The organism is Kumtagia sp. (genome assembly GCF_059502445.1).
On sequence record NZ_JCACER010000006.1, the window covers coordinates 54,441 to 110,469 of the forward strand.

Annotated in this window: 53 protein-coding genes (2 of these 53 only partly in view); 34 read left to right on the top strand and 19 right to left on the bottom strand. The window is 65.6% G+C overall.

The window, feature by feature from the left end:
- Positions 1-167: the beginning of an ABC transporter ATP-binding protein gene (locus tag AC5JDC_RS02590; protein ID WP_495838857.1), read on the bottom strand. It extends 1,702 nt beyond the left edge of the window; only the first 167 of its 1,869 coding nucleotides appear in the window; it begins with the start codon at positions 165-167; its stop codon lies off the left edge, out of view.
- Positions 168-487: 320 nt separating this feature from the next.
- On the opposite strand from AC5JDC_RS02590, the gene AC5JDC_RS02595 reads away from it, so the two are divergent.
- Positions 488-919 carry a type II toxin-antitoxin system HicB family antitoxin gene (locus tag AC5JDC_RS02595; protein WP_495838859.1) on the top strand — a complete coding sequence of 144 codons (432 nt, stop codon included), beginning with the start codon at positions 488-490 and terminating at the stop codon, positions 917-919.
- Between the two features lie 62 nt (positions 920-981).
- On the opposite strand, the gene AC5JDC_RS02600 is transcribed toward AC5JDC_RS02595, so the two are convergent.
- Entirely contained in the window at positions 982-2,844 is a 1,863-nt protein-coding gene (locus AC5JDC_RS02600) for an ABC transporter ATP-binding protein (RefSeq protein WP_495838861.1), read from the bottom strand.
- Between the two features lie 42 nt (positions 2,845-2,886).
- The gene (locus AC5JDC_RS02605; protein WP_495838863.1) at positions 2,887-3,264 is read right to left on the bottom strand and encodes a hypothetical protein; all 378 of its coding nucleotides are present in this window, start codon (positions 3,262-3,264) and stop codon (positions 2,887-2,889) included.
- Between the two features lie 325 nt (positions 3,265-3,589).
- Between AC5JDC_RS02605 and AC5JDC_RS02610 the strand changes: the two genes are divergently transcribed.
- From AC5JDC_RS02610 to AC5JDC_RS02620, 3 genes are all read left to right on the top strand, one after another.
- Complete coding sequence (locus AC5JDC_RS02610) at positions 3,590-4,048, top strand: tRNA (cytidine(34)-2'-O)-methyltransferase (protein ID WP_495838966.1); 459 nt, start codon at positions 3,590-3,592, stop codon at positions 4,046-4,048.
- 86 nt (positions 4,049-4,134) lie between these two features.
- Positions 4,135-4,584, top strand: a complete 450-nt coding sequence (soxR, locus tag AC5JDC_RS02615) for a redox-sensitive transcriptional activator SoxR (RefSeq protein WP_106772347.1) — start codon at positions 4,135-4,137, stop codon at positions 4,582-4,584.
- A gap of 24 nt (positions 4,585-4,608) precedes the next feature.
- Positions 4,609-5,862 carry a tetratricopeptide repeat protein gene (locus AC5JDC_RS02620; RefSeq protein ID WP_495838865.1) on the top strand — a complete coding sequence of 418 codons (1,254 nt, stop codon included), beginning with the start codon at positions 4,609-4,611 and terminating at the stop codon, positions 5,860-5,862.
- Between the two features lie 6 nt (positions 5,863-5,868).
- Here the strand turns inward: AC5JDC_RS02620 and AC5JDC_RS02625 are convergent, their stop codons facing one another.
- Positions 5,869-6,126, bottom strand: coding sequence for a hypothetical protein (locus AC5JDC_RS02625; RefSeq protein WP_106772349.1), 258 nt, complete (start codon positions 6,124-6,126; stop codon positions 5,869-5,871).
- A 121-nt stretch (positions 6,127-6,247) separates the two neighbouring features.
- Here AC5JDC_RS02625 and hemF point away from each other — a divergent pair, with 121 nt between their 5' ends.
- The 3 genes from hemF (at position 6,248) to AC5JDC_RS02640 (ending at position 8,604) form a co-directional block, all read left to right on the top strand.
- Positions 6,248-7,162, top strand: coding sequence for an oxygen-dependent coproporphyrinogen oxidase (gene hemF / locus AC5JDC_RS02630; RefSeq protein ID WP_495838868.1), 915 nt, complete (start codon positions 6,248-6,250; stop codon positions 7,160-7,162).
- 380 nt (positions 7,163-7,542) lie between these two features.
- Positions 7,543-8,238, top strand: coding sequence for an alpha/beta hydrolase (locus tag AC5JDC_RS02635; RefSeq protein ID WP_245428400.1), 696 nt, complete (start codon positions 7,543-7,545; stop codon positions 8,236-8,238).
- A gap of 180 nt (positions 8,239-8,418) precedes the next feature.
- Positions 8,419-8,604: a DUF1059 domain-containing protein gene (locus AC5JDC_RS02640; protein WP_106772350.1), complete on the top strand. Its 186-nt coding sequence runs from the start codon at positions 8,419-8,421 to the stop codon at positions 8,602-8,604.
- On the opposite strand, the gene AC5JDC_RS02645 is transcribed toward AC5JDC_RS02640, so the two are convergent.
- The 3 genes from AC5JDC_RS02645 to AC5JDC_RS02655 are packed head-to-tail and all read right to left on the bottom strand — an operon-like array spanning position 8,601 to position 11,138.
- Positions 8,601-9,875, bottom strand: coding sequence for a CCA tRNA nucleotidyltransferase (locus tag AC5JDC_RS02645; RefSeq protein ID WP_495838871.1), 1,275 nt, complete (start codon positions 9,873-9,875; stop codon positions 8,601-8,603). The genes AC5JDC_RS02640 and AC5JDC_RS02645 overlap by 4 nt on opposite strands.
- Positions 9,872-10,504: a CoA pyrophosphatase gene (locus AC5JDC_RS02650; RefSeq protein ID WP_495838873.1), complete on the bottom strand. Its 633-nt coding sequence runs from the start codon at positions 10,502-10,504 to the stop codon at positions 9,872-9,874. The genes AC5JDC_RS02645 and AC5JDC_RS02650 overlap by 4 nt, the downstream gene beginning before the upstream one ends.
- A 4-nt stretch (positions 10,505-10,508) precedes the next feature.
- Entirely contained in the window at positions 10,509-11,138 is a 630-nt protein-coding gene (locus tag AC5JDC_RS02655; protein WP_106772353.1) for a DUF1285 domain-containing protein, read from the bottom strand.
- 139 nt (positions 11,139-11,277) lie between these two features.
- Here AC5JDC_RS02655 and AC5JDC_RS02660 point away from each other — a divergent pair, with 139 nt between their 5' ends.
- From AC5JDC_RS02660 to AC5JDC_RS02675, 4 genes are all read left to right on the top strand, one after another.
- The gene (locus AC5JDC_RS02660) at positions 11,278-12,282 is read left to right on the top strand and encodes an AAA family ATPase (RefSeq protein ID WP_495838875.1); all 1,005 of its coding nucleotides are present in this window, start codon (positions 11,278-11,280) and stop codon (positions 12,280-12,282) included.
- Entirely contained in the window at positions 12,282-13,199 is a 918-nt protein-coding gene (locus tag AC5JDC_RS02665) for a DUF58 domain-containing protein (protein WP_495838877.1), read from the top strand. The genes AC5JDC_RS02660 and AC5JDC_RS02665 overlap by 1 nt, the downstream gene beginning before the upstream one ends.
- Positions 13,200-13,236: 37 nt before the next feature.
- On the top strand, positions 13,237-16,065 hold the full coding sequence (locus tag AC5JDC_RS02670; RefSeq protein ID WP_495838879.1) for a DUF4159 domain-containing protein: 2,829 nt from the start codon (positions 13,237-13,239) through the stop codon (positions 16,063-16,065).
- A gap of 97 nt (positions 16,066-16,162) precedes the next feature.
- Positions 16,163-18,229, top strand: a complete 2,067-nt coding sequence (locus tag AC5JDC_RS02675) for a hypothetical protein (protein WP_495838881.1) — start codon at positions 16,163-16,165, stop codon at positions 18,227-18,229.
- Positions 18,230-18,258: 29 nt separating this feature from the next.
- Here AC5JDC_RS02675 and clpS read toward each other — a convergent pair whose 3' ends face one another.
- From clpS to AC5JDC_RS02700, 5 genes are all read right to left on the bottom strand, one after another.
- The gene (gene clpS / locus AC5JDC_RS02680; protein WP_495838968.1) at positions 18,259-18,564 is read right to left on the bottom strand and encodes an ATP-dependent Clp protease adapter ClpS; all 306 of its coding nucleotides are present in this window, start codon (positions 18,562-18,564) and stop codon (positions 18,259-18,261) included.
- An 81-nt stretch (positions 18,565-18,645) separates the two neighbouring features.
- On the bottom strand, positions 18,646-20,034 hold the full coding sequence (locus tag AC5JDC_RS02685) for an RNA/DNA-binding domain-containing protein (RefSeq protein WP_495838883.1): 1,389 nt from the start codon (positions 20,032-20,034) through the stop codon (positions 18,646-18,648).
- A 124-nt stretch (positions 20,035-20,158) separates the two neighbouring features.
- A complete protein-coding gene (gene choV, locus AC5JDC_RS02690; protein ID WP_495838885.1) occupies positions 20,159-21,340 on the bottom strand; it encodes a choline ABC transporter ATP-binding protein in 1,182 nt (393 codons plus the stop codon).
- Complete coding sequence (choW, locus tag AC5JDC_RS02695) at positions 21,337-22,194, bottom strand: choline ABC transporter permease subunit (protein WP_495838887.1); 858 nt, start codon at positions 22,192-22,194, stop codon at positions 21,337-21,339. The genes choV and choW overlap by 4 nt, the downstream gene beginning before the upstream one ends.
- Positions 22,195-22,324: 130 nt before the next feature.
- A complete protein-coding gene (locus AC5JDC_RS02700; RefSeq protein WP_106772361.1) occupies positions 22,325-23,272 on the bottom strand; it encodes a choline ABC transporter substrate-binding protein in 948 nt (315 codons plus the stop codon).
- A 245-nt stretch (positions 23,273-23,517) separates the two neighbouring features.
- On the opposite strand from AC5JDC_RS02700, the gene AC5JDC_RS02705 reads away from it, so the two are divergent.
- From AC5JDC_RS02705 to AC5JDC_RS02740, 8 genes are all read left to right on the top strand, one after another.
- Entirely contained in the window at positions 23,518-24,606 is a 1,089-nt protein-coding gene (locus AC5JDC_RS02705; protein WP_495838890.1) for a hypothetical protein, read from the top strand.
- A gap of 230 nt (positions 24,607-24,836) precedes the next feature.
- Positions 24,837-25,985: a hypothetical protein gene (locus AC5JDC_RS02710; protein ID WP_495838891.1), complete on the top strand. Its 1,149-nt coding sequence runs from the start codon at positions 24,837-24,839 to the stop codon at positions 25,983-25,985.
- A gap of 48 nt (positions 25,986-26,033) precedes the next feature.
- Positions 26,034-26,825, top strand: coding sequence for a Fic family protein (locus AC5JDC_RS02715; RefSeq protein ID WP_106772363.1), 792 nt, complete (start codon positions 26,034-26,036; stop codon positions 26,823-26,825).
- A 2-nt stretch (positions 26,826-26,827) separates the two neighbouring features.
- Positions 26,828-28,738 (top strand): AAA family ATPase, encoded by a 1,911-nt coding sequence (locus tag AC5JDC_RS02720; RefSeq protein ID WP_495838893.1) that lies wholly within the window; start codon positions 26,828-26,830, stop codon positions 28,736-28,738.
- A gap of 57 nt (positions 28,739-28,795) precedes the next feature.
- Positions 28,796-29,035 (top strand): type II toxin-antitoxin system Phd/YefM family antitoxin, encoded by a 240-nt coding sequence (locus AC5JDC_RS02725; protein WP_495838895.1) that lies wholly within the window; start codon positions 28,796-28,798, stop codon positions 29,033-29,035.
- Between the two features lie 2 nt (positions 29,036-29,037).
- The gene (locus AC5JDC_RS02730; protein WP_495838970.1) at positions 29,038-29,448 is read left to right on the top strand and encodes a type II toxin-antitoxin system VapC family toxin; all 411 of its coding nucleotides are present in this window, start codon (positions 29,038-29,040) and stop codon (positions 29,446-29,448) included.
- A gap of 8 nt (positions 29,449-29,456) precedes the next feature.
- The gene (locus AC5JDC_RS02735; protein WP_495838897.1) at positions 29,457-30,743 is read left to right on the top strand and encodes a DUF6638 family protein; all 1,287 of its coding nucleotides are present in this window, start codon (positions 29,457-29,459) and stop codon (positions 30,741-30,743) included.
- 49 nt (positions 30,744-30,792) lie between these two features.
- Entirely contained in the window at positions 30,793-31,905 is a 1,113-nt protein-coding gene (locus AC5JDC_RS02740) for a DUF2333 family protein (RefSeq protein WP_495838899.1), read from the top strand.
- A gap of 66 nt (positions 31,906-31,971) precedes the next feature.
- Here AC5JDC_RS02740 and AC5JDC_RS02745 read toward each other — a convergent pair whose 3' ends face one another.
- Together AC5JDC_RS02745 and AC5JDC_RS02750 are read right to left on the bottom strand one after the other, a co-directional pair.
- Positions 31,972-32,247, bottom strand: coding sequence for a DUF4926 domain-containing protein (locus AC5JDC_RS02745; protein ID WP_207770993.1), 276 nt, complete (start codon positions 32,245-32,247; stop codon positions 31,972-31,974).
- Complete coding sequence (locus tag AC5JDC_RS02750) at positions 32,190-32,522, bottom strand: DUF6883 domain-containing protein (RefSeq protein ID WP_495838901.1); 333 nt, start codon at positions 32,520-32,522, stop codon at positions 32,190-32,192. Before AC5JDC_RS02750 ends, AC5JDC_RS02745 begins: the two co-directional genes overlap by 58 nt.
- A 189-nt stretch (positions 32,523-32,711) precedes the next feature.
- On the opposite strand from AC5JDC_RS02750, the gene AC5JDC_RS02755 reads away from it, so the two are divergent.
- Positions 32,712-34,391, top strand: coding sequence for a formate--tetrahydrofolate ligase (locus AC5JDC_RS02755; protein WP_495838903.1), 1,680 nt, complete (start codon positions 32,712-32,714; stop codon positions 34,389-34,391).
- Between the two features lie 107 nt (positions 34,392-34,498).
- Positions 34,499-35,581, top strand: coding sequence for an ATP-dependent DNA ligase (locus AC5JDC_RS02760; protein ID WP_495838905.1), 1,083 nt, complete (start codon positions 34,499-34,501; stop codon positions 35,579-35,581).
- 50 nt (positions 35,582-35,631) lie between these two features.
- On the opposite strand, the gene AC5JDC_RS02765 is transcribed toward AC5JDC_RS02760, so the two are convergent.
- Complete coding sequence (locus AC5JDC_RS02765) at positions 35,632-36,402, bottom strand: isocitrate lyase/PEP mutase family protein (protein ID WP_495838907.1); 771 nt, start codon at positions 36,400-36,402, stop codon at positions 35,632-35,634.
- A 220-nt stretch (positions 36,403-36,622) separates the two neighbouring features.
- Here AC5JDC_RS02765 and AC5JDC_RS02770 point away from each other — a divergent pair, with 220 nt between their 5' ends.
- Both AC5JDC_RS02770 and AC5JDC_RS02775 read left to right on the top strand, forming a co-directional pair.
- On the top strand, positions 36,623-38,821 hold the full coding sequence (locus AC5JDC_RS02770) for an esterase-like activity of phytase family protein (RefSeq protein WP_495838909.1): 2,199 nt from the start codon (positions 36,623-36,625) through the stop codon (positions 38,819-38,821).
- Between the two features lie 135 nt (positions 38,822-38,956).
- Complete coding sequence (locus AC5JDC_RS02775; protein WP_495838911.1) at positions 38,957-40,009, top strand: M14 family metallopeptidase; 1,053 nt, start codon at positions 38,957-38,959, stop codon at positions 40,007-40,009.
- Between the two features lie 821 nt (positions 40,010-40,830).
- Here the strand turns inward: AC5JDC_RS02775 and AC5JDC_RS02780 are convergent.
- A complete protein-coding gene (locus tag AC5JDC_RS02780) occupies positions 40,831-42,003 on the bottom strand; it encodes a diguanylate cyclase domain-containing protein (protein ID WP_495838913.1) in 1,173 nt (390 codons plus the stop codon).
- 355 nt (positions 42,004-42,358) lie between these two features.
- Here AC5JDC_RS02780 and AC5JDC_RS02785 point away from each other — a divergent pair, with 355 nt between their 5' ends.
- The 6 genes from AC5JDC_RS02785 to AC5JDC_RS02810 all read left to right on the top strand — a co-directional run bounded on the left by AC5JDC_RS02785 (position 42,359) and on the right by AC5JDC_RS02810 (position 49,049).
- Entirely contained in the window at positions 42,359-44,548 is a 2,190-nt protein-coding gene (locus tag AC5JDC_RS02785; protein WP_495838915.1) for an anthranilate synthase, read from the top strand.
- Between the two features lie 169 nt (positions 44,549-44,717).
- Positions 44,718-45,626 carry a cation diffusion facilitator family transporter gene (locus AC5JDC_RS02790; protein WP_495838917.1) on the top strand — a complete coding sequence of 303 codons (909 nt, stop codon included), beginning with the start codon at positions 44,718-44,720 and terminating at the stop codon, positions 45,624-45,626.
- Positions 45,627-45,675: 49 nt separating this feature from the next.
- Positions 45,676-46,083: a VOC family protein gene (locus AC5JDC_RS02795; protein ID WP_495838919.1), complete on the top strand. Its 408-nt coding sequence runs from the start codon at positions 45,676-45,678 to the stop codon at positions 46,081-46,083.
- A 191-nt stretch (positions 46,084-46,274) separates the two neighbouring features.
- Positions 46,275-47,357 (top strand): WD40/YVTN/BNR-like repeat-containing protein, encoded by a 1,083-nt coding sequence (locus AC5JDC_RS02800; protein WP_495838921.1) that lies wholly within the window; start codon positions 46,275-46,277, stop codon positions 47,355-47,357.
- Between the two features lie 17 nt (positions 47,358-47,374).
- Positions 47,375-47,662 carry a MoaD/ThiS family protein gene (locus AC5JDC_RS02805; RefSeq protein WP_106775307.1) on the top strand — a complete coding sequence of 96 codons (288 nt, stop codon included), beginning with the start codon at positions 47,375-47,377 and terminating at the stop codon, positions 47,660-47,662.
- A 298-nt stretch (positions 47,663-47,960) separates the two neighbouring features.
- Positions 47,961-49,049, top strand: coding sequence for an AbrB family transcriptional regulator (locus AC5JDC_RS02810; RefSeq protein WP_106775306.1), 1,089 nt, complete (start codon positions 47,961-47,963; stop codon positions 49,047-49,049).
- Between the two features lie 10 nt (positions 49,050-49,059).
- On the opposite strand, the gene AC5JDC_RS02815 is transcribed toward AC5JDC_RS02810, so the two are convergent.
- Positions 49,060-50,100: a DUF2156 domain-containing protein gene (locus AC5JDC_RS02815; protein ID WP_495838924.1), complete on the bottom strand. Its 1,041-nt coding sequence runs from the start codon at positions 50,098-50,100 to the stop codon at positions 49,060-49,062.
- 161 nt (positions 50,101-50,261) lie between these two features.
- Here AC5JDC_RS02815 and AC5JDC_RS02820 point away from each other — a divergent pair, with 161 nt between their 5' ends.
- From AC5JDC_RS02820 to AC5JDC_RS02835, 4 genes are all read left to right on the top strand, one after another.
- Positions 50,262-50,525 (top strand): CopG family ribbon-helix-helix protein, encoded by a 264-nt coding sequence (locus AC5JDC_RS02820; RefSeq protein ID WP_495838926.1) that lies wholly within the window; start codon positions 50,262-50,264, stop codon positions 50,523-50,525.
- Positions 50,525-50,839 carry a type II toxin-antitoxin system RelE/ParE family toxin gene (locus AC5JDC_RS02825; protein WP_495838928.1) on the top strand — a complete coding sequence of 105 codons (315 nt, stop codon included), beginning with the start codon at positions 50,525-50,527 and terminating at the stop codon, positions 50,837-50,839. Before AC5JDC_RS02820 ends, AC5JDC_RS02825 begins: the two co-directional genes overlap by 1 nt.
- 363 nt (positions 50,840-51,202) lie before the next feature.
- A complete protein-coding gene (gene leuA / locus AC5JDC_RS02830) occupies positions 51,203-52,873 on the top strand; it encodes a 2-isopropylmalate synthase (RefSeq protein ID WP_495838972.1) in 1,671 nt (556 codons plus the stop codon).
- A 347-nt stretch (positions 52,874-53,220) separates the two neighbouring features.
- On the top strand, positions 53,221-53,829 hold the full coding sequence (locus tag AC5JDC_RS02835; protein ID WP_245428627.1) for a hypothetical protein: 609 nt from the start codon (positions 53,221-53,223) through the stop codon (positions 53,827-53,829).
- A gap of 27 nt (positions 53,830-53,856) precedes the next feature.
- Here the strand turns inward: AC5JDC_RS02835 and AC5JDC_RS02840 are convergent, their stop codons facing one another.
- Positions 53,857-54,798 (bottom strand): metallophosphoesterase family protein, encoded by a 942-nt coding sequence (locus AC5JDC_RS02840; protein ID WP_495838931.1) that lies wholly within the window; start codon positions 54,796-54,798, stop codon positions 53,857-53,859.
- A 50-nt stretch (positions 54,799-54,848) separates the two neighbouring features.
- Here AC5JDC_RS02840 and AC5JDC_RS02845 point away from each other — a divergent pair, with 50 nt between their 5' ends.
- Positions 54,849-55,340, top strand: a complete 492-nt coding sequence (locus AC5JDC_RS02845) for an NUDIX domain-containing protein (protein ID WP_495838933.1) — start codon at positions 54,849-54,851, stop codon at positions 55,338-55,340.
- Between the two features lie 79 nt (positions 55,341-55,419).
- Here the strand turns inward: AC5JDC_RS02845 and AC5JDC_RS02850 are convergent, their stop codons facing one another.
- Positions 55,420-56,029, bottom strand: the end of a protein-coding gene (locus tag AC5JDC_RS02850) for an aminotransferase-like domain-containing protein (RefSeq protein WP_495838934.1). It continues 818 nt past the right edge of the window; only the last 610 of its 1,428 coding nucleotides appear in the window; the start codon falls outside the window, past its right edge; the stop codon is at positions 55,420-55,422.

Genomic DNA, 56,029 nt, shown 5'->3' on the forward strand with positions numbered 1-56,029 from the left:
CCGCCGACGAGGAGCAGCAGCACGAACGGCCAGCGCGCCTGGTTGGCGAAATACAGGATGAAACGCCACGCATCCTGCGGCAGCACCTCGCGGTCGGTGTCCCGGAACGCGTCGACGGAATTCTCGACCCGCTGCCACAGCCGTTCGCGAAAGCCGGTCTCATTCATGCAGCAGCCTTTCGCGGGATCGAGTCGCAGTTCGCACAAAAATGTGCGATACTTCTGCCTGGGCAACGGGTGGCGACATGAAACGTGAAGCCTTGATTCGCGAGCTTCGCAAATGGGCCAGGAAGAAGGGCGTATATTTCGAGGTCATCGACGACAAGGGCAAGGGCTCCACTGTCGAGTTGAGCTAGGCCCCAGAATGACCATTATCAAGTCGGGCGACTTGAGGCCCGGCTATGTGGCACTTATCAAGAGGCAATTAGGTGTCGAGTGAGCCGCCTTTCGCAGCTATCTGCCAAGGGAGCCAGACGGAGAGTATCCCCATGAACTATGTCTATCCTGCGATCTTCCATCCGGAATCCGATGGCGGCTTTCTTGTAACCTTCCCGGATGTGCCGGAGGCGATTACCCAGGGTGACGATTTTCTGGATGCCAAAGCCAGCGCTTCCGATGCCCTGGGATTAGCGCTGCGTGGGTACCTTGTGCACGACAAACCGCTGCCGATTCCCTCTAAGCGCAAAGCCAGCCAAGTCGACGTGCCCGTCGAAATGGCCAACGCCCTGAAAATTGCCGTCATCGAAGCCTTTCGCGCTTCCGGCATGTCCAAGTCTGAGTTCGCCAGACGGCTCGGAAAGGCGGAGAACGAGGCGCGCCGTATCCTCGACCCCGACCACCCTACCAAGCTCGCCACGCTTGATGCGGCACTCAAGCTGTTCGGTAAGCAAGTGTTTGTCTCGATCGGAGACGCGGCGTGAAGTGCCGTCCCGAACGGCAGCGTCGGCCGCCGTCACCAGCGGAGCGGGGTCTCTCATAAACCTCACTCCGCCGCCGCCTTCTCCACCTCGCCGGCCTCGTCGTCAGGCAGGAACCCGCCGGACTGCCGCTGCCAGAGCTGCGCATAGAGGCCCTGCCTGGCGATCAGCTCGTCATGCGTGCCGTCCTCGATCACCGACCCCTTGTCCATGACGATCAGCCGGTCCATCGCCGCGATGGTGGAGAGCCGGTGCGCGATGGCGATCACCGTCTTGCCCTCCATCAGCCGGTAGAGGTTCTCCTGGATCGCCGCCTCGACCTCGGAATCCAGCGCCGAGGTCGCCTCGTCGAGGATGAGGATAGGCGCGTCCTTCAGCATGACGCGGGCGATGGCGATGCGCTGGCGCTGGCCGCCGGACAGCTTTACGCCGCGCTCGCCGACATGCGCGTCGAAGCCCCTCCGCCCCTTCGGATCGCTCAGCGCCGCGATGAAGTCGAGCGCCTCGGCCTTGCGCGCCGCCTCGACCACCATCGCCTCGGTGGCGTCCGGACGACCGTAGAGGACGTTCTCCCGCACCGAGCGGTGCAGCAGCGAGGTGTCCTGTGTGACCATGCCGATATTGGCCCGCAGCGTATCCTGCTTGACCGCCGAGATGTCCTGCCCGTCGATGAGGATGCGCCCGCTCTCCAGGTCGTAGAAGCGCAGCAGCAGGTTGACCAGCGTCGACTTGCCGGCGCCCGAGCGGCCGACGATGCCGACCTTCTCGCCCGGCCGCACCTGGATCGACAGGTTGTCGATGACGCCCTTGCCCTTGCCGTAATGGAAGCCGACGCGGTCGAAGACGATATTGCCCTCGGTGACGGTGATGTCCTTGGCGTCCGGCTTGTCCTCGACGAGGCGCGGCAGCGAGATCGAATTGATGCCGTCCTGCACCGTGCCGATATTCTCGAACAGGCTCGACATTTCCCACATCACCCAGTGCGACATGCCCCACATTCTCAGCACCACGCCGATGGCCACCGCCACGGCGCCGACCGACACCAGGCTCTCGAGCCAGAGCCAGATCGCGACCGCGCTGACGCCGACCAGCAGCGCCGCGTTCAGCAGCCCGAGCAGCACGAACAGCGTGGTCACCAGCCGCATCGACCTGTAGACGGTGTCCATGAAGCCGCTCATCGCGTCCCGCGCATAGGTGGCTTCGCGCCGCGCATGCGAGAACAGCTTCACCGTCTGGATGTTGGCGTAGCTGTCGGCGATGCGCCCGGTCATGGTCGAGCGCGCGTCGGCTTGCTCCTCGCCGACCTTGCCGAGGCGCGGAATGAAATAGCGCAGCAGCCAGACGTAGCCGATCAGCCAGGCGAACAGCGGCAGCATCAGCCGCCAGTCGGCCGAGCCCACCAGCACCAGCACGCTGACGAAATAGATGCTGACATAGTTCAGCACCTCGAACAGCTTTATGATGCAGTCGCGCACCGCCAGCGCCGTCTGCATCAGCTTCGTCGCAATGCGGCCGGCGAACTCGTCCTGGTAGAAGGTCATCGACTGCTTGAGCAAGTAGCGGTGGACCTGCCAGCGGATGCGCATGGGATAGTTGCCCATCACCGTCTGCTGGGTCAGCATCTGGCGCACCAGGTCGAGCCCCGGCGAGATCACCAGGATGATCAAGGCCATGCCGGCGAGCTTCCAGCCCTCCGTCTGCAGGAACGTCGCCCGGTCGGCGTTGGACAGCCAGTCGACGATGCTGCCCATGAAGCCGAACAGCCAGACTTCGATGACGGCGAGCACCGCCGACAGCACCGTCGAGACGATGATGTAAGGCCACGAGCCCCTGGTGTAGTGCAGGCAGAAGGCGATCAGCGTCTTCGGCGGCTCGGTCGGCTCGGCTGCCGGGAACGGATTGAGCCTCTTTTCAAACCAGGCGTACATGGACTTGGTCTTTCTCGAACTAATCGATGCCGGAGCGCGCTTTCAAAGGGCGCGCCCCCTCGGTCTGTTGCCGGCCGGCGATCCCGGCTCGAATCTGTGCTCCACGACGCTGCGCGCAAGATAGGATGTCCGGGACGCGCCGCCGAGAGCCGCACTGCGCGTTCCTGACATTTCGCCTCCGGCCGGCCGGATCGGCGCGCCGGCGGTGCCCCGCCGGAACGCCAGCAGCAGCCGTTTCAGCAGCGACGGCCGGGACGGCGCCCGCTCGGCGCGGGAGAAGTCCACGTCCGGCAGGGCGCCGCGATGCGGCCGCCGCTGCGCCCCATCGCCGGCCCGCCCCTGCCCGAGCGCCTGCGCCCAGGCGGCGAGCCGCGCCTCGTCGAGTCGGATAGGATCGTCCGGATCACGGACGGGAAGCATATGCGGGCCTGCTTGCCCGCGAACGGAAAGGAAAGACATCGCAAAATCCTTCGAGAACCAGGAATGGGTTCCGGCGGGAATCGCGACGATCAGGTTTTTGCAGAGCTGATTTGAAACGTCGAACCGATGCCGCCGTCAGGCGAAAAGCCCACGATTGGGGCGGTGGATATCTACGGTCATCATGAATTCCATATCCGCCTCCGTCAGTTCGAGTTGACAATGCCCGCCCTATAGCCGCATTCGGCCGAAAATGCCACCCAGAAAAGCCGGCGGCACTAACCTGCGGCTGCTGTGTGGCCGTCCGGCAACGCGCCTTCGGAACCAGATCTTGGCCACGCTCCGCATCGCCCTCTACCAGCCCGACATCGCCGGCAACACCGGCACCATCCTGCGCATGGCCGCCTGCTTGGGGCTCGCCGTCGACATCATCGAGCCGGCCGGCTTCGACCTCTCCGACCGGGCGCTCCGGCGCGCGGGCATGGACTATCTGGAAATGGCCGCGCTGACCCGCCACCTCGACTTCGCCAGTTTCGACGCCTGGCGCCATGGCGAACACCGGCGGCTCGTGCTGCTGTCGACCAGGGCGGCGAGGCCCTACACGCAATTCTCTTTCACCCCGTCCGACATTCTTCTGTTCGGCCGCGAATCGGCCGGGGTTCCGGACGCCGTCCATGATACGGCCGACGCGCGCCTGCTGATCCCGATGCCGGGCGGGGGCCGCAGCCTCAACGTGGCGCTTGCCGCGGCCATGACCGTCGGAGAGGCGATCCGCCAGGTGGGCTGAGTTCGACACGTCGTTCCTCGTGATTTGCCATCGTCAGGACTTCTTGATAAGACCTCAACTAATATTGAGGTCAAGGGAGTGCGTGCATGGCACGGGAACTGACCGTCGGACAGGTTGCCGAGCGCAGCGGCGTCGCGGTCTCGGCGTTGCATTTCTACGAGGCAAAGGGGCTGATCAGAAGCCAGCGCACCGCCGGCAACCAGCGCCGCTACGGCGGCGACGTGCTGCGCCGGGTCGCGGTGATCCGCATCGCCCAGGAGGTCGGCATCTCGCTGGCCGACATCGGCAAGGCGCTCGATTCCCTGCCGGAGGGGCGCACGCCGACCCGCCAGGATTGGAGTCTGCTTTCAAAGGGCTGGCGCGAAGATCTCGACCGCCGCATCAGGCAATTGGAGGCCCTGCGCGACGGCCTGGACGACTGCATCGGCTGCGGCTGCCTGTCGATCGACCGCTGCAGGCTGCGCAACCCGGATGACCGGCTCGGCAAGGAAGGCGCCGGAGCGCGCAGGCTTGTCGACGGGCGGTCGACAAGTTAAGCCGGCCCCCGATAGGACCTGTCGATGAGCCAACCGACCGCTCTAAGCGGACCCAGCTTTCATCTCCGCACGGTAAGGGGCTCGACAAAGCTCGTCTTGTTCTTCGGCGGCATCGGCGCCCGCGACGGCCGCTTCCAGTACTGGAAGGTCGGCAAGGCGCTCGACGCGCATTGCCTCTTCCTCAGCGACGGACGCAAGCACTGGTACCAGGGGGGCGTGCCGGGGCTCGGCGACCACCTCGAGTCGACGCTCGACAGCATCCGCCGGTGGGCCGTCGTGCTCGGAACCGACGAAATCTACGCCTTCGGCCAGAGCATGGGGGCGCATGGCGCGATTCTCTACGGCGCCAGGCTTGGCGCGCGGGTGATAGCCTTCGGCGCCGAGACCATCCTGCGGCTGGAGAGCAGCCGCAGCATGAGGATGCTCGCCGCCGACGCGCATATCGCCCACCCTGACCTGCTCGATGCAATCATCGCGGCGGAGAAGCCCATCCTCACCTTCGCCAGCGAAGAGGATCCGATCGACCTCTATTGCATCGACCGCGTTAACGGCCTACCCAACTGCCGGGCGCGAACCATCACCGGATACAAGCACGATCTGGCAACCCACCTGCATCGGGCCGACCAGTTGGTGCCCATGCTCAGGACGTTCGTCGACAATCGGCCGATTCCCCTGCTCCAGAACGAAGGCCGCGCGCTTTCTCATCCCGGCTTCGCCGAGGCCTTCTACGATCTCTTCCGCCACGTCAGGGCCGGCCGTTACGACGAGGCCGCAGCGGCCGGGACGTTCGCCGTTTCACTCTACCCGCGCTCCGCCTATGCCTCCTACCTGACCGGCAAGGCGCTGTTCGCCATGAAGCAGATCGGCCCGGCGCGGCCGCATCTGGAGAATGCGCTCACCCTCGCCCCGAGCGAGCCCGGCTATCGATTTCTGATGGGCCGGTGCCTGGCGCAGCTTCGGGAATACGATCGGGCGATCGCCATCTTCGACGGCATCATCGCTGAGCGGCCGGACTCCGCCGGCGCCTTCCACCAGATAGCCGGCATCCGCTACCGGCAAGGCGATCTTCTGCAGGCGCTGGCGGCGTCGCGACGCGCCGTGGCGCTTGCGCCCGCTATCAAGGTCTACGCCACCCTGCGCGACAAGATCGAGGCCAGGCTGGCCGTGTCGCCGGCACAGGCCGCGCCTGCTCTGCCCGACGATCCCATGCAGCCGGACCAAACCAAACTGTCCGGCTTGTATCGATCCGTCGTGGAGGTCGTGTCGCGGCGCCGGTGACCACAATCAGTCCGCGGCCGGCAGCCGCCGGATCGTGAACTCGATGATGTCGTTCGGCCGCTCGAACCAGCTCTCTATCGCCGTCCAGTAGGCCTGCTTCGGCCAGCGGTCGAACCATTCCTGTGCCTTCTGCCGGGCGTCGGGTCGCGGCAGCACGAAGGTCTCGCGGATAAAACCGTCGCCAAGTCTCGTCCGACCTTCCGCGCGGGCGCGGTCGAGCTGCCTCCTAAGGCCGTCGAGCGGCGGTCTTTTCGGCGCGGGCACCGGTAAACCTCCTGCGACTAAGACGCTCACTTGCATGAGATTAGGGATCGTCGGCAAAAATACGAGTCATTTTGTGCCGCCCGGCGTGTATGTCGTCCGGCGTGGCAAACGGAGAATGATCATGGAGCGTCCACAGCTCGCGCCTGGCCTGCCGGCCGACATCGAGGATCGCAAGGCAACGGCGAAAGCCTGGTTCGAAGAGCTGCGCGACCGCATCTGCGCCGCCTTCGAGACGATCGAGGACGATCTTGCCGGCCCCCTCGCCGATCGCCCCGCAGGCCGTTTCGAACGCACGCCCTGGCAGCGCGAGGCCGGCGCGGGCGGCGGTGGGGTGATGTCGGTGATCCACGGCCGCGTCTTCGAGAAGGCGGGAGTGCACACCTCGACAATCCATGGGGAATTCTCGCCGGAGTTCCGAAAGCAGATACCGGGCGCCGAGGAGGACCCGCGCTTCTGGGCGAGCGGCATCTCGCTGATCGCCCATCCGCAAAACCCCAATGTGCCGGCCGTCCACATGAACACCCGCATGGTGGCGACCTCGCGCTGCTGGTTCGGCGGCGGCGCCGATCTGACGCCGGTGCTCGACCGTCGCCGCACGCAGGAGGACCCGGACACCCTCGCCTTCCATGCCGCCATGCAGGTGCCTTGCGGCAAGCACGCGACGATCGCCGACTATGAGAAGTTCAAGACCTGGTGCGACGAATATTTCTTCCTCAAGCACCGCAACGAGTCGCGCGGCGTCGGCGGCATCTTCTTCGACTGGCTGCAGCCAACACCCGAGCAAGGCGGCTGGGATGCCGGCCTCCGCTTCGTGCAGGACGTCGGCCTCGCCTTCCTCGATATATATCCCCGCCTTGTCCGCGGGAACTTCAACGAGGTGTGGACGCCGGCCGACCGCGACGAGCAGCTCGTGCGTCGCGGCCGCTACGTCGAGTTCAACCTGCTCTACGACCGCGGCACGATCTTCGGCCTGAACACCGGCGGCAACGTCGCTGCGATCCTCTCTAGCCTGCCGCCGGAGGTGAAATGGCCCTGATCGGTCCGATCACGATCGCGCGAGCCGCGCCGCGGCGATGGTGACTTTCGCGAAAACCCCGATATAGAGGCGCCGCCATTTGGGTGCCGGGCCGAAGAAAAGCCCGCGTCGGTGGTTGAGGGAGAGGGTGGGCGGTCGACAAGGCACGCGGCCTCTAAAATTAGCCTTAACTTTTCGCTGACAGGGTTTTGCCCATGGCCAGAATGCGTGCGCTTGGCTGCGCCTTGCTCGTTCTTCTTTCCGCATCCGCAACGGCCCGGTCAGCCGAACGACCGTCATCATGCGGGAGCGGGTCCGTTCCGACGGAAACGATCGTCGATCGGACAACCGACGACATCCTGCCGACAGCCTGTGTCCTGAGAATCGCACCGGAGGACGGCGTGACCAAAAAACCCGTCGAGAACCGCCGCTCGAAACTCCCGCCGGCCGCCACCGCTGCGATCGAGCGCGTCAAGCAGTTCAAGGTCGTCTACAAACGGCCGAAAAATCCGTCGGGCGAAACCATGGTGCTGCTGCACGGCTCCGGCGGTAACGAAACGACCCTGATCCCGCTCGCGTCGCGGCTGGCGCCGGGCGCCACGCTGATGGGCGTGGCCGGCCGGGTCACCCAGGAGGGCACCACGCGCTGGTACCAGCGTATATCGCCAATCGCCTTCGACCAGACCGATATCCGCGCCGAGGCGGAGGCATTCGCCACCTTCCTGCGCAATCAGGTCAAGACCGAGAAGCTCGATCTCAAGCGCACCGTCTTCATCGGCTATTCGAACGGCGCCAACCTGCTCGCCGCCCTCTGCCTGCTGCATCCCGGCCTGGTCGAGCGCGCCGCGCTACTGCGGCCCATGCCGGTGCTGGACGAGGTCCCGCAGGCCGATTTGAGGAAGACCCGCTTCCTGATCGTCGTAGGCGAATCCGACGAGACCTACGCACCTTACGGTCCGCGGCTGGAAAAGATCCTGCGCGATCACGGCGGCCGCGTCGAAGCCAAGGTGGTCAAGACCGGCCATCTGCTCGGTGACGAAGATGTCAGGGTCGTGGCCGATTGGCTCGGCGCCGCCAATGCGGTGTCCAAGAACTGAGAGCTACCCTCGCCTGGACATGCAGGGCAAGTCGACGACCGCCGCGCGCGTCAAGGTCGCCAGGTGATGCCGCCTGACCCGGCGACGGGCGGGGCCGAAGCTCCGCCCTCGAAGGGGCAACCAAAGCCCGTGGTTTGTGTTATGGTGGCAGCCTGACCTGGAAGAGGAAGGAGAAAGCCGATGAAGGAATTCCAGTGCGGATCGCTCGTCCCCGGCTGCGACTGGCATACCCGTCATCAGGACGAGGCCGAGGTGATGCGCCGCGCCGTGGAACACCTGCGCGAGATTCATGGCGAGACCATCATCCGCGAGACCATGATTGAGGCCATCCGCTCGCGCATCGAGAAGGTTCGCGACGCGGCCTAGCCCCCCTCCCCCGCGAGCCCCGCGGCGCGCTCGAGCAGCGCGTCGCGCGCCAACGAGAAGCCCGACATCACCCACTCTTCTTCCAGCCGGCGCAGCAGCGCGCCGAGATCTGGTCCGTCTTCGACCCCGAGCGCCTTGAGATCGGCTCCCTTCAGCGGGAAAACCGGCTTCCGCCATGTCGCCGCGCGTTTGAGCAGCCGCGCATAGGTGCCCGCCTCCACCAGCGCCTCCGTCTCAGCCACAGCGCGACCGCGCGCCGAAACCAACGACAGGCGCAGGCGGTCGCATATGCCTTGCGGAGACCCCCGGTAGAGCAGGCGCGCCAGTGCGGTGTCACTGGTTGTCGCAGCCAGCGGGGCGGCCTTCGCCCAGTCGGCCAGCCGCGCCGCCTCCGCCTTCGACAGGCGCAGCCGCTCGGCGAGCGTCGCCATGCGGCCGGCATCCGGTGGCACGATGGCCTCCAGCCTCAGCATTGCGTCGGCCGGCCAGCCGAGGTCGCGCTCGGTACCGACCAGCCCGTGCACGGCGTCGATGCCCCATTTCTCGCTTTCCGGCAGGGCGCGGGTGAGCACGCTTGCCTGACGCATCCACAGAAGCGCCCGCGACGGGTCGGGGGCCGACAGCAGTTTCTTCAGCTCCGCCCATACCCGCTCGGCAGAAAGCCCGTCGATCCCATCCTTCAGCCGCGCGCACGCCTTCAGCCCCTCCGCGTCCGGCCGCCCGGATCCGTACCAGGCGAAGAAGCGGAAGAAGCGCAGGATGCGCAGAAAATCCTCGCGGATGCGTTTTTCGGGATCGCCGATGAAGCGGATGGTGCGGGTCTCGATGTCGGCGAGCCCGCCGACAAGATCGATCACCGTGCCGTCGGCCTCGGCATAGAGCCCGTTGATGGTAAAGTCGCGGCGTTCGGCGTCCGCCTGCCAGTCGCGGCCGAACCGCACTTTTGCCCGCCGCCCGTCCGTCTCGACATCGGCGCGCAGCGTCGTCACCTCGTAGGGCCGTCCGGCGGCGACCAGCGTGATGGTGCCGTGCTCGGCGCCCGTCGGCACCGCCTTGAAGCCGGCGGCCTCGCCGCGCCGGATCGTCTCGTCCGGCGTCACCGTGGTGGCGATGTCGATGTCGGCCACCGGCTCGCCCAGCAGCGCATTGCGCACCGCCCCGCCGGCGATGCGCGCCTGCTCGCCGCCTTCCGCGAGGATGGCGAGCAACGCCTGCAGGTGCCGATCCTGCAGCCAGTCTGCGCGGCCAGCCAGCGTCGCCGTGCCGCTCACGCGTACAGCCTCTCGTACAGGGTGCGGATGATGCCGGCAGTCACGCCCCAGATGCGCCGCCCATCATAGGGCATATCGTAGAAGAACCATTCCCGGTCGCCCCAGAAGCGGCTGCCGCGCGCGTGGTTGACCGGGTCCATGAGGAAGGCCAGCGGCACCTCGAAGGCGGCGTCCACCTCGTCGGGATTGAGCACGAGCTCGAAGCCCGGCCGCACGATCGACAGCACCGGCTTGATCCGGTAGCCGCTGCCCGCGACATAGTCCGGCATCTGCCCCAGCACCTCGACATGGGTCGCCGGCAGCCCGATCTCCTCCTCCGCCTCGCGCAGCGCCGCCCGCTCCGCCGTGCCGTCCTCGGGATCGACGCGCCCGCCCGGAAAGGCCACCTGGCCGGTATGGTTGCGCAAGGTCTCGGCCCGCTTGGTGAGCAGCATGGTGGCCATGTCGCCGTGGTCGATGACGGGGATCAGCACGGCCGCCTCGCGCAGGCCGTTCGGATGATTGAGCCGCGGATGTCCCGGATTGAAGCGGTGGTCCCCGTCTTCATCGGGATGGATGAGGAAATTCTCCTCGCGCCCGGCGCGGCGGCGGAAGTCCTCCGCCGTGTAGAGTGTCGACGCCCCCCGCATCCGCTCAGGCGCTCAGCCGCCGCAGATGCTCGGCCGGCATGATCGGATAGACCTCGCCCTTCGAGCGCACGGCGAAGGTCGGGACGCCGCCGACATCGATCTCCTCGCCATGCGACACCAGCTCGTACATGACCGGCCGCGCCAGCAGCGCCTCCAGCCGCCCGCGCACCAGCACGTATGGCTTCAGGCCGCCGGTCTCGGGCTCGTCGACGAAACGCAGCGGATTGCCCGGACCGGCCTCCACCACGTCGCCGACATTGGTCCGGAACGTGATGACCTGGCCGTCGCCCTCGCCCGAAACGTTCATCTCGACCGCCACGAAGGGCGCGTCAGCGACGCGGATGCCGACCTTCTCCACCGGCGTGACCAGATAGGTTTTGCCGTCGTCGTCCTTGCGCAGCACGCTCGAGAATAGCTGCACCAACGGCATGCGGCCGATCGGCGTGCCGAGATAGAACCAGGTGCCGTCCGCCCGGATCTCCATGTCGAGATCGCCGCAGAAGGGCGGATTCCAGCGTTCCACCGGCGGCGGCCCCTTGCCGGCGCGCGTCGCCCGCCCGATCAGCGCGGACAGGCCGGCGGCGTCGCCGGCCCCGCCCATCTGCTGCGTCGCCTCGTGCTGATTGCTGTGCATGGTCACGAAATAGTCACTGTTGTCTCGCTTGTCAGCCGGGTGGGGCTATTTAAGTTTGCAGTTCGGCACTGCAACATCTTTGCACCTGAGTCGGAACCGGACCGCACTGGCCCGGTTGTAGGCGAGAAAGGCCCGAGGCATGAGCGCAATCATCAAGGATCCCGCCCTCAGCGAAGGGGAGATGATCGCACAGGCCGAGCGGGCGCTGGCCGACATATCGCGCATCCGCGAAGGCGTCGGACGCGTCATCTTCGGCCAGGAGAGCGTCATCGAGCGCACCCTGGTCGCCCTGCTCGCCGGCGGACACGCGCTGCTGGTCGGCGTCCCCGGCCTCGCCAAGACCAAGCTGGTCGAGACGCTCGGCATCGTGCTCGGCCTGGATGCCCGCCGCATCCAGTTTACGCCCGACCTGATGCCCTCCGACATCCTCGGCTCCGAGGTGATGGAGCAGGACGAGACCGGCCGCCGCTCCTTCCGCTTCATCTCCGGCCCGATCTTCGCCCAGTTGCTTATGGCCGACGAGATCAACCGCGCCAGCCCGCGCACCCAGTCGGCGCTGCTGCAATCCATGCAGGAATATCACGTCACCGTGGCCGGTGCCCGTCACGACCTGCCCTCGCCCTTCCACGTGCTGGCGACCCAGAACCCGCTCGAGCAGGAAGGCACCTATCCGCTGCCCGAGGCGCAACTCGACCGCTTCTTGATGCAGATCGACATCCTCTATCCCGAGTTGGAGGCGGAGCGCCGCATCCTGCTGGAGACCACCGGCGTCGACGAGGCGAAGCCGCTCAACGTGCTGACGCCGGAGCGGCTGCGCGAGATCCAGCGCCTGATCCGCCGCATGCCGGTGCCGGAGAGCGTGGTCGAGACGATCCTGAGGCTGGTGCGCTCGGCCCGCCCCGGCCAGGGCGACGCCGACACCGACAAGCACGTCGCCTGGGGTCCCGGCCCCCGGGCCAGCCAGGCGCTGACTTTGTGCGCCCGCGCCCGCGCCCTTTATGACGGCCGGCTGGCGCCTTCGGTCGACGACGTGAAGGCGCTGGCCGAGCCGGTGCTGCAGCACCGCATGGCGCTGACCTTCGCAGCACGTGCCGAGGGCATGACCGTGCGCGACGCGGTCGCGAGGCTGGTGAAAGGGCTCTGATGGCGCGGATCGGCGAGGCGTCGTCCCCGGTCGTCGCCAGCGAGGCACTGGCCCGCGCCCGGCTCCGCGCCTCGCTGGTCCCCGATCTGCTGGTCGAGGCCCGCCGCGTCGTCTCCACCGTGATCAGCGGCTGGCACGGCCGCCGCAAGCGCGGCATCGGCGAGAATTTCTGGCAGTTCCGGCCTTATGTGGAGGGCGAGGCGCTGGCGCGCATCGACTGGCGCCGCTCCGCCCGCGACGACCACACCTATGTGCGCGACCTCGAATGGGAAGCGGCGCACACCGTCTGGCTGTGGGCCGATCCCTCCCCCTCGATGCTCTACAAGTCCACCTCCGCATCCGTCTCCAAGCAGGCACGCGCCCTGGTGCTCGCGCTGGCGCTGGCCGAACTCCTTTCGCGCAGCGGCGAGCGCATCGCCTGGCCGGGGCTGACGGACCCAATCACCTCCCGCAGCGGCGCCGAGCGCATCGCAGCGCTGCTCGCCCATGCGCCGGCCCTGCCTGTTCGTCCTGACCTCTCGACGATCCGCCGCTTCTCGGACATCGTGATCGCCGGTGATTTCCTCGATCCCGTCGAGGAAACGCAGGAGTGGCTCGACGTGCTCGCCCGCCACGGCGTGCGCGCACATCTGATCGAGGTCGCCGACCCGGCCGAGGAGACCTTCCCCTATGCCGGCCGCACCGAGTTCACCGACCCCGAGACCGGCGACAAGCTGACGGCCGGCCGCGCCGAACTGCTCGGCGACGATTACCGCCGCCTCTATTTGGCCCGCCGCCAGGAGCTCGGTGCCTGGTGCCGCCGCCTCGGCTGGAGCTACACGGTCAACCACACCGACCGCCTCGCATCGGAGGCGCTGGTGCGCGTCCACATGGCGATGTCGGCCGAGACCAGCTACGCATCGGGGGTGCGGGCATGACTCTGCACTCCCACTCCCGCGGGCCGAGGCCCTCGCCATGAGCTGGCTGCCGCTCTCCTTCGGCCTGCCGGCGGTGCTGTGGGGACTGCTCGCCCTGCCGGTCATCTGGTGGCTGCTGCGGCTCACCCCGCCGCGGCCGCAGACCGAGCTGTTTCCGCCGCTGCGCATCCTGCAGAAGGTGCTGAAGCGCGAGGAGACGCCGCACCAGAGCCCATGGTGGCTGACGCTGCTCCGGCTGGTGATGGCGGCTCTGGTGATCATGGCGCTGGCCGAACCGGTGTTCAATCCGCGCGAGCGGGTGGAGACGGGCGGGAGCGCGCTGGCGCTGGTGATCGACAATGGCTGGTCGAGCGCAGCCGACTGGGACCGTCGCGTCGCCACCGCCGAGCGGCTGATCGCCGACGCGGCGCGGACGAGCACGCCTGTGTTGCTCGCCTTCACGGCGGAAAAGCCCAATGCCGAGATCGGTCCGTTCGATGCGGAGGCCGCGCGCGACCGGCTGCGTGCCGCCGAGCCGCGGCCGATCCCCACCGACAGGACAGCCGTCTACGCCCGCGTCGCCGATGCACTGCGCAGCCAGCCCGGTGCCGCCGTCGCGGTGCTCGCCGACGGGCTCGCCGCTCCGGGCGACGACGGTGCCTTCGCCACCTTGTTCGCCAATCACACCGGGCCGGTGATCTGGGCCGTCCCGGAGCGGCTCTCCGCGCTTGGCTTGACCGCCACGGAAAATGCCGTCGAAGGCTTCACGTTGACCGCGATCCGCCCGCCGGGCGACGCGGCGCCGCGGCAGGTGACCGCCGGCGCCTTCGACGATCGCGGCCGCCGTATTGCCGACGCCACGCTAGCCTTCGGCCTTGGCGAGACCGTAGCGGCAGGCACGATGCGGGTGCCCTTCGAACTCAGGAACGACTTCGCCTCGGTTGCCATCGACGGCGAGCAGCAGGCAGCGGCGGTGCGCGTGCTCGACGAGAACGCCAAGCGCCGCCGCGTCGGGCTGATCTCGCAGTCGGAAGCCGACCAGGCGCAGCCGCTGTTGTCGCCGCTCTACTACATCCGCAACGCGCTGCAGCCTTTCGCCGACCTGATCGAGACCTCCAATCCCGACCTCGCCGTCGCGATTCCGCAACTGATCGAGCAGAACCCGGCGATGATCGTCTTGGCCGACGTCGGCACCCTGCCGGAGGCCGCGCACGCACGGCTCGTCGATTGGGTGAGAAACGGCGGCACGCTGGTGCGTTTCGCCGGCTCCAAGCTCGCCGCCGCCGAACCCGACACGGACCTTCTGCCGGTACGACTGCGCACCGGCGAGCGCGCGCTGGGCGGCACGCTGTCCTGGACCGAGCCGCAGCGCGTGGCGGAATTCCCCGCCAACGGACCGTTCTCGGATCTGTCGCCGCCGAACGAGGTGACGGTGATGCGGCAGATATTGGCCGAGCCGACGCCCGACATCGTCGAGCGCACCTGGGCGAGCCTGGCGGACGGGACGCCGCTGGTCACCGGCGACCGCCGCGAGGACGGCACCATCGTGCTTTTCCACATCACGCCGCAGGCGACCTGGTCGAACCTGCCGATCTCGGGCACCTTCGTCGAGATGCTGCGCCGGCTGGTGCAGTTGTCGCGCAACCAGGGCACGGCCGCCGCCAATGCCGAAGGCCGCATCGCCACGCTGGCGCCCTACCGCATGATCGCAGCGAATGGCGCCCTGGTGCCGCCGACGCCTGATGCGCGGCCGTTGGCGGTCGGAACGGACCGCGCACCGGTCACCATCGAGAACCCGCCCGGCCTCTACGGCACCGAGGAGGGCCTGTATGCCCACAATCTCCTTGCGGCCGACACGCGCTTCGAACCGCTGGCCCGCCCGGAGATCCCTGCGCCGGTGACCGAATTGCGCTATGCTTTCGACGAATCGCGGGATCTGAAGGGGCCGCTCGTGGCTGCCGCCCTGGCGCTGATGGTGCTCGACACGCTGGCCGTGCTCTGGATGAGCGGCGCCTTTGCCCGTCGCATGCGCAGGCCGGCCACGCCGCCGGCGGGAACCGCTGCCGTTGTCCTGCTCGCCCTCGGCCTGCTTGCCCCCTTCGCCGACCGAGCCGCCGCGCAGGACGCCAAGCCGGGCGACGCCGAGGCGGTCGAAGCGATCTCGGTCACGCGGCTCGCCTATGTGATCACCGGCGACAACGGCATCGATGCGATCAGCCGCGCCGGCCTGTCGGGCCTGACGCGCTTCCTGGTCGACAAGACCGCGCTTGAGCCCGGCCAGCCGCAAGGGGTCGACATATCGAAGGACGAGCTCGCCTTCTACCCGCTGATCTACTGGCCGATCGATCCGGCTGCGCCGATGCCGTCGCAGGACGCGATCGCACGCGTCGATGCCTACATGCAGCAGGGCGGAACGGTGCTGTTCGACACGCGCGACCAGTATGCGACGAGTTTCGCCGATGGCGCGGCAAGTCCTTCCACGCAGCGCCTGCGCGATATCCTGGCCGACCTCAACGTGCCACCGCTGGAGCCGGTCCCGGCCGACCACGTGCTGACCAAGGCTTTCTACATCCTTCCCGACTTCCCCGGCCGTTACAATGGCAGCCCGCTGTGGGTCGAGGCGTCGCTCGACGCCAGCAACGCCGACAACCGGCCGGTGCGCACCGGCGACGGCGTCACCCCGATCATCATCACCGCCAACGACCTCGCCGGCGCCTGGGCGGTCGACGAGAACGGCGACGCGATGCTGCCGACCGTTCCCAACGACCCCATGCAGCGCGCCTACGCGCTGCGCGCCGGCGTCAACATCGTCATGTATATGCTCACCGGCAACTACAAGTCCGACCAGGTGCACGTGCCGGCCTTGCTGGAAAGGCTGGGGCAGTGAGAATGGGCGGCCACTTGCATCGAGAGGGGGGCAGCGTGGGGCGCAAAGCTGGCGACGAATTCGGCCGGCGGTCGCCCACTGATCGGATTCGGATTCCATGAACTGGTCGATCGCCTTCGAGCCCCTGCTCTCCTGGCCGTGGCTGGCTGCGGTGCTGGTGCCGGTCGCGTTGCTGGCGCTTGCCGGCCTGTGGCTGCGCCGTCGCGGCGCATTGCTGCGCCTTGCCGCCCTTGCCGCGCTGGCGCTTGCTCTCGTCAACCCGGTCCTCCTCGACGAAGAGCGCGAGCCGCTGAAAAGCGTGGTGGCCCTCGTCGTCGACCGCAGCCAGAGCCAGGACATCGGCGAGCGCACCAGCCAGGCCGACCAGGCGCTGGCCGGCATGCAGGAGCGGCTTGCACGCTTCCGGCAGTTCGAGGTGCGGGTGGTGGAGGCCGGCCGGGCCGACGCCGCCGACGACCGTACCCAGACACGGCTGTTCGGTTCGCTGGACAGCGCCTTCCGCGACGTGCCCGCCTCGCGCATCGGCGGCGCAGTCATGATCACCGACGGCCAGGTCCATGACGTACCCGCCCAGGGCGATGCCGGCGCCGCGCCGCTGCACGCGCTGATCACGGGCGACGAAAACGAGATCGACCGGCGCATCCGCTTCGAGAACGCGCCGCGTTTCGGCATCGTCGGCAAGCCGATCGACATGACCTATCGGGTGATCGCCACCGGCGACCAGCGCGGCACGGTCGACGTGCGCGTGTCGGTGAACGGCCAGCAGGTCTCGGTCGAGCGTGCCGAGATCGGTCGCGAGATGCAGCTGCAACTCACCATCCCCAATGCCGGCCGCAACATCGTCGAGCTCGCCATAGACCCGGTTCCCGGCGAGATCACCGACACCAACAACCGCGCCATCGCGCTGCTCGACGGTATCCGCGAGAACCTGCGCGTGCTGCTGGTCTCCGGCGAGCCGCATGCCGGCGAGCGCAGCTGGCGCAATCTGTTGAAGTCCGATGCCTCGGTCGACTTGGTGCACTTCACCATTCTGCGGCCGCCGGAGAAGCAGGACGGCACGCCGATCAACGAATTGTCGCTGATCGCCTTCCCGACGCGCGAGCTGTTCGTCGAGAAGATCGACGATTTCGACCTGATCATCTTCGACCGCTACCAGCACCGCGACGTGCTGCCGATCCTCTATTACGACTACATCGCCGAATATGTGGAGAAGGGCGGCGCCCTGCTGATCGCCGCCGGGCCGGAATATGCCGGCGAGAGCTCGATCGCCCGTACGCCGCTGATGTCGACGCTGCCGGCCTTGCCGACCGGCGACATCCTGGAAGAGGCCTTCTATCCGCGCCTGACCGAGACCGGCAAGCGCCATCCGGTGACGCGCGGCCTCGAAGGCTCGGCCTTCGAGCCGCCGCACTGGAGCCGCTGGTTCCGCCTGATCGGTATCGAGCAGCCGGAAGGCATGGCGGTGATGAAGGGGCCGGACGAGCGGCCGCTGCTGCTGCTCGACCGCAAGGGCGAAGGCCGCGTCGGCATGTTCCTGTCCGACCAGGGCTGGCTGTGGGCGCGCGGCTTCGAGGGCGGCGGCCCGCATGTGGCGCTCTACCGCCGCATCGCCCACTGGCTGATGAAGGAGCCGGAGCTTGAGGAGGAGCGCCTGACCGCCGACGGTCGCGGCATGGTGCTCGACATCCGCCGTCAGACCATGAGCGACGATCCCGGCCCGGCGCAGGTGATCACTCCTTCCGGGCGGGCGATCAGCGTGCCGCTGACGCCGGCCGAGCCGGGCCTGTTCCTCGGCAGCGTCGAGACCAGCGAGATCGGCCTTTACCAGGTCGGCAACGGCAATCTGTCGGCGCTTGCGCATATCGGCCCGGTCAATGCTCCCGAATTCGCCGACACCGTCTCGACCGAGGAGGTGCTGCGCCCCGCCGCCGAGGCGAGCGGCGGCAGCGTGCGGCGGCTGGCCGGGTTGACCGGCGTTTCCCTGCCGGCGATCGTGCCGGTGCGCGGCCAAGCCGCCGCCGCCGGCCGCGACTGGATCGGCCTGCGCACCACCGACGACAGCGTGCTCAAATCGGTCTCCCGCGTGCCGCTGTTCGGCGGTTTCTTCGGGCTCGCTTTGCTGCTGCTGGCGCTTGGCTCGATGTGGTACCGCGAGGGGCGGTAAGTTCGTCCGGTTCGGCAACACTGCCGAGCCTATTCCTCCGGCTCGGTGGTGAACATCAGCGGATAGCCCTTTGCCTTGCCGGCATCGGTCGCCCGCGTAGCCTTGGTCTCGGCGACGTCTCTCGGAAACACCGCGACGACGCAGACGCCCTTTCGGTGCGCCGTGATCATCACCCGGTAGGCCTGGTCCTCGGACAGCCGGAACTCGCCCTTGAGCACGGTGACGACAAACTCGCGCGGCGTGAAATCGTCGTTGAGCAGGATGACCTTGTGCAGCTTCGGCCGCTCGATCTTCGGCTTCGTCCTGGTACGGGGTTTGACGACGGTTTCAGGCATCGGCGGATCGGCTCCGATGGTTGGTTTCACGCGCCATCCTGCCACGATCATCCGATCGAATCATCTACCGGGCGATCTCAACTAGCTGGAAGGAAAATTGGACCCCTTTATATAACCCGTCTTGTTCAAAGGCCGCCCTGGAACGCGTTCAATCAGCCCAGCCCCAATCATTTTTTGAAATATTCTCTTAATCGAATTTTCAGAGCCGATGAAGCAGATCGATCTCGCAATGGCGTTGTTAATCTCCTCATTCGACCGAAGATAATCAACAATAATCTGCTCCGGAGTTCCAAGCTTTTCATGTCTCAGCACCACCAAGACACCATTTTCTCGCTGCTCGATCACTGGGTCTTTCAACTTTAGATTTCTCATCGCCTCAAAAGCGGTGTTTAGCCCCTCCCCTACGTCCTTGTTCGGAGGGTTTCGAAATTTATTCAGTATTCTAACAATTTTTGGATTTCTAGCAGCTCGCTCATCCAATATATTTTTTACAGTGACGTGAGCTGGCAATGTGCCAGGACTCTGAACTTCGATCCTGTTATCAAAAATGCGCACATGAACATCATCATTTATACTGTAGTCACGATGTATAACAGAGTTAGTAACAATCTCATGAATTGCTTCGGTTGGATACTCTATCTTCTCCAATCCCTCCAAGCCAAGAAGGGGTATCTCTTCAGTTATCCTTTTTATCTCAGATACTGAATCAAATATTTGCTTATAGAGATTTCCTTCTATTGATATTGGATCGAAGGCGAGCGTAGCCCTTGTTCCCACAGCTTCCTGGCTTTTGTAGCGATATATCTTTATCGATGCCTTCGGCAAATCAACTTGAGGCTCATCATCAAAAAGCAGTATCCCCGCCACTGCTGGCTTGTCGCTTACAATTAATTTTTGTTTTCGGAGCCAAGCCTCTGGCTCAGCCGTCGGCACAATCTCCAGCATGAATTCGATGATTGCCCTCGAATTCGTTATGCCATCTACTTCAGTCGAAATGGTCCTATCTTCAAAGCTTGTTATACCCTTGTTTAGTCGCAAACGCTCCAGTTTTTCTTCAGTGTCTTGTGGAAGATTTTGAGCGCCTCTGCGAAGATAAACGCGCCCGTCAGATGCCTTTCTCACATCGCCGGTTTTCTCAATCTCAATTTGGAGAACCAGACTTCCTGATCCATCTCGTTGCAAAAAGCCACATCTAGTTATTGAACCAATCGGAAAATATTCCTCTACTAATTGTATATGAGCATTGGCTTTCTCTACGTCTTGAAAGCCGTCCCAGCAAAAGGCTCCTGAGGGCAGAGCAGAAACCCCAACAAAAACTTCGCCACCGTCCGCATTTGCTAATGCACACAACGTCTTAGTAAGTTTGCCGGGCAATATTGCCGCAGCCTTCATGTCGCAAAACTGTCCTTCAGAGCGTATCAAAATGGCATTGGCTTGCTCAGCAGTTATCGAGACGACTTCGATGCCCAATGGTCCCTCCCCCGCTCACCCGAGTTGCGCGGTAGTATAGCGATTCTCGAGACCCCTCTACCACTCTGCAGTTGGCACTCCATCGCCGACCGGAGACCTCTTCGGCGACGGCACATGGGCAATCCTACCTCCGCAACACCGCGCTCAGAACATCCCTGATGCCGATCGCGCCCACAAATCGCGACTGGTCGTCGAACAGCGCCACCGGCGCCGTCTGCGAGCGGTGCATGGCAAGCATCACCGTCTTCAGCGAGGTGCCCGGCGTGGCCCAGAACACCTGCGCGGCCTCCTCCGGTTGTCCCTCGACATCGGCGCAGGAAGTCCACGCCGCCGGCTTGCCGTGCCGCTCGGCGGCGGCCACGAGGCCGTCCGTGTCGATCTTGAAGCGTGTCGTCTTGCGCCGGTCGAGCCAGACCCAGCCGTCGCCGCCGGATTCCAGTTCGTGCAGGCCGCGCATCACGTTCCAGGCCGTGAGTACCGACAGCGGATTCACATTGGCGATGAAGTCGCGCACGTAAGAATTGGCCGGCTTCAGCACGATGTCCTCGGGCGGACCGGACTGGACGATGCGCCCACCCTCCATGATGGTGATCGTGTTGCCGATCTTGAGAGCCTCCTCGAGGTCGTGGCTAACGAAGATGATGGTCTTCTTCAGCGTCTTCTGAAGCTGCAGCAGCTCGTCCTGCAGTTTTGTGCGGATCAGCGGGTCGAGCGCGGAAAACGGCTCGTCCATCAGAAGGATCGGCGCCTCGGTGGCGAAGGCGCGCGCCAGCCCGACGCGTTGCTGCATGCCTCCGGAGAGCTCGTGCGCGTATTTCTTCGACCACTGATCGAGATGGACCAGCTCGAGCTGCTTTCGGACGCGCTCCTTGCGCTCGGCCTCCGGCACGCCGGAAAGCTCCAGCCCGAAGCCGACATTCTCCTCGACCGTGCGCCAGGGCAGCAGCCCGAACTGCTGGAACACCATCGCCACGCATTCACGGCGGATCTTGCGCAACTTGTCCTCGCCGCAGGATACGACGTCGGCAGACCAGTCGCCGTCATGGACGATGACCTCGCCGCGGGTGACCTTGTTCAGACCATTGACGGCGCGCAGGAGGGTGGATTTGCCGGAACCGGAAAGACCCATCAGGACGGAGATTTCCCCTTCCTTGACCGTAAGATTGGCGCCGGCGCAGCCAAGCACGCTACCGGTCTGTTCGAGAATCTCCGAGCGGCTGGCGCCCCGGTCGAGCATCGCGAGTGCGCCGGCGGTGTCGAGACCGAAGATGATGTCGACATTCTTGAAATCGACGGCGACGTTCATTTCTTGCCTCCTCCGACGTCTATGCGGGTCATCCGATCGAGCACGATCGCCAGCACCACGATGGCGAAGCCGGCTTCGAGGCCGAGCGGGATGTTGACGGAGTTCAGCGCCCTGACCACCGGCTTGCCGAGGCCGTTGGCACCGATCAGCGCGGCGATGACAACCATGGACAGGCACAGCATGATGCATTGCGTCAGCCCCGCCATGATGGTGGGGAGCGCCGCCGGCAGCTCGACCTTCCAGAGGAGCTGGCGTTTCGTCGCCCCGAATGCTGCACCCGCCTCCAGCATCGGCTTGGGCACCGAGGTGATGCCGAGATAGGTCAGGCGGATCGGCGCGGGTGCTGCGAAGATCACCGTCACGATCAGACCGGGCGCGATGCCGAGGCCGAACAGGATCAGCACCGGGATGAGATAGACGAAGGTGGGCATGGTCTGCATCAGGTCGAGCACCGGCTGCAGCACGCGCCAGACCCGCTCGCTATGCGCCGCCCAGATGCCGACCGGGATGCCGATGGCCATGGAGGCCGCGGCGGCCGCCACCACCAGCACCAGCGTCTCGACAGTCTCCTTCCAGAGGTTCTGGTTGATGATGAAGAGCAGTCCGATGGTGACCGCCAGCGCCAGCTTCCAGGACCGCTGCAGGAAATAGGCAAGCGCGGCGATCAGCAGGACAAGCAGGACGGGCGGCACCATCAGGAGCAATCCGATGAGCCCGTTGAGCACCACCGTCAGTCCGTCGGCGATCGAATCGAACAGCCATTCGAGATTGCTGGTCAGGAAATCGAAGAAGGCCTTACCCCAGCGGCCGATCGGAATCTTGAAGCTGGCGATGAAAGCTGAAATCGGATCCACGCTGTCCCCTCATAGGTTTCGGGGCGACCCTCGCCGCCCCGTGCCTCTGCTGCGATGCGGAGCGGAGAGCCGGCGCCGCCGCGCGCCGGACCCCTCCCCCCGGAGAACGATGCCGCCGGCGCTTGCCGGATCAGCCGCCGAGCGCCGTCTTGACAGCCGCGGCCGCGTCGCCGCCGTCGAACGAGGTAACGCCGGCCAGCCAGGGCGTGACGGTGTCCGGATTGGCCTTCAGCCATTCGGTGGCCGCCGCCTTCGGGTCCTTGCCGTCATTGAGGATCGCGCCCATGATCTCGTTCTCCATCTTCAGCGTGAAGACGAGATTGGACACGAACTTGCCGACGTTCGGGCAGTCGGTGAGATAGCCGGCGCGGACGTTGGTATGGACGGTGGCGCCGCCGAAATTCGGGCCGAACACCTCGTCGCCGCCCGACAGATAGGCCATCTCGATGTTGGCGTTCATCGGATGCGGCTCCCAGCCGAGGAAGACCACGTCCTCCTTGGAACTTGCCGCCTTCTGCACGGCGGACAGCATGCCTGCCTCGGAACTCTCCACCAGCTCGAAGCCGGAGAGATCGAACTTACCGGAGGAGATCATGTCGAGGATGAGCCGGTTGCCGTCGTTGCCGGCCTCGATGCCGTAGATCTTGTTGCCGAGCTTGTCCTTGAACTTGGCGATGTCGGCGAAGTCCTTGAGACCGGCATCGTAGGTGAATTTAGGCACCGCGAGCGTGTACTTGGCGCCTTCGAGATTGGTCTTGATCGATTCGACGGACTTGTCTTCTAGATACGGCTTGATGTCGGCTTCCATGGTCGGCATCCAGTTGCCGAGAAACACGTCGATGTCCTTCGACGACAGCGACGTGTAGGTGACCGGCACGGACAGGACCTGGACGTCCGGCTCGTAGCCGAGCGCCTCCAGAATGACCGAGGCCGTCGCGGTAGTGGCTGTGATGTCGGTCCAGCCGACATCGGCGAAGCGGACCTTCTTGCAGCTGTCGGGGTCGGCAGCCAGCGCCGGAGCGGCGGCCAGCATTGCCGCCATGCCGGCAGACAGCGCGTACAGTTTTATGCGTGACATGCGAGATAGTCTCCCATTGATATTTTTTCGGTCGCAGCGTTCCGCTGCTGTGTTTGGCTGCCGCAAGCCAAACACCATTCTCCTGCGGTTTCAAGCGCAATGGCCGCGCAACCTACGCCAAGCGGTTGTCAAATGGCGACAGACCGATTTCGTCTGACGACAAGGCAGTAGGCGAATCGTCTTTTATTCGCGGAAGGCGCCACATATATTCGCTGCCACCTGACGCCGGTCCCGGGGAGAGCATGATGGCGACGCTGCAGAACTTCGATGCTGAAATTGCCAAGACGAAGCAGGTCGTGGAGGAGATGCGCTCCAAGATCGAACAGTCCGGCACGGTCCTCGACAAGCTCGCCACGACCGACAAGAAAATCGGCGCGGAGGATTTCGACATCGAGAACGCCCGCATCCAGGACGTTCTCAAGCAGCAGAAGGTGATGGAATCGAACATCGCCGATCTGATCATCGGGCTGGAGGACGCCACCAACGTCTTCGGCACCGAGTTCGAGAACATGAAGAGCTTCACCGGCTGGGAGAGTTTTGTCGGCATCTTCTCCGACGAGACCAAGCAGCGCATGCGTACCGATCGCGTGCGCAATATGTCGCTGGCCGGCAATTTGCAGGAACTGCTGTCCAAATCGGACACCATCGTCGGCATCCTGAAGGCGCAGAAGGAGGTGCTGACCGACCGCTACAAAACCTCGGAGACGAGCCTTGCCACCGTCATCGAGCGGCGCAAGAGCACCATGGCCAGCCTCGAGGCGGTGCAGAAGCGCATCGAGGAATTGAACCCGCTGCTGCTCGACATCGAAAACAGGATCGCCGCCTCGACCAGCCAGAAGGAGCGGACGGAACTGGAGGGCGAGCGCTCCAAGCTCGCGACCGAGTACAACGAGAAGCAGGCGAAGGAACAGGAGTTGCTGGCAGAGAGCCAGACGCTGGAGCGCTACACCTCGATGTTCCAGACCTTCGTCGATTCGCTCAACAACCAGATCGCCGCGCAGAACACGCTGATCAACAAGCTGACCATCGACACCGAGCAGCGCATCGTCCTCTACAAGGCGCTTGAGGACAGCTTGAAGACCGCCGCCCAGCAGGAGGTGGCGCACAAGATCAACACGCTGGGCAGCAAGGTGGACAACACCGCGGAGGAGACGATGGCCGGCATCGGCGCGGCGGCGCAGAAGCACATCGGCGACCTCCTGGAGATGCATGAGAAGAACATGGTGGCCACCGCCGACATCCAGCGCCGCAAGAAGCTCGCCGACGATGCCTTCGCGCGCCGGTTCGAGGATGTGCTGCGCAAGCACAACGCGTCCGATTACGTGCAGTCGTAGTCTGCCAACCTTGTTGACGGGTCTGCCTTGAGTTTCTCCTCATCCCCCTCTGTCCTGCCGGACATCTCCCCCTCGAGGGGGGAGATCAGCCGGCCGTTTTGGTTTCGCCAATCACCCACGTTGGAAACTGAGTGGCGTGCTCAAAACTGCCAGTCCCCCTCCTTGAGGGGGAGATGTCCGGCAGCACAGAGGGGGGTGCGAAGGAGCTCAAGCCGACCGGAACACCTTGCATGACAACCCCCGCCTCCGATCCGGCCGTCCGCTATTTCGACGCCATAACAGCCGCCCTCGACGGGCTTGGCGTCTTCATGCGCGACGATTCCTCGCCGCTCTATCGCCATGGCATCGTGGCGAAGGTGGTGGCCGATTACATCGCTCGGCTGGAGATCTCCTTCGGCTGCTGGCGCAACCGCCTGGGTTTTCTCGACAAATTCCGCATCTCGCGCGCCGAGAGCGGTTTTCCGGTGTTCCAGAACCTGCTGGAGCTGGAGAACGACCGGCGCACTGCCGACAAGCGGCTGGCGGCGATCCCGGAACCGGACGAACTGCGGGCCGAGATGGCCGACTTCATCCTGCGCCACAAGGAGTTCCCGGAGGCCCTGCAGCGCTCGATGGCCGAGCGCCTCTATCTCGAGGGCATCGGCGCGGGCGCGGTGTTCAGCCCGTTCAACCTTGCGCAGACCGCCAAGGTCTCGGTCAATCCGAAGACGTTCCGCCCCTACTATCTCGTCCACTGGGCAGCCTTCGACGGCAGCGCCAACCTGCCGCTAATCTACATGGCGACGATCGAGGACTCCTCGCCGGCGATGATCGAGCAGCTGGTCGCCGAAAACGGCAAGCTCAACGAGAAGATCGATATCCCGCTGCCCGTCGACGGCCTGCTCAATCCTGAGCTGGCACACCGTTTCGACGACTTCACCGAAAAGAACTCGGCCTACACGCTGTCGCCGGCCACCATCGCCACCAATCTCGACAAGGATTTCGAGACGCTGCACCCCAAGCAGTTGCGCCGCGTCGTGCTCGGCCCCTTCTATTCGGCAGGGATCACCGAGAACAATTCGGTGGTGACCGAGGTACTGTCGAAGGTGCGCAAGCCGGAAAACGCCTGGCTGCTCACCTGGACGCAGCAGGAGGTGTTTTCGAAGGCCGAGAAGCCGGGACGCCGCGGCCTGTGGTCGAGCGAGAAGTCGACGCAGGAGTTCCACATCAACACCGACGACCTCGAGGCCGCGCGCCAGGGCGTGTCCAGCTACGAGAAGCACGCGCTGGTGCCGCACGAGGCCTATCAGGCGCTCTACGCCGCCGGCGAGGCGCGAAAGATCTTCGACGGCTACAAGGTGCACATCCTGTCGAAAGGACAGGTGGTGAGCGATGTGTGAGGGCGTGGCCACAATCGGCACAACCCACCATCTTGCGGGGTGGCCCGAATGATTTCGGTCGCGACCGTTTCCGCCAAGAAGCGGCAGCTCGATGCCCTCAGGAAGGCAATCCGACCCGGTGCGCTGGACGGTCTGGAACATAGTCAGCGGATCGACATCACCTACACATCCAATGCCATAGAGGGCAACACGCTGACCGCCGGCGAAACGGCGCTGGTACTGGAAAAGGGCATAACGGTCAGCGGAAAACCGCTTCGGGATCACCTCGAGGCCATCGACCACGCGCAGGCGCTTGCCTGGGTGTTGGAGATCGCCGCTCAAACCGAAACGCCGGTCAGCGAGACAGATGTTCGCAACCTGCATCGGCTCGTCGTCGCAAAATCCAATCCCGACATCGCGGGGCGATACGCTGATCGTCCGCGTTACGTGAACACCGATGCAGGAAGCTACGACTTTCCAGCGCCTATCGAGATTCCGGCGCTGATGCAGGCCTTTTGCAGTTGGCTGGCCGCAGAAAAGGATTCGCCTAAAGCCGCCTTTGAAGCCCACTTGCGGCTTGTCGGCATCCATCCGTTCAACGACGGCAACGGTCGTACGGCGCGTCTGCTCATGAATCTGGTTCTGGCGCGCGCCGGTTATCCGCCGATAGCCATCCGCCCCGGGGACCGGCCGGCCTATATTTCGGCGCTTGAAGCGTCGCAGCGCGGCGAAGGCCATGCCGCATTCGACAAGCTGCTGTTTAGCCGGCTCGACCAGACTTTGGACATGTATCTCGCCGCTGCGCAACAGGCGCAGGACGTGACCGCCACCTCCGGCAAGATTGTACCGATGAGGACGTGACGATGGACACCGGCCTGACCACCATCCCCGAAGCGGACATCGAGAAGCACAACGCCATCGCGCAGTCGATGATCACGCGGGTGGTGGTGCTGGAGGATTCTTCGCGCGAATCCGGCACCGCGCTTGCCGGCACCAACCGGCGCTTCGTCTCGACCGTTTCGACCGGCTCGGTACGGCGTACCCGCGAGGTCGAGCTGACCAAGACGGTCGGAGCCGTACGCCCCGGCGACCCGCTGATGTCGATCGGCCAGCACGCGCTTCTGTTCCGCGCCCGCCGCGGCATCGCCATCGCCCTGGCTGTCGCCGACGTCTTTGCCAGGGCAACCGACCTGGAGAGTCTGCAGGCCAGGAATGCGCGTGCGCCGCTGGAAGGCGAGGAAGCGGCGCAGTTCAAGAAGCTTCTATCGGCCGCGACTTACATATCGGCCTTCTCCTTCGCCTCCTATCTCTGGCAGCTCGTCGATTCCGACGGGGAGGCGCCGAATGACGTGGCTGAGCCGCATTTCGCCTTCGACACGGCGCAGGATGCGCTGAAGGCGCTGGTCGCCGGGCTGGACCACGCAGTTTCCGGCGTCAAGGACGAGGCCGACCTTGCCATCCGCGCCAAGGCTTTCGCCCGTGTCGCCATCGATGGTCTTCTGACACGAAAAGGCCGCTTCGACGGCATCGGCGCCTTCGAGGACGCCCATATCCGCATCGATGCGGACGATTTCACCCTCGACGGCTTCGATGTGGCGCCGGGACCCAAGACGAAACCGCTGGTGATGACCTTCAAGAAGCCGGAGGAGGTCGTCGGCAACCACATCGCGAAATACCAGTCGGTGAAGCTGGCCAAGATGCTGATTGCCTACGACTTCGACCGGCAGCTCAACCCCTTCGTCGAGCTCGGCGGGTTTCTGTTCACCTTCATCGGCGACGGCGCGCCCGGTACCGGCAAGACGACGCTGATCCAGATGATCGCCGGGCTGGTCAACGGCTACGCGCAGGTGGCCGGCTATCCCTTTCACTACGAGAATTTCGGCGTCGACCAAATCTCCTCCTACCAGGGCAAATCGGGGCAGAACTGCCGCGCCTTCATCGACAATGTGCTCAACCCGCGCGCCATCGGTTTCGGCACCATTGACGACATCGACCAGGTGGCGGCGAAACGCTCCGACGATCGCGCGTCCGCCGGCCAGCACGAGATCACCGGCGTTCTGATGGCGGCCTTTTCCGGCGCCATGACGGTAATCCGCGGCAACTGCTCCTTCGGCATGTTTTCCAACTATCCGGAGAATGTCGACGACGCCCTGCGGCAGCGGGCCGGCGCCCGCTGGCTTGTCGACGGGCCGCAGACGAAAGACGACTATGTCGACATCTTCGTGCTGCTCGCCGGCAAGAACCACAAGATCCCGTTGGGCGACCACGACCTCTATGCCGCCCAGGAAATCCAGCGCGCCGTCGCCGAGGCCTATGAGGAGCATGCAAAGCCACAGGAAGACGGGCTGATGAAAGTCTACGAGCGCTTCATGAAGGAGAACGGCGCGCCGAAAACCATGGAAGACGTCGGGACCTATCTGCACCTGATCAAGGAGGCGGAGCCGCGCTTCACCGGCCGCGCCATCAAGAATGTCACCGACGCCATCAAGATGCGGGCAATGGACATCGAACTTCCGGACGACTGGTTCGAAAAGCCGGAAGCCTTCATGCACAAGGGCTATGATGACAAGAAAGCCATGATCGAGGAACTGCGCGGGCCGTTCTCGATGGACATGGTCATGCAGGAGATCAACCGCTACGCCGATTCCGAATTCCGCTATTCCGACAAGTCCGACGACGCGGCGGTGGGCAAGCTGATCCGCGACGCGAGGCTGCGCGAGCGGGCGGTGAAGGAGATGGAAGCGCTGAAGGCGCAGGGGTTGTGGAATGCTTGATGATTGAAGCCACGGCCGCCATCCACTATGTCTAGCTAAGCTAGCTAGGAGGCTGCAATGCATGTTGGTACTTTTGAAGCCAAGAACCGACTCAGTTCATTGTTGGACATGGTCGTGGCCGGTGAAGAGGTGACTATCACGCGCAACGGAAAACCTATCGCCCGTCTCGTACCTGTCGAAACGCGAGACCTGGAGAGCGTGCGTAGCGCTGCGGAGGGTTTAAGGGCAATTCGTGTGCGAAGCCGCCCCGGGCCTGAAAGCCTTAAAGACCTTGTCAATGAGGGGCGGCGGTATTGAGCGTGGTGGTCGACAATTCGATGGCGCTGGCCTGGACGCTCATTGACGAACGCAGCGACGTGGCCGACACAATTCTTGAGAAGGTGATGCGCGAAGGTGGTCATGTCCCCTTCATCTTTCGCGCCGAGTTTGCGAACGGGCTGACGACGGCTGTCCGCCGCGACAGGATCGACCGCGAATCACGCTCGGAAGCGCTCGCATTCATGGAGGCGCTGAAGCTGGTCCACGACATCGATGGTCGAGACCGTATGCATTCGGCGGTAGAACTCGCCGATGCACATGGATTGACGGTTTATGACGCGATTTATCTCGACCTTGCCCAACGGCGGCGTTTGCCGCTTGCCACTTTCGACAAGAAGCTCATCGCGGCCACGCACCGAGCTGGCATCCGTCTGGCCGTGCCTCAAACGTAGGATTTGACTTGGACCTCCTCCTCGACAACGAACTGATCTACGGTCGGCTGCTGCCGGTCGAGGAGCCGCATCTGGTCGAGCGCTACAACAAGGCGTTGAAGGCCTTTGGCCTTCCGGTGACGAAACGGACGTCTTTCGAGATCGATCGCGGCGGATTTTCTCCCCAGGTCGCCGAGGAGCTTGGCGACCCGCTTTATCTCGATCCCAACGAGGTCAACCGCCGCTTCATCATCCTGACCCCGTCGCAGGTCGACCTGCCGGTGGTGCACACCGCCTTCTCCAACACCTCGCAGCTTCTCTACGAGTTCATGACCAGGAACCAGCGCGCCATCAACGCGCTGACTATCAAGGACGTGATCTACGGCGAGATCGAGGACTCCGTTAGCAAGGTCGAGGACATCGAGGATCTGCTGTCGATCAACCAGGTCGAGTTCCGGGTTCTGTCCGCCGAGGACGTGCTCGGCAAGGCGGCCGAGCTCGGAAAGCTGGTCGACCGGCTGAAACAGGAACCCGATGCCTGGCGTGACGACGCCATGCTGAAGCGCATGGTGGAACTCGCCAAGGTGTGCGGCGACATCCGCGAGAACGCGCTGGTGCCCGACCAGGTGATCTTTCGCCACAACGCCTTCTGGACCAGCCATTTCGGCGGCCTCTACGTCTTGGTCGATCCCGACATGACCACGGTGATCAGCGCTCCGTCGGCGCCCGGTTTCCGCCGCTCCAGGCCGTGGCAGGTGAGCTACCTGTCGATCGCGGATGCCGAGCGGGTGTTCACCTTCCTCGCCTCGACCGGCCGCATCGAGCTGCCGCGCGCCTCCTGGATCGAGACCTCGGGTTATCTCGAGCATCGCGCCGAGATGCTGATCGCCTCGCTGATCCACGAGGCGCAGCCGAACGCCGACTTTTCGAAGCTCGACAAGGTCTGGCTGCAGACCTGGATTCACGCCAACGCCGATCGCATCAACCGTGAGGGGACTTTTCCCTTCCTCAACGCCGCCAAGCGCGAGATCGCGCAGTACGGGCAGTTGCGCATTGACGAGGTGTTGCCAAAGCATCGCTTCCTGGTGGTCCGCGCCAAGCCCGACCATCCGGACGCCTGGCTCACCAACAGGCTGATCTCGGATTTCGTGTCCTATGACTTCCTGTCGCGCTACGTCTTCAACAAGCAGGGCTTCTACCGCGACTATCAGAACTATACGGAAAGCTTCCGCAGCTATGTTGTGGATACGCTGAAAACCTCATATCTCAAGGACAAGGTGGGGTTGCGCAGCCGGCTCTACGGGCTGACGGACTGACGCCGAACCGCGGCCATCCGGCCGGTGCCGCCTGAGGAGTGACTGCGGGATGCTCGATCCGATCGTGAACTTCTTCACCTGGGTCTTCCAGATGATCGGCCGCGGCATCGGCCTGGTCGTCGGCGTCCTCCTGTGGCCGTTCATGTGGCTTGGCCGCTGGTACGTGCAGCGTGGCTGGATCCTCAAGGCCGTCGTCGGCGCCGGGCTCGTCCTGCTGGTCGCCCTCTACGGCTACTTCATCTGGAACACGCAGGCCTGGACGAACTTCAACCCCGACTACGTTGCCAATTACACGTTCGACAATGTCTCGGCCGGACAGGAGACTTCGGCCGCCAACGCCACCTCGCGGACCTGCGCGCGTTCGGCGATCGCCGACATCACCGCCGACCTGACCGACTTCAACGTGAACCAGAACGCCTGGATCTCGTCGATAATCCTCTACAAGCTCGGCTTGTTCGGGATGGACTGGGACAGGACTCCCTTCCTCGACAACAAGGCGTCATTCCAGCGCGGCATCCACGAGGCGGTACGCCGCACCACAACGGAACTCGCCGACAATCTGGGACGCGTGCGCACCACCTCGCAGATCGATTCCAACCTGCAGAGCGCCCGCGGCAACGCCCAGTTCGACGAATACACCTGGTATTTCGGCTTGAGCCCGTTCGGCCCGAAGACGCCGACGCCGAGCTACTATCGCGCGATCGTCACCGACCTGCGCTCCTTCAACGACCGACTGTCGCGCTGCGAGGCCGTGTTCGACGCGCGCGCCGACAATCTCATCCAGTATCTCGACCGTATTTCCAGCGCCCTCGGCGACACCTCCGCCATCCTGCGCGAGCGCTCGGAGAACTACAACAACGGCTGGTTCGACACTCGCGCCGACGACCGCTTCTGGTTCGCCTACGGCCAGCTCTACGCCTATTACGGGCTGCTCAAGGGCGCCCAGGCCGATTTCGAGCAGGTGCTGGCCGAACGCCATCTCAACGCGCTGTGGGACACGATGGAGCAGCAGGCACGCTCGGCGCTGCGCATCCAGCCGCTGATCATCGCCAATGGCCGGGAGGACGGCTGGCTGACCCCGACCCACCTCGCCACGATGGGCTTCTACATCCTGCGGGTGCGCTCGAACCTCGTCGAGATCAGCAACGTGCTGACGCGATAGCAGTGCAAGGGGAATACTTGATCCTTGACGACATGTTTTCCGTTCGGCTCCGACCAGATATCTTGACTATCGAACCACGAAGTCACCGATTGACAGCGTTTCGACGGAAAGCGTCCGACCGTCGTCGTCGCAAAACTCGACTAGGAAGAAGCCGCCTGTAAGATTTTCGACAACAGTGCCGAGGGAACCTTTCTTCAGTCCGGTCTCCGGCCGCGCTGCGACAAGTTCAACCACGTCGAGCAGCTTCGGCACTGATCTGGTCTTTAATCGTCCGCTCTCTCGCATCATAGCACCCAACAGGTCACGAATCTCGGCAGATTTGCCGGTTCCGCGAGGATCCATGCCGTCCTTACCATGGCCTCGCGCCCCTGTCGCTGGAGCAACAGGTCAACACCGTATCTTGTGCCAAAGCGATCGCTTTCAAGCGGTTGTGCTTCTGCGACGAGGATACCCCGGAGGATTGCTTCACGCAGCCATCTGGCATCCACGACTCCAACTCCGAGAGCCGATCGAAATACGCGTGCCTTGTGCCTGCCAAGCGGATGGGTCTCGTCCAGACAATAGTTCTCGAGCTTCCCAATATCGAGAACAGCTCTGTCGGCATTCTGCAGACGCATGCCGTATCCCCCTGCGACATTGCGTTCTCGCCAAGCTTACGGGGCATCCCGCAAGGCACAAGTCGCAATCCGTGCATCGGGCGGCTGTTTTGAGACGGCGCAAAATCGCAGGCTTGGGCTTCTATGCGCACCGGAGAGACGCGGGCCGTCCGCCCGCGAAAACACCTGAACCGAATCCAGGGAAGCCCCATGGCCGAATTCAAGACCGACATCGCGATAGCACGTGCTGCGAAGAAGCTGCCGATCCAGGAGATCGGCGCCAGGATCGGCATTCCATCCGAGCATCTTCTGCCCTACGGCCATGACAAGGCAAAAGTGTCGGCCGAGTTCATCAAGTCGAAGCGCGGCGGCAGGGACGGAAAACTGATCCTGGTGACGGCCATCAACCCGACGCCGGCCGGCGAGGGCAAGACCACCACCACGGTCGGGCTGGGCGACGGGCTGAACCGCATCGGCAAAAAGGCGATCGTGTGCATCCGCGAGGCCTCGCTGGGCCCCAACTTCGGCGTCAAGGGCGGGGCGGCCGGCGGTGGTTTGGCCCAGGTGGTGCCGATGGAGGACATGAACCTGCACTTCACCGGCGATTTCCACGCCATCACCACCGCCCACAACCTGCTCGCGGCCCTCATCGACAACCACATCTACTGGGGCAACGAGCAGGGCATCGACATCCGCCGCATCGCCTGGCGCCGCGTCATGGACATGAACGACCGGGCGCTGCGCGACATCGTCGTGTCGCTGGGCGGGGTGGCCAACGGCTTTCCGCGCCAGGCCGGCTTCGACATCACGGTGGCCTCCGAGGTGATGGCCATCCTGTGCCTGGCCACCGATTTGAAGGATTTGGAGAAGCGGCTGGGCGACATCATCGTCGCCTACCGGCGCGACAAGAGCCCGGTCCATGCCCGCGACATCAAGGCCGACGGCGCCATGACGGTGCTGCTGAAGGACGCCATGCAGCCCAATCTGGTGCAGACGCTGGAGAACAACCCGGCCTTCGTGCATGGCGGGCCGTTCGCCAACATCGCCCATGGCTGCAACTCGGTGGTGGCCACCACCACGGCGCTGAAGCTCGCCGACTATGTGGTGACGGAGGCCGGCTTCGGCGCCGATCTCGGCGCGGAAAAGTTCTTCGACATCAAATGCCGCAAGGCCGGCCTCAAGCCCGCCGCCGCCGTCATCGTCGCCACCGTGCGCGCGCTGAAGATGAATGGCGGAGTGAAGAAGGAAGACCTTTCCAAGGAGAACGTCGAGGCGGTGAGAAAAGGCTGCGCCAATCTCGGCCGCCACATCGAGAACGTAAAACAGTTCGGCGTGCCGGCGGTGGTGGCCATCAATCATTTCCATTCCGACACGCCGGCCGAGATCCAGGCGATGAAGGACTATGTCGCCGGCATGGGCGAGGAGGCGGTTCTGTGCCGCCACTGGGCCGAGGGTTCGGCCGGCATCGAGGAACTCGCCAACAAGGTGGTGCAGCTCGCCGAGAGCGGCGCCTCGCAGTTCGCGCCGCTCTATGCCGACGACGTCCGGCTGTTCGACAAGATCGACACCATCGTCAAGCGCATCTACCGCGGCTCGGAGGCGATCGCCGACAAGAGCGTGCGCGACCAGCTGAAAGCCTGGGAGGACGCCGGCTACGGCAAATTGCCGGTGTGCATGGCGAAAACCCAGTATTCGTTCTCGACCGACCCCAACCTCAGGGGCGCGCCGACCGGCCATGTGGTGCCGGTGCGCGAGGTGCGACTGGCCGCCGGCGCCGGCTTCGTGGTGGCGATCTGCGGCGAGATCATGACCATGCCCGGCCTGCCCAAGGCACCATCCTCCGAGAAGATATTCCTCAACGAAGAGGGGCAGATCGAGGGGCTGTTCTGAGGGAGCCGTGCATGGCGGCGCGTTCGGCCGCCGCCATGCGTCGTCACCGACGAGGCCGTGGTCGGAACCGTGGCTGCGCCTGGGCGGTTGTGGACGAAGGAGGCGCCATGCCCCAAATCCATGCCGCGACGGAGCGAGCCGGCGGCGAAAGCCCGTTTCGGCTGATCGAACCGATGGAGGCGAAGCTCGTCGAGGCGCTGCCCGACGAGCCGGGATGGCAGTTCGAGCCGAAATGGGACGGTTTCCGCTGCATCGCCTACCGCTCGGGCGACAATGTCGATCTCAGGGCAAAATCCGGCAAGCCGCTCGGCCGCTTTTTTCCGGAAGTGGTGGACGCCATCCGCTCGTTGACGGCCGGACAATTCATCGTTGACGGCGAACTTGTCGTGACCGAGCGCGGTCACCTGTCCTTCGACGCCTTGCAGATGCGGCTGCATCCGGCGGAGAGCCGCATCCGGAAATTGTCGCGCGAGACGCCGGCCACCTTCATCCTGTTCGACATGCTCGGCACGGAACGCGGGTTTTCGCTGCTGACTTCTCCCCTGACGCGCCGCCGCGCCGAGCTCGAACGGTTCTTCGCCGCAATCGCCGGCGCACCCGGCTTCCGGCTGTCGCCGATGACGCGGAACAGGCGCGTCGCTTCCAGGTGGCTGGATCGCGCCGGCGGCGCGCTCGACGGGGTCGTCGCCAAGCGACTGGACGGCGTCTATGACAGTGGCGAACGGGCCATGCTGAAGGTCAAGCGCCTGCGCACCGCCGACTGCGCGGTGGGCGGCTTCCGCTACGCCGCCAACGCCCGCCATGTCGGCTCGCTGCTGCTCGGCCTGTTCGATCGCGCCGGGTTGCTCCATCATGTCGGCTTCACTTCCTCGATTGATGCCGAGGAGCGCGCATCCCTGACCGCAAGGCTGGAAGCGCTGAAGGGCCCGCCGGGCTTCACCGGCAACGCCCCCGGCGGGCCGAGCCGCTGGTCGACCGAGCGCTCGGGCGAGTGGGAGCCGCTGCGGCACGAGCTGGTGGTCGAGGTGCGTTACGACCACGTGACCGGCGACCGTTTCCGCCACGGCACAAAACTGCTGCGTTGGCGGCCCGACAAGGCGCCGCGGCAATGCACGTTCGAGCAACTCGAGCGCCCGGCCAGCCCGGGAAAACTTGTCGAGGACGTGCTTCGCCCCGCCGGTGAGCCATAGCCGGCCAAACGCGCCGTTGATGGAGCGACGGGTGCCCCTGCAATACGGACCTAACCCGAGATCGCCTGCCGCGCCTGGTCTTCCAGCCACGCCGCCATCTTGCGGTAGGGCACCGGCCCGTAGCTGATGCGGGAGACGCCGAGCTCGGCCAGCCGCCGGCGCGGCGGCACATGCGCCAGGGCGATGATGTTGACCGGCAGCGCCGTCGCCGCGCATAGCCTTTCGATCAGGCGCTCGTCGCCGACGCCGGGCGCGAAGAAGCCGGTGGCGCCGGCCTGCTCGTAGGCTCTGGCCCGCTCGATCGCGTGGTCCAGCAATTCCGGGCTGTGCTCGTCCGGTTTGGCCTTCAGAAAAATGTCGGTCCGCGCGTTGATGTAAGCCGGGATGCCCGAAGCGTCGACCGCCTCCTTGATGGCGGCGATCCGCTTCACCTGCACCGCGATGTCGTGGAGGCCGCTTCCGCCGACGACCTGGTCCTCGAAATTGAAGCCGACCGCGCCGGCCTCGAGCGCCCGTGTCGCCGTCGCCGCGACGGCCGCCGGCTCTACACCGTAGCCGCCCTCCAGGTCGATCGTCACCGGCAAGTCGACTGCCGCGACGATGCGCCGGATGTTGTCCAGCGCAAGATCGAGAGGGATCTTTTCCCCATCGGCGAAGCCGAAGGCCGCCGCAACCGGCCAGCTCCCCGTCGCGATCGCCTTCGCGGCCGCCGCGGCGACGGCCTTGGCGCTGCCCGGGTCCCAGATGTTGTAGAGGACGACCGGATCGCCCTTCACGTGAAGCGCCCGGAACGTCTTCGCCTGTTCGATCTGCTTGCTCATCATCATCGTCCCTGTTGCGTGCACTCGGCTGGGCCGAAACATGCCCGATGAACCGACTTTCCCGACAGCGTGTCAACGCGCTGACGGCACGGGTCGCTGGGCCAGGACGGTGGCCACATCGCACCGGCGGGCACTGTCATCGAACCGTCACCGGACCGTCATCGCGCTGCAACAGCGCACGCCCAAAGCGGTCGGGCATCCAGATTTCAGGGGAGACTCCATGTCCACGAAACCGCGCCTGCTCGCGCTGACGGCGACGCTGCTCGCCTCCGCCGCCTTGCCCGCCCATGCCGATATGATGTTCAACCGCGTCGCCACCTTCGCCGTGGCCGAAAACCTGCCGGAAGCCGACCGCAAGTCGCCCACCTCCTCCGAGATCATTGCCGCCAGCGAGGACGGCAACACGCTGGTCTATTCCGACAGCCCGCATGGCGGAATCGGCATCATCGACATCACCGATCCCAAGGCGCCGAAGGCCGGCGGCTATGTGAAGATCGACGGCGAGCCGACATCGGTTGTCGTGGTCGGCGGCAAGGTGCTGGCCGGCGTCAACACGTCCAAATCGAAGGCCGAGCCCTCCGGCAATCTGTCGGTGATCGATCTCGCCGGCAAGACGGTCGAAGCCGCCTGCGATCTCGGCGGCCAGCCGGACTCGGTCGCCGTCAGCAGGGACAAGGCATGGCTTGCCATCGCCATCGAGAACGAGCGCGACGAGGACTTGAACGACGGCGAGATCCCGCAGATGCCCGCCGGCAACCTGAAAATTCTTCCGCTGAAGGACGGCGTGCCGGACTGCGCCGGCATGAAGACCGTCGAGCTCACCGGTCTCGCCGAGGTGGCGCCGGAGGATCCCGAGCCGGAATTCGTCTCCTTCAACGACGCCGACGAGATCGCCGTGACGCTGCAGGAGAACAACCACATGGCCATCGTCGACGCCCCTTCGGCCAGGATCGTCGGGCATTTCTCGGCTGGATCGGTCGAGCTCGACAAGGTCGACACCAGGAAGGACGGCGCCTTGTCCTTCGACGGCCAGGTCAAGGCCACGCCGCGCGAGCCCGACGCGGTGAAGTGGCTCGACAACGACCGGCTCGTCGTCGCCAACGAAGGCGACTACAAGGGCGGCACGCGCGGCTTCACCATCTTCAGCAGGAAGGGCGAGGTCGTCTACGAATCCGGTCCGGCTTTCGAATACGAGGTCGCAAAAGTCGGCCACTATCCCGAGCACCGCAACAAGAAGGGCAACGAGCCGGAAGGTCTCGAGGCCGCCGCCTTCGGCGACGACAACCTGTTCTTCGTCGCTTCCGAGCGCGGCTCGCTGATCGGCGTATACAAGGACACCGGCGCGGTGCCGGAATTCGCGCAGGTGCTGCCGTCCGGCATCGGGCCGGAAGGGCTGGTCGCCATTCCGTCGCGCAACCTTTTGATCACCGCCAACGAGACCGACCTCGGCGAGGACAATCTCGCTCGTTCGCACGTCATGGTCTACGAGCGCGCCGAAGGCCCCGCCACCTATCCGATGATCGTCGCCCAGCCGAACGAGGATGGTACGCCGCTCGGCTGGGGCGCGCTCTCCGGCCTCGCCGCCGATCCGGCGGCTGTCGGCAAACTCTACGCGGTGTCGGATTCGGTCTATTCGGCGGCCCCGTCGATCTTCACCATCGACGCCAGCCAGACGCCGGCCCTCATCACCGGCAAGACCGTCGTTACCCGCGGCGGCCATCCGGCGCAAAAGCTCGACCTCGAAGGCATCGTCGCCGACGGCGAGGGCGGCTTCTGGCTGGCCAATGAAGGGGATAGCGCCAAGATGACGCCGCACGGCATCTTCCATGTCGACGGCAACGGCGCGATCGACAAGGAGATCCCGTTTCCGGCCGCGCTGCTCGCCGGCGAGACCCGCTTCGGCCTCGAAGGCATCACCACCATCGGCTCGGGCGACGAGCTGACGCTGGTGATGGCTGTCCAGCGCGGGTGGAAGGATGATCCCAAGGGCCAGACCAAACTGCTCGCCTACAAGCCGGCGACCAAGGACTGGTCGGGCGTGCGTTATCCGCTCGACGCCACCGAGGCCGGCTGGATCGGCCTGTCGGAGATCACCGCCCATGACGGCAAGCTCTACGTCATCGAGCGCGACAACCTGATCGGCGACGCGGCGAAGGTGAAGAGGCTCTATGCGGTATCGCTCGACGCCTTCAAGCCGGCGCCGCTCGACGGCGAATTGCCGGTGGTCGACAAGACGCTGGTGCGCGACCTGCTGCCCGACCTCAAGTCGGCGACCAACGGCTATGTGGTCGACAAGATCGAGGGTTTCACCATCGACGCGGCCGGCAACGCCTTCGTCGTCACCGACAATGACGGCGTGGACGATTCTTCCGGCGAGACGCTGTTCCTGCGGCTCGGCACCATTGCCGCGGTGAATTGATCGCCATCGGAGCGCGGCGGCTCCGGCCGCCGCCCTCCCCTTGTGCCCCGGCTGGCCCACCCGATCGCATGCCACGGCCGTTGCGGGCCGCTTCCGGACCGGCCATTGTCGCCCGGCTTTCGTCGGGTGACACCAATGCAGAAGAGCATCGAGACCATTTTGGGCGACACCGAGGGCGTCGCCTACTTCTTCCCCGTGTTCCGCTTCGAGGGAACGGACGAAGCCGCGCCCGCCGCCTACATCCAGGCGGCGCTGCATGCCGGCGAGCTGCCCGGCACCGTCGCCATCGACGCGCTGATGCCGCTGCTGCGCAAGGCCGAGGCGGAGGGCCGGCTGCGCGGCCGCCTCACGGTGGTACCGCATGCCAACCCGGTCGGCCGCGCCCAGTACCACTTCGGCCAGATCCAGGGGCGCTTCCATCTCGGCACCCGCGACAACTTCAACCGGCATTTCCCGCTGCTCGACCGGCCCGAGGCCGCCCTGGCGGAGAGCGCGGGCGGCACGGTGGACCAGCGGCTGAAGCAGCGGCTGGTCGCCCTGTCGATGGGGCACGACATCGTGCTCGACCTGCACTGCGACGACGAGGGCGTCGACTATCTCTACGTGCCCAGCACGCTCTGGCCAGCCATGGCCGACTGCGCCGCGGCGATGGGCGTGGCGGCGGTGATCCTGTGGGAAGGTTCTTCCGGTGCCTCCTTCGACGAAGCCTCCCTGCATCCTTACCTGCTGATGCCTGCGGGCGAGGCCCGTCTCGACCGCCGGGTCGTGACCACGGTCGAATATCGCGGCCTGCTCGATGTCGACCGCAAGCTGGCGTCGGCGGATGCCGAAGGGCTGTACCGGCTGCTCGTGGCGCGCGGCGTGATCGAGGACCCGACCCTCGCCTCGCCCGGACCGTTTGCCGGTCGGGTCGCGCCGATCGAACACATCGACGTGGTGACCGCTCCATGCGCCGGCGCCATCCTGTTCGACGTCATCCCCGGCGACCGGGTCCGGCGCGGCGACAGGCTGGCCACCATCGTCCAGGCGGCCGGCGAGGACGGCGGCTGCACCGACGTGTTCGCGCCGCAGTCGGGCACCATCCTCACGCGCGTGTGCCGGCGCACGACCCATGCCGGCGAGGATTTGTTGAAGCTGGTGGGCAACGGCCCGAGCGCGACCGCGCGGCAAGGCGCGCTGGAGGACTGACCGGTCACGCGCCGCGACCGACAAAACACCCGCCATCGGGCCACCTGCCCCTGCCCCTTATGGGCAGAGCTATCGCATATGAGTTGTATAGGAGCGGCAGACAGCTCTGCGTCGTCATTCCGGAGCCGCGCAGCGGAACCCGGAATCCAGAGTGCCGACGTTGCTCGAAGTTCCTGGATATTTGCGAGGTCGCTTTCCTTCGACACCAACGCTCTGGATTCCGGGTTCCGCTGCGCGGCCCCGGAATGAAGATCATCATCGGCATATGCGATTGCCCTGCCCCCCGGGGAGGGAGGCAAACATCATCCCAGCCTTCATCCTCGCCACGCTGCCCTTCGGCCCTGGCCATTGAATCTCCCGTGCGGGAGAAGTGCGGGAAGCGGGGCGCGGGGCCGAGCCTCTCAAATTAAGTACGTGGCGCGGTGACCCGCGCCCCGCCGGCGTTCTTGCCCGTCCGCTAGCCCGCATTCGCGCGACCTTCGCGGCTGGGGCCCGGGTCTCCAGCTCACGCCAGCCGCGCTACCGTTTGCGCGGCCGACCCGGCGCCGACGCTCCCTCCTGATACCCGGTGCGCACCAAGTTCCCGCAGGGAGCGGCTTTCACGGCGAGTATGCGCGAAGTTGAAAGGGAGGGGATAAAATTTTGCCCCTGAGCGACGCCCGTTGTTTTCTTCAGCTTGGCCCGAGCCGGGCAAGTCTCGGATAAGGGCCGGGGACAGTTTATTTTTTTCCGCAGAATGGCACTGCCGCTTCGAGGCTGGCGTGGGCGGAAACAAAATAAACTGTCCCCTGCGGTTCCCGCGCCTCGCTCCATCCCGCCATCTAAAGCGCCGCCGCATAGGGCAAATAGCGCCCTTTTCCCGACCGCTTCGCCACATAGAGCGCATGGTCGGAATGGGCGAGCAGCGCGTCGGGCGTGAGGCCGTCCACTGGAGCCAAGGCGCTGCCGATGCTCACGCCGACCGACGCCTTGACTTCGGTGCCGATCTGGAAGGGAGACGACAGCTTCTCGATCAGCCGCCGCGCGACATAATCCGCCTCTTCCGGCGTGGCGTTGGGCATCACCACCACGAACTCGTCGCCGCCCGGACGGAACACCTGGTCGTGCGGGCGCACACCGCGCTGCAGCCGGTCCGCCACCCTGACCAGCAGCGCATCCCCGACGGCATGGCCGTGGCGGTCGTTGTCGGCCTTGAAGCCGTCGAGATCCATGCTGAGCACGGCGAAGCTCTCGCGGCGCTGCGCACCCTTGGCGAAAAGGCCGGCGCAAAGCGCCGCCAGCGCCTCGGTGAGCGCCGCCCTGTTCGACAGACCGGTCAGCGCATCGGTGCGGGCAAGGTGCCGGTTGCGCATCTCGGCCCGCACCAGCCTGACATGGCTCTCGTAGTTGCGGACGAGGATGACGACGATGCCAGCGATGTGGAGCGGAAACTGCAGCCCGACGAGGAAGGCGCCGGGGATCGGCGAGAACAGCGTCGATACCGCAAACGGCAGGCTGACGCAGGCGATCGCCAGCATGGCATAACGCGGGGTGGCGGCGTTGCGCGACGAGATCGCCCCGACGACGGCCGCGACGTTGACGCCCGCCAGCATGGCCAGGGCCGGCGGGCCGGCGATCACGCAGGTTCCCGAGCCCAGGCCGAGGACCAGGCACCAGGCCGTCCCGGCTGCCATCAGACGGCGCACCGGACGCGGTGCGTGCGCGACCTTGGCCTTCTCGCACAGCTCGATCACCCGCAGCCGGAAGGCGAGCAGCGCGAGATCGGCCGCCAGCCAGTACCAGGGCCACACCTCGTCGGTGAGGACGGCGGCCGATACCGCGAGCATGAGCACGCTGACCGAGCCGAACCAGACGAACGCCTTGCGTTCGTAGAGCGTGTCGACCAGACGGGCGCGCACCCTGGCGCTCTCCCGCGTGGGTGCCGACGACAGCCAATCGAAGGCGCGGCCGGCGAGAACGGCGGCGGCGGCCCGTGAAGCGCCCCGCAAGGTCATCGATGGTTTTCGATCCTCCAAACCATCCTTCATCACGAGGCGGCAACCGTTAAATTTGCTTTAGACCCTTCGTGACATCTCTAAGCATCGGCGCCGAAGATTCCTTCAAGGGACGAAGGAGAAGGATATGCGGGGTCAAATGGTGCCGGAATCCGCTTGCCCAGCCATCCGTTCGCAGCTATTGGAATCGCCATGCACATGCGTTCGATCAAGACCATCTGGTGGTGGGGCAGCTGACAGCGGCCCGACGAAGCGCGCATGCGTGACAAAAGGAGGTGGCCGCAGGAGATGTCCGGGCGGCCATTTGTTTTTGATGCCGGTCCGAACCCCTCGGCACAACGGATGGAGATGAGGGATGTCGGTCGAGATCCTCGACAACGGTGCCGAGAAATTCGTGACGGCGGGCGGCATAACGATCGTGCGCCAGCGCCACGACACGCCCTATGCCGGGGCCATCGAAGCCTATGTCGACGCGCTGGATAGCCGGCGCGGCGCGGTCTTCTCCTCCAACTACGAATATCCCGGCCGCTACACGCGCTGGGACACGGCGATCGTCGACCCGCCGCTGGTGGTCTCGGCACGCGGCCGCTCCATGCGCATCGAGGCGCTGAACCGCCGCGGCGAGGCGCTGCTGCCGGTGATCGCGCAGACGCTGCTCGCCGAGAAGGATTTGACGCTGACGCAGACCACGGAACGCCGGCTGGCACTGACCATCGCCGAGCCCGGCCGCGTCTTCACCGAGGAGGAGCGCTCGCGCGTTCCCTCGGTCTTCACGGTGCTGCGCGCGCTGACGAAACTCTTCCACACCGACCAGGATTCCAATCTCGGCCTCTACGGCGCCTTCGGCTACGACCTCGCCTTCCAGTTCGACCCGGTCGAGCAGTCGCTGAAGCGGGCGGAGAGCCAGCGCGACCTCGTGCTGTTCCTGCCGGACGAGATCCTGGTCGTCGACCATCATTCGGCGAAAGCCTGGCACGACCGCTACGACTATTCCGGCAAGGGTTTCGACACCGCCGGCCTGCCGCGCGAGGGCGAGGCCGAGCCGTTCCGCCCGGCCGACCGCATCCCGCCGCGCGGCGACCACGAGCCCGGCGAATATGCCGAGCTGGTCGAGAAGGCGATGGAAAGCTTTCGCCGCGGCGACCTGTTCGAGGTGGTTCCCGGCCAGATGTTCTACGAGCGCTGCGAGTCGCTGCCGTCGGAGATCTCGCGGCGGCTGAAGGCGATCAACCCGTCGCCCTATTCCTTCTTCATCAATCTCGGCGAGAACGAATATCTGATCGGCGCCTCGCCGGAGATGTTCGTGCGCGTCAACGGCCGGCGTGTCGAGACCTGCCCGATTTCCGGCACGATCAAGCGCGGCGACGACGCCATCTCGGATTCGGAGCAGATCCTCAAGCTGCTGAACTCCAAGAAGGACGAGTCGGAGCTCACCATGTGCTCCGACGTCGACCGCAACGACAAGTCGCGGGTGTGCGAGCCGGGCTCGGTGCGGGTCATCGGCCGTCGCCAGATCGAGATGTATTCGCGGCTGATCCACACGGTCGACCACATCGAGGGGCGGCTGCGCGAGGGCATGGACGCGTTCGACGCCTTTTTGAGCCACGCCTGGGCGGTCACCGTCACCGGCGCGCCGAAACTGTGGGCCATGCGCTTCATCGAGAAGAACGAGAAGAGCCCGCGCGCCTGGTATGGCGGGGCGATCGGCATGGTGCATTTCAACGGCGACATGAACACCGGCCTGACGCTCCGGACCATCCGCATCAAGGACGGCGTCGCCGAGGTGCGCGCCGGCGCCACATTGCTCTTCGACAGCGTTCCGGAAGAGGAAGAAGCAGAAACCGAACTGAAGGCCTCCGCCATGCTTTCCGCCATCAGGGACGCCAGGGCCGGCAACGCGGCGGCGGGCGACCGCAGCACCGCGCGCGTCGGCGACGGCGTCACCATCCTGCTCGTCGACCACGAGGACTCCTTCGTCCACACGCTGGCCAATTATTTTCGCCAGACCGGCGCCACCGTCTCGACCGTGCGCACGCCGGTGCCGGAGGAACTGTTCGACCGGCTGAAGCCGGATCTCGTGGTGCTTTCACCCGGCCCCGGCTCTCCGAAGGATTTCGACTGCGCTGCCACGATCCGCAAGGCACGCCAGCGCGACCTGCCGATCTTCGGCGTCTGCCTCGGCCTGCAGGCGCTGGCCGAGGCCTATGGCGGCGAGCTCCGGCACCTGCATGTGCCGATGCACGGCAAGCCGTCGCGCATCCGCGTGTCGAAGCCGGGCGTCATCTTCTCCGGGCTGCCCAAGGAGGTGACGGTCGGCCGCTACCATTCGATCTTCGCCGACCCGGTTCGGCTGCCGGACGATTTCGTCGTGACCGCCGAGACCGAGGACGGCGTGATCATGGCCTTCGAGCACCGCAAGGAGCCGATCGCCGCCGTGCAGTTCCACCCGGAATCGATCATGACGCTGGGCGGCAATGCCGGCATGCGCATGATCGAGAACGTCGTGGCGCATTTGCCGCGCAAGGCCAAGGACAAGGCGGCGTGACTGGGCGGCAGCCTTCCCTCCCCCTCGAGGGGAGGGTGGCCGCGCAGCGGCCGGGTGGGGTCGCCACGGCAGCGCCCGGCGTCCCCCTGCATTCTGCCCGATGGTGCGAGGCCTGCCGCGACAATCCCCTCTGGCCATTTCCCGGCCATCTCTTCCTCGACTAGGCGCCATGCCGTCCAAGCAGCGCGTCACCTCCCTCGCCTTCTGGTCGATCGCCGTCGCATTCGGCGTGCTCGGCCTGAAGACGCTCGCCTGGCGGATGACAGGCTCGGTGGCGCTCTACTCCGACGCGCTGGAATCGATCGTCAACGTCATCGCCTCGTTCGCCGCCTTCTGGGCGATTAAGGTCAGCCAGAAGCCCGCCGACAGCGACCACCAGCACGGCCACCACAAGGCCGAGTATTTTTCGGCGGTGCTGGAGGGCGTGCTGATCGTCGTGGCCGCGCTGATGGTCGTGGCTGCCGCCTGGGACGCGCTGCTCGATCCGAAGCCGCTGCAACAGCCGTGGGAGGGCCTTGCGGTCAACGGCTTTGCCGCCCTGATCAATGCCGGCTGGGCATGGATGCTCATCCGTGTCGGCCGGCAGGACAGGAGCCCGGCGCTGGTCGCCGACGGCCGGCACATCATGACCGACGTCGTCACCTCGCTCGGCGTCATCGCCGGCCTCGTCGGCGCCGTGCTGACGGGCTACGGCATCCTCGACCCGCTGCTGGCGATCCTGGTCGCCCTCAACATCCTCTACCAGGGCTGGCAGGTGATCAGCGGCTCGCTGAGCGGCCTGATGGACAAGGCGGTGCCGCTCGAAGACAACATGCACATCCGCGCCATCATCTCGGCGAATTCCAGGGGCGCCATGGAGGTGCACGACCTGAAGACGCGCACCGCCGGCCGCGCCACCTTCATAGAGTTCCACCTGATCGTCGACGGCGACATGCCGGTGCGCGAAAGCCATGTCATCTGCGACCGCATCGAGGATGCGCTGAAGGCGGAAATCCCGTCGGTACGCGTGCTCATCCATGTCGAGCCGGACGACGAGGCGAAGCTGCCGCCCGGAACCAGCGCCGTGCCGTTCGCCTGAACCTTGATCTGGATTACGCGTTGTCGCCGCATCAACGGAGGCAAGCGTCATGCAGTACCATCGCGGCAGACTGATCGACCACCTGCACCTGCATGTCAGGGATCTGGAAGCCAGCAAGGCCTTCTACAAGGCCGTTCTGGACGCGCTGGACAGCGGCGCCACGATCCAGGACGGGCCCGGCTTCTTCACCTTCGACGAGTTCTTCATCGATGCGGAGCCGGGGCACGGGCCGGCACCCATCCATCTCGCCTTCCAGGCCGGAGATCGCGAAACCGTGCACCGCTTTCATGCGGCCGCCCTCGCCGCCGGCGGCCGCGACAACGGCGCGCCGGGCGAGCGCCGCTATCATCCGGGCTATTATGCGGCCTACGTGCTCGATCCCGACAGCAACAATGTCGAGGCGGTGAATCACGGCCCGGCGACGCGTTCCGCCGCATCGGTCGTGATCGAAGGCTGACGCCGTCCATCCCCGCCGGACGCGCCGGGATGGGTCACCAGCGCTGCGGCAGTTGGAAAAAAATGCTAAAAACGCCGCGGCGATGTCGGTTCCGAACGCCGCCTTTCGTCCTCGCTCCGAAGAGCGAGGCCATCGCCTTCGCGGCCCGACTGGAGACGACGGCCGCCAGTGATCGCGCGGAGGACGTTGACGTGACACAGAAAACCCTTGTGCTTCTGGGAACTAAGAAGGGCGCCTTCATCGCCGAGAGCGACGGGCAGCGGAAAGGCTGGGAGCTGAAAGGCCCGTTCTGCGAGACATGGCCGATGAACCATGTCGTGGCCGATTCCCGCACCGGCACGATCTACGCCGGCGGCGGCAACGAATGGTTCGGCCCGGCGGTGTGGAAGTCGACCGATCTCGGGAAGACCTGGACGCATTCGAGCGAGGGGCTGGCCTACGAGACCGGCAAGGAGCCGGTGAAGGCGGTGTGGAGCCTGGCGGCGCGCAACGGCAGCCTTTACGCCGGCGTGCAGCCGGCCGGCCTGTTCCGCAGCGACGATGGCGGCCGGAGCTGGACGCAGATGGGGGGCCTGCAGAACCATCCGACGCGCGAGCGCTGGGAGCCGGGCGGCGCCGGGCTGATCTTGCATTCGCTGGTGCCGCATCCCGAGGACGAGGGCCGCATCTGGGTCGGCATCTCGGCGGCCGGTGTCTTCTACACCGGCGACGGCGGAGAAACCTGGGAGCCGCGCAACCGCGGCACCCGCGCCGACTTCCTGCCCGAGGGCGAAAACTATCCGGAATTCGGCCAGTGCGTGCACTGCCTGGTGATGGCGCCCGGCACGGGGGAGCGGCTCTACCAGCAGAACCACTGCGGCATGTATGTCAGCGAGGATGGCGGCAAGGAATGGCGGAGCATCGAGGCGGGCCTGCCCTCGACCTTCGGTTTCCCTGCGGCCGCGCATCCCAGCGATCCCGACACGCTGTTCCTGCTGCCGCTCAACGGCGACTCGGCCGGCCGCTATGTGCCGGACGCAAGTGCCGCGGTGTGGCGCACCCGCGATGCCGGAAGGAGCTGGCAGGCGCTGCGCGAGGGGCTGCCGCAGAAGAACGCCTATTTCGGCGTGCTGCGCCAGGCGATGGCAACCGACCGGCTGGAGCCGGCGGGCGTCTATTTCGGCACCAGCTCCGGCTCGGTCTTCGCCAGCGCCGACGAAGGCGAGAGCTGGACGGCGATCGCCGAGCACCTGCCGACCGTGCTGTCGGTGGAAACGCTGGTGGTCGACCGATAGCGGCAGGAGGCCCCGCGATGGACACGCTCCGAAACACCTGCCGCGTCACCGTGCGGCTGCCGGGACCGCTGGTGGACCTTTTCCCCGGATCGCCGCGCCGGCTGGAGGTCGAGGCGCGAACGGTCGGCGAGATGATCGATGCGCTGAACGCCCGCTGGCCGGGTATGCGCGACCGGCTGTGCGACACCACGCCGGCGGTGCGCCGGCACATCAACATCTTCATCGGCGGCGAGCGCGCCCGGCTCGACACGCCGCTGCGGCCGGAGGCCGAGGTGTTCGTGCTGACCGCGATCAGCGGCGGGTAGGCACCGGCGGCCGCGGCGGCCGTCTCCGGCAGAGCCAATCGCATATGGAATACCCCCACCCCTAACCCCTCCCCACAAGGGGGAGGGGGACTTGCTGCCGCCATGCTACGCAAAACCATCGAGGATTTGCGCCTAGCCGTGACGCAAGCCGGTCCCCTCCCCCTTGTGGGGAGGGGTTAGGGGTGGGGGTACCGCGCCGGGCAACGTGTCCGCAAACTCCCTATGCGATCGTCCTGTCCGGCGGAAGGAAATGCCTGCACGGGCTGACAGCCGGCCCCGCAACGGTCTAGAAGGAGCCATGGCCCCTTCCCCCGCCGCGCCGCTTCCAGGTCCCCTCACCAATCTGCCCAAGCCGCTGCAATGGTGCCTGCTGGCAGCCGGCTCGGCCGTTCTGTTGCTGCTGCTCACCGGCATCGACTTCCCCGCCGCCGCGCTGATCGGCCCTATGCTGATCGCCGTCTGCGCCGGCGCCGCCGGCGCGACGATCCGCATGCCGCGCCCGATCTTCGGCGTCGGACAGGCGGTGGTCGGCTGCCTGGTCGCCACCTCGATCGACATCACCATCTTCAAGTCCTTCCTGACCGCCTGGCCGATCATCCTGTTCTCGGTGGGCTCGACGCTTGTCGCCTCGAGCTTTCTCGGCTGGTCGATCAGCCGTCTTGGCATCCTGCCGGGCTCGACCGCCGTCTGGGGCTCGGCGCCCGGCGGGGCAACGGCCATGGTGCTGATGGCTGAGGCTTTCGGGGCCGACGCCCGGCTGGTCGCCTTCATGCAGTATCTGCGCGTCGTCATGGTGACGCTCGCCGCCGCCTTCGTGGCGCGGCTGTGGGTCGATGCCCCGGCGCCCGGCGTTCCGGCCCATGCCTGGTTCCCGCCGCTCGACTGGCCGGCGCTGGCCGCCACGCTGGCTGTCGCCGCCGTGGCCGGGTTCATCGGCAAGGCCGTCCGCCTGCCCTCGCCCTATTTCCTCGGCGCCGTGCTGATCGCCATGGCGCTGCATCTCGGCGCCGGCGTGCCGTTCCAGATCCCGGAATGGCTGAAGGCGGCGAGCTATGCGGTGGTCGGCTGGGCGATCGGGCTGAACTTCACCCGCGCCGTCGTGGTGCACGCGGTGCGCGTCCTGCCGCAGGTCACGCTGTCGATCCTGCTGCTGATGGCGTTCTGCGGCGGCATCGCGTGGCTGCTCAGCCACGAGCTCGGCATCGACCCGCTGACCGCCTATCTCGCCACCAGTCCGGGCGGGCTGGATTCGGTCGCCATCATCGCCGCCGCGTCGAGCAACGTGAACCTGTCGCTGATCATGGCGTTGCAGTCGGCAAGGCTGATCTTCGTGCTGCTGTTCGGCCCGGCACTGGCAAGACTGGTGGCCCGCGCCGTGAAACCCTGACCGGGCGCCGTCAGAAAGCCTTGCTGAGGCGCAGGATCGCCAGCATCTGCATCGGCGACAGCCGTCTGAAGGCGACGTAGACCGGCTCCTCGGTGCCGTGAAAGCGCCGCTTGAACGCCGCCTGACCCTCCAGGTTGAAGATGCGGCGGTTGATCCAGGAGGACGAGAACAGCCGCCGCATCGCGCCGCGCAGCACGGCGCTCTCGGCGAAGCCACTTTCCTCGATGGCCGCGAGCGGCGACAGGCCGAGCGTCACGAACGCCAGGCCCTCGTCGCGGAATCGGTCGGCGGCGAATTTGGTCAGGCCGATCTCGGCATGCGGCGTCGTGCCGGGCAGCTTGCGCTTGAACGAGGTGGTGTAGCCGACGCTGCGGCCGTCCCCGGCGATCGGGTCGAAGTCGAGCACGGCAATCGCGACGCCTTGCGGATCGATCAGCAGGAAGCGGCGCATGCCCAGGCCGAGCTGGGGCCGGAACGGCCGGTTGAGGAAGCGCATCTCGCGGTGGCTGACGATGCGCCCGGCCCGCCAGCGCTCCGAAAGCTGCTTGATCTGGTCGAGCGAGGCCTGGTCGCCGGCATCCTCGATGATCGCATAGCCGTTCTTGAACAGCCAGCGTTCGGAATAGCGCACCGTCTCGTTGCGGCGGCCGGCAAAGGTCTGCGGCGACAGCATCAGCCGCGTATCGACGCCCATGCGGTTGACCTTGTAGCCCAGCGCGGAAAGCTCCCGCGCCGTCGCCTCGCCGATCTGCACGAAGCACGGATTGCCGGCCGCGCGCACGAAGTCGCGGATCAGTTTTGCACGCGCGTCCGGCGCCGCCACCGGATCGGCCAGCGCCACCGCGCTGCCCATCTTGCTGCCGAAGGCGATGTAGCCGGAGGCATCGCCGAAATAGCGCAGGTCGTCCTGGACGGCGGTCGAATAGGCCAGTGAGAAATCGCCATGCCGGCCGACCAGCGCCAGCCTTTCGTCCGCTGTCAGTGCAGCCGTGGGTATCGCCGTGGTACGGCGCTCCAAGAGCGCATCGAAGCTTCGTCGCAAGGAGGGCAAGGCCGGCTGTCCGGTTTCGCTGAAGCATTTGTCAGGCGGCGGCTCGCCGCGGATGCCGCTGATAGTCCCATGCGCCGGCGGCATCAAGACGGCGAGACGCAAGGCGGATTGTCGGAAACTGCAAAAAGGGATAGGATGTATTACAAAATCAGGAAAAAGAGATGTCAAATCAGAGAAATCTATCGGACCCAGTGACGTTGCGGATACCTCTCGACGTGCTTGGCGAGATCGAAATGATCGCAAAGGTGACCGAACGCAGCCGCAGTTGGGTGATGGTTCGCGCCATGAAGGCCTATCTGGCTTCAGAAGGCAGGGATATCTTGCATGCCGCCGATGGACAGCGGCAGATTGCCGAGGGCGATTCCTACGATCTGAACGACGTCCTCGACGAATTGGATTCTGGCGCAAGAAGCAACGCAGCCTGATGAAAGTCGTCATCTCTCGGAGAGTCAGAGATTTTCTGGTGGCCGAGAGGGCATATTTACAGCGGCACAGCAACTCGGCCGCAAAGCGCCTGACGCTCAGAATGCGGGATGCGGCAAGGCTGCTGGGTGATTTTCTGATGGTAGGCGCCGAGCGATTCTTGCCGATCAGAGACCTTCGCCGCCTTGTCGTGGACGACTATGTTCTCGACTACCAGATCAGAGGCACGGAGGTGCATATTCTGAACATGCGGCACGGCCGCCAAAAGGACCCATATCTGGAAAATGAACAGGACTTTGATTTCGAGGGGGAGTGATGCAACACCCTCAATCCGCTGACGATCGACAACCCGCATACCCTTGCCTCTCCCCTCCCGCTCCTGTATCAAGCCGCCCATGAACCCGTCCGCGGACAGCGCAGCCCACCGCACCGGCGCCTTTGCGTCGGCGACCTTGCGCGCCCTCTCCTCCGCGATCCTGCTTCTCGGCCTTATCGGCGACCGCCGGGCCCGCTGAAGGAGCGCCCGGCGGTCGTTGCGCCGCCGAGGGCGGCTCAGCTCCTTGCCAGTCGCACTCCAGTCAGCAAAACACTTCAGAGCTTCGCCGGACGCCATGTCCGCGGCTGAAGCGCAGAGAGAAGCAAGATGAACCAGACCACCCGCATCCGCGCCGCGCACGGCATGCCGAACGCCGCGGCCAAATACGAACCCTATCCGCTCGTCGGCCTGCCCGACCGCACCTGGCCGTCAAAACGCATCGACAAGGCGCCGATCTGGTGCTCCGTCGACCTGCGCGACGGCAACCAGGCGCTGGTCGACCCGATGGGCCACGAGCGCAAGGCGCGCATGTTCCAGCTCCTGCTCGACATGGGCTTCAAGGAGATCGAGATCGGCTTCCCGTCGGCCTCGCAGACCGACTTCGACTTCGCCCGCTGGTGCATCGAGGATGGCAACGTGCCGGACGACGTGTCGCTCCAGGTGCTGGTGCAGTGCCGGCCAGAGCTGATCACCCGCACCTTCGAGGCCTTGCAGGGCGCGAAAAACCCGATCGTGCATTTCTACAACTCGACCAGCGAGCTGCAGCGCCGCGTCGTCTTCCAGAAGGACGTCGCCGGCATCAAGCAGATCGCCACCGACGCCGCCAAGATGATCACCGACATGGCGGCCAAGTCCGGCGGCGGCTTCCGCTTCCAATATTCGCCGGAGAGCTTTACCGGCACCGAGCTGGAGGTGGCGCTGGAGATCTGCAACGCCGTCGCCGAGATCGTGAAGCCGACGCCCGAGAACAGGCTGATCGTCAACCTGCCCTCGACCGTCGAGATGGCGACGCCCAACATCTATGCCGACCAGATCGAATGGATGATCCGTCATCTCGACAACCGCGACAACCTGATCATCTCGCTGCATCCGCACAACGACCGCGGCACCGGCATCGCCGCCACCGAGCTCGCCCTGATGGCAGGCGCCGACCGCGTCGAGGGCACGCTGTTCGGCAATGGCGAGCGCACCGGCAATGTCGACGTCGTGACGCTGGCGCTCAACATGTACACGCAGGGCGTCGATCCCATGCTCGACTGCTCCGACATCAACCGGATGAAGGACGTCTACGAATATTCCAACCAGCTCAAGATCCCCGAGCGGCATCCCTATGTCGGCGAGCTGGTCTACACCGCCTTCTCCGGCTCGCACCAGGACGCCATCAACAAGGGCATGAAGGCGATCAGGACGGCGAACAAGGCGCTGTGGGAAGTGCCGTACCTGCCGATCGACCCGCAGGATGTCGGCCGCAGCTACGAGGCGATCATCCGCATCAACTCGCAGTCCGGCAAGGGCGGCATCGCCTATGTGCTGCAGGCCGATTACGGGCTCAATCTGCCGCGCAGCCTGCAGGTCGAGTTCTCCAAGGACATCCAGGCGATCACCGACGCCGAAGGCAAGGAACTGTCGGCCAAGCGCATCTACGAGCGCTTCCGCGAGGTCTATATCGACCAGCCCGACGGGCGGCTTAAGTTCGTCGACCACCAGACCTATCCCGACACCGAGGTGAAGGGCCGGCGCATCGTCGAGGCGACCATTTTGGACGGCGGCAGGGAGGTGACGATCCGCGGCTCCGGCAACGGCCCGGTCGACGGTTTCGTCGACGCGCTGTCGCGGCATGTCGGGCTGGCCATCTCGGTGCGCGACTATTCCGAGCACTCCATCCAGCACGGCTCCAACGCCGCGGCGATCTCCTATGTCGAGATGGAGCATCCCGGCGGCACGCTGTTCGGCGCCGGCATCAGCACCAACATCGTCGGCGCTTCTCTCGAGGCGGTGGTGTCGGCGGTGAACCGCATCGTCGGAGCAAGGTAGGCCAACGGCGTCCCGTCCGCGGGTTTCAGCTCCCTCACCGCCGGGCAATCGCATACGAAAATTCTGGAAGCGTTGCCTAGCCCAATACCCCCATCCCTAACCCCTCCCCACAAGGGGGAGGGGAACTTTGCCGCTGCCATGCCGCGCGAAACGATTGACGGCTGGCGCCGCTCGGCGATGCGAGCCAGTCCCCTCCCCCTTGTGGGGAGGGGTTAGGGGTGGGGGTAAGCCTTATGCCCGATTTGCTCGCATCTCCCCGGCAGGAAAGCGCCTACATCGAACGCGCTGGTTTCGGCGCAGGATTCTGTTAACTATATTGCTGACGCACGCTCGAACCGGAGCAGACCTTGGCGAACGACAGGGCCGACGGCCAGCAACCGGCCGCCCAGATCCGAAAACTGTCCGACGCGATCCGCGAGGTGAAGAACGCCGCGGCGGATCGCGACGACGTCGTCGTCGAGCTGCGCGAGGCGACGCGGGTCCGGTTGCAGCTCCTCGCCGCCGAGCTGGCGCCGGTCTTCGCCGAAGTGCCGGCCGACGTCGACTGCTTCGACTTCACCATCTCGTCGGGCCTGCAGCCGCGGCTGTGGATCGACGCGGTCAGCCACGTCGCCATGGGGCGCGACCGGCGCACCTACCGCTTCGTCAAGGATACCCGCAACGGCCGCGTGGTGCTGGCCGAATCGCCGAAGATGCAGATTGTAGCCGACCGGGTGACCCGCTACGTCGCCGAGCGCATCGTTGAGCGTGAGCAGATGCTGGAAGGCGACATGAGCGCGGCGGTGGAGGGTGTTCTTGTCGCCCGCTCGCCGGAAGAGGCGGCGGCGAAGCTGCACGAGCGCAAGGTCTGGTCGACCGTGCTCTCCGGTGCGTGGATCTTCGTCACCGGCATCGGCTTCGGCCTCGCAGTCGCCATCGCGCTGCTGTGGGAGCGGCTCACCAGCGGCGTTCAGTAGCCTCGCTTTCGGCTGCGAGCCGGCGTGTCAGGAGGCCGCGTTCTCGAAGGGCGCCGGCGCGCGGCGCGGCGAGCCGAGGTCGAGCGTCTCGATCTCCGACACCGCGCCGAGCGTGTCCGTCAGCCCGTGCCGCGACAGCCCGATGTGCCAGCCGCCCGGCTCGCCGGAGATCTCGACCAGATTGTACTGCGCGGCCGGGTGCCGGCCGCCCGGCCCCTGGCCCGTGGCGGCCACGCCGACCACCGGGATCGGCTTCTTGCGCTCGCCGATCCAGTAGAGCGTGGGATCGTGCGAATGGCCGTGCAGCACCAGCTCGGCGCCATGCGCCAGCACGGTCCTGTGGAAGTTGGCAATGCCGAACAGCCGCTTGTGCTGCTGCACGGCGGCGCGCACCGGCGGATGATGGATCATGATGACGCGGAAGAGTTTTTTCCGCCCCGCCTCGTCGAGCAGGCGCGCCAGCCGTGTCGCCTGTTCCTCGCGGAAAAAGCCGTTGGCCATGAACGGCGCGGTGGCGCGCGCCGTCGACACGCCGATCAGCGCCACCTGGCCACGCACCCTGAGATAGGGAAAGGTCAGGCGCCCGACAGGCCCGTCATAGCCGTCGCCGCGCATCCACGGCGCCCACAGCCGGCAGGCCTTGTCGAAGGCGCCCGGCACATAGGCATCGTGGTTTCCCGGCACTACGGAAACGTCTTCCGGCCGGCCCAGCGTCTCCAGCCACAGCCGCGCCAGCTCCAGCTCGCTGTCGAGGGCGAGGTTGACCAGGTCGCCGGTGACGGCGAGATGGTCGGGCTTCTCCGCCCGGATCGCCTCGACGATGGCGCCGACCGTGCCCTGCGTCAGGATCCTGCGGCGGCTGCGGTGCCAGTTGACGTAGCCGATGACACGCTTGGAAGCGAGTTCGCGGTAGGATACATCGGGAAGCGGCCCCAGATGGACATCGGAAATATGCGCGAGCCTGAGCATCGACCTTTCTTACGGTACGGTTCCGACGCTTTCCACCCCCGGTCACGATGATGTCATCCGGCGAGGCGCGGTTCCGGCAGACCGGCTGGCCGGGGCTGCGCGCAAAACTGTTCCACCGCTATTTCCTGCTGCGCCGGGCGATGACGCTGGGGGTGCGCGGCATGGTCATAGACCGGGCGAACAACGCCGTTTTCCTCATCCGCCACACCTATGTTCCGGGCTGGCAGCTTCCGGGCGGCGGCGTCGAGCTCGGCGAGACGCTGGAGGAGGCGCTGACGCGCGAATGCCTGGAGGAAGGCAACATCGCCGTCGGCTCGCCTGTGCTGAAATCCATGCACTTCAACCGCAACGCCTCGCGCCGCGACCATGTCGCCTTCTATGTGATCGAGCAGTTTTCGCAGAACGGTCCAAAAAAGCCCGACCGCGAGATCGCCGAGGCCGGCTTTTTCCCGCTCGACCGCCTGCCGGAAGCGACCACGCCGGCGACGCACCGGCGCATAGCGGAGGTGTTTTCGGGCAAGCCGCCGTCGCCTTACTGGTAGTTCGACGCGAGCGTCCCCGCTCGCATGAGGGTGGCCCGTCCGGGCACCGCTGTCCGCGGAGCGGCTTGGCCGATCCGCCTCATCGCGCCGCCCGCAAACTGCCGCCGGCCTGTGCCGATGCCTCCCTTTCCGACGCTTGCAACACGCGCTCCAGCACGTCGAAAATCCGGGCGTCGCCCATCTGGGCGACGTTGAAGCGCATGAAGCCGGTGGCGGTCTGCGAGACGCTGAAGACGTCGCCGGGCGCCAGCAAGACGTTCTCGCGCAGGGCGGCGCGGGCGACCGCAGCCGCATCGCGCCCGTCGGGCAGCCCGCACCACAGATAGAAGCCGCCGCGCGGCAGCAGCCAGGGCGAGATGCCGAGCATCCGCAGGCTTGCCGCCGTGTCGCGCCGGGCCCGGGCGAGCCGCCGCCGCAGCGCCTCCAGATGCTTGCGGTAGCTGCCGTCGCTGAGCACCGCCAGCACCAGTTCGGCGGCGACGGGGCTGACGCCGCCGAAGCTCGTCGCCACCTGCAGGTCGATCAGCGCCTCGATCCAATCGGGACGCGCCGCGATATAGCCGCAGCGGATCGAGGCCGACAGCGTCTTGGAGAAGCTGCCGATGCGGATGACCCGAGACAGGCCGTCGAGCGTGGCGAGGCGCGGCGACGGCTCGGGCTCGAAATCGGCGAAGATGTCGTCCTCGACG

What these genes read in the sequence shown, in the direction of transcription:
- AC5JDC_RS02595 (WP_495838859.1), top strand. Translation starts at nt 488, where the DNA reads ATGAACTATGTCTATCCTGCGATCTTCCATCCGGAATCCGATGGCGGC.
- AC5JDC_RS02600 (WP_495838861.1), bottom strand. Translation starts at nt 2,844, where the DNA reads ATGTACGCCTGGTTTGAAAAGAGGCTCAATCCGTTCCCGGCAGCCGAG.
- AC5JDC_RS02605 (WP_495838863.1), bottom strand. Translation starts at nt 3,264, where the DNA reads ATGCTTCCCGTCCGTGATCCGGACGATCCTATCCGACTCGACGAGGCG.
- soxR (WP_106772347.1), top strand. Translation starts at nt 4,135, where the DNA reads ATGGCACGGGAACTGACCGTCGGACAGGTTGCCGAGCGCAGCGGCGTC.
- AC5JDC_RS02620 (WP_495838865.1), top strand. Translation starts at nt 4,609, where the DNA reads ATGAGCCAACCGACCGCTCTAAGCGGACCCAGCTTTCATCTCCGCACG.
- hemF (WP_495838868.1), top strand. Translation starts at nt 6,248, where the DNA reads ATGGAGCGTCCACAGCTCGCGCCTGGCCTGCCGGCCGACATCGAGGAT.
- AC5JDC_RS02640 (WP_106772350.1), top strand. Translation starts at nt 8,419, where the DNA reads ATGAAGGAATTCCAGTGCGGATCGCTCGTCCCCGGCTGCGACTGGCAT.
- AC5JDC_RS02650 (WP_495838873.1), bottom strand. Translation starts at nt 10,504, where the DNA reads ATGCGGGGGGCGTCGACACTCTACACGGCGGAGGACTTCCGCCGCCGC.
- AC5JDC_RS02655 (WP_106772353.1), bottom strand. Translation starts at nt 11,138, where the DNA reads ATGCACAGCAATCAGCACGAGGCGACGCAGCAGATGGGCGGGGCCGGC.
- AC5JDC_RS02660 (WP_495838875.1), top strand. Translation starts at nt 11,278, where the DNA reads ATGAGCGCAATCATCAAGGATCCCGCCCTCAGCGAAGGGGAGATGATC.
- AC5JDC_RS02665 (WP_495838877.1), top strand. Translation starts at nt 12,282, where the DNA reads ATGGCGCGGATCGGCGAGGCGTCGTCCCCGGTCGTCGCCAGCGAGGCA.
- AC5JDC_RS02670 (WP_495838879.1), top strand. Translation starts at nt 13,237, where the DNA reads ATGAGCTGGCTGCCGCTCTCCTTCGGCCTGCCGGCGGTGCTGTGGGGA.
- AC5JDC_RS02675 (WP_495838881.1), top strand. Translation starts at nt 16,163, where the DNA reads ATGAACTGGTCGATCGCCTTCGAGCCCCTGCTCTCCTGGCCGTGGCTG.
- clpS (WP_495838968.1), bottom strand. Translation starts at nt 18,564, where the DNA reads ATGCCTGAAACCGTCGTCAAACCCCGTACCAGGACGAAGCCGAAGATC.
- choV (WP_495838885.1), bottom strand. Translation starts at nt 21,340, where the DNA reads ATGAACGTCGCCGTCGATTTCAAGAATGTCGACATCATCTTCGGTCTC.
- AC5JDC_RS02700 (WP_106772361.1), bottom strand. Translation starts at nt 23,272, where the DNA reads ATGTCACGCATAAAACTGTACGCGCTGTCTGCCGGCATGGCGGCAATG.
- AC5JDC_RS02705 (WP_495838890.1), top strand. Translation starts at nt 23,518, where the DNA reads ATGGCGACGCTGCAGAACTTCGATGCTGAAATTGCCAAGACGAAGCAG.
- AC5JDC_RS02710 (WP_495838891.1), top strand. Translation starts at nt 24,837, where the DNA reads ATGACAACCCCCGCCTCCGATCCGGCCGTCCGCTATTTCGACGCCATA.
- AC5JDC_RS02715 (WP_106772363.1), top strand. Translation starts at nt 26,034, where the DNA reads ATGATTTCGGTCGCGACCGTTTCCGCCAAGAAGCGGCAGCTCGATGCC.
- AC5JDC_RS02720 (WP_495838893.1), top strand. Translation starts at nt 26,828, where the DNA reads ATGGACACCGGCCTGACCACCATCCCCGAAGCGGACATCGAGAAGCAC.
- AC5JDC_RS02725 (WP_495838895.1), top strand. Translation starts at nt 28,796, where the DNA reads ATGCATGTTGGTACTTTTGAAGCCAAGAACCGACTCAGTTCATTGTTG.
- AC5JDC_RS02740 (WP_495838899.1), top strand. Translation starts at nt 30,793, where the DNA reads ATGCTCGATCCGATCGTGAACTTCTTCACCTGGGTCTTCCAGATGATC.
- AC5JDC_RS02745 (WP_207770993.1), bottom strand. Translation starts at nt 32,247, where the DNA reads ATGGATCCTCGCGGAACCGGCAAATCTGCCGAGATTCGTGACCTGTTG.
- AC5JDC_RS02750 (WP_495838901.1), bottom strand. Translation starts at nt 32,522, where the DNA reads ATGCGTCTGCAGAATGCCGACAGAGCTGTTCTCGATATTGGGAAGCTC.
- AC5JDC_RS02755 (WP_495838903.1), top strand. Translation starts at nt 32,712, where the DNA reads ATGGCCGAATTCAAGACCGACATCGCGATAGCACGTGCTGCGAAGAAG.
- AC5JDC_RS02760 (WP_495838905.1), top strand. Translation starts at nt 34,499, where the DNA reads ATGCCCCAAATCCATGCCGCGACGGAGCGAGCCGGCGGCGAAAGCCCG.
- AC5JDC_RS02765 (WP_495838907.1), bottom strand. Translation starts at nt 36,402, where the DNA reads ATGAGCAAGCAGATCGAACAGGCGAAGACGTTCCGGGCGCTTCACGTG.
- AC5JDC_RS02770 (WP_495838909.1), top strand. Translation starts at nt 36,623, where the DNA reads ATGTCCACGAAACCGCGCCTGCTCGCGCTGACGGCGACGCTGCTCGCC.
- AC5JDC_RS02775 (WP_495838911.1), top strand. Translation starts at nt 38,957, where the DNA reads ATGCAGAAGAGCATCGAGACCATTTTGGGCGACACCGAGGGCGTCGCC.
- AC5JDC_RS02780 (WP_495838913.1), bottom strand. Translation starts at nt 42,003, where the DNA reads ATGACCTTGCGGGGCGCTTCACGGGCCGCCGCCGCCGTTCTCGCCGGC.
- AC5JDC_RS02785 (WP_495838915.1), top strand. Translation starts at nt 42,359, where the DNA reads ATGTCGGTCGAGATCCTCGACAACGGTGCCGAGAAATTCGTGACGGCG.
- AC5JDC_RS02790 (WP_495838917.1), top strand. Translation starts at nt 44,718, where the DNA reads ATGCCGTCCAAGCAGCGCGTCACCTCCCTCGCCTTCTGGTCGATCGCC.
- AC5JDC_RS02795 (WP_495838919.1), top strand. Translation starts at nt 45,676, where the DNA reads ATGCAGTACCATCGCGGCAGACTGATCGACCACCTGCACCTGCATGTC.
- AC5JDC_RS02805 (WP_106775307.1), top strand. Translation starts at nt 47,375, where the DNA reads ATGGACACGCTCCGAAACACCTGCCGCGTCACCGTGCGGCTGCCGGGA.
- AC5JDC_RS02810 (WP_106775306.1), top strand. Translation starts at nt 47,961, where the DNA reads ATGGCCCCTTCCCCCGCCGCGCCGCTTCCAGGTCCCCTCACCAATCTG.
- AC5JDC_RS02820 (WP_495838926.1), top strand. Translation starts at nt 50,262, where the DNA reads ATGTCAAATCAGAGAAATCTATCGGACCCAGTGACGTTGCGGATACCT.
- AC5JDC_RS02825 (WP_495838928.1), top strand. Translation starts at nt 50,525, where the DNA reads ATGAAAGTCGTCATCTCTCGGAGAGTCAGAGATTTTCTGGTGGCCGAG.
- leuA (WP_495838972.1), top strand. Translation starts at nt 51,203, where the DNA reads ATGCCGAACGCCGCGGCCAAATACGAACCCTATCCGCTCGTCGGCCTG.
- AC5JDC_RS02840 (WP_495838931.1), bottom strand. Translation starts at nt 54,798, where the DNA reads ATGCTCAGGCTCGCGCATATTTCCGATGTCCATCTGGGGCCGCTTCCC.
- AC5JDC_RS02845 (WP_495838933.1), top strand. Translation starts at nt 54,849, where the DNA reads ATGTCATCCGGCGAGGCGCGGTTCCGGCAGACCGGCTGGCCGGGGCTG.